The sequence below is a fragment of the Aliiglaciecola sp. LCG003 genome, assembly GCF_030316135.1.
Taxonomy (GTDB): domain Bacteria; phylum Pseudomonadota; class Gammaproteobacteria; order Enterobacterales; family Alteromonadaceae; genus Aliiglaciecola.
Genome location: NZ_CP128185.1, coordinates 1787817 through 1845487, shown reverse-complemented (window position 1 = coordinate 1845487; position 57671 = coordinate 1787817). Strand labels below are relative to the sequence as shown.

At 42.9% G+C, this 57671-nt stretch carries 54 protein-coding genes (2 of these 54 cut by a window edge); 18 read left to right on the top strand and 36 right to left on the bottom strand.

Features of this window, described 5'->3' with window-relative positions; all coding sequences use genetic code 11:
* Positions 1–162 carry the 3' portion of a TA system antitoxin ParD family protein gene (locus QR722_RS07885; RefSeq protein WP_286286883.1) on the top strand. Its footprint begins 60 nt before the window's first position, so only the last 162 of its 222 coding nucleotides appear in the window; its start codon lies beyond the left edge, outside the window; the stop codon is at positions 160–162.
* Positions 155–445, top strand: coding sequence for a type II toxin-antitoxin system RelE/ParE family toxin (locus tag QR722_RS07880; RefSeq protein WP_286286880.1), 291 nt, complete (start codon positions 155–157; stop codon positions 443–445). The genes QR722_RS07885 and QR722_RS07880 overlap by 8 nt, the downstream gene beginning before the upstream one ends.
* A gap of 507 nt (positions 446–952) precedes the next feature.
* Here the strand turns inward: QR722_RS07880 and QR722_RS07875 are convergent.
* The 15 genes from QR722_RS07875 to QR722_RS07805 all read right to left on the bottom strand — a co-directional run bounded on the left by QR722_RS07875 (position 953) and on the right by QR722_RS07805 (position 11249).
* Entirely contained in the window at positions 953–1249 is a 297-nt protein-coding gene (locus QR722_RS07875; protein ID WP_286286878.1) for a type II toxin-antitoxin system RelE/ParE family toxin, read from the bottom strand.
* Complete coding sequence (locus QR722_RS07870) at positions 1250–1471, bottom strand: addiction module protein (RefSeq protein ID WP_286286877.1); 222 nt, start codon at positions 1469–1471, stop codon at positions 1250–1252.
* Positions 1472–1619: 148 nt separating this feature from the next.
* A complete protein-coding gene (locus tag QR722_RS07865) occupies positions 1620–2756 on the bottom strand; it encodes a M23 family metallopeptidase (protein ID WP_286286876.1) in 1137 nt (378 codons plus the stop codon).
* A 33-nt stretch (positions 2757–2789) separates the two neighbouring features.
* Positions 2790–3521: an alpha/beta fold hydrolase gene (locus QR722_RS07860; protein WP_286286875.1), complete on the bottom strand. Its 732-nt coding sequence runs from the start codon at positions 3519–3521 to the stop codon at positions 2790–2792.
* Between the two features lie 107 nt (positions 3522–3628).
* Positions 3629–3922 (bottom strand): HigA family addiction module antitoxin, encoded by a 294-nt coding sequence (locus QR722_RS07855; protein ID WP_286286874.1) that lies wholly within the window; start codon positions 3920–3922, stop codon positions 3629–3631.
* The gene (locus tag QR722_RS07850) at positions 3922–4200 is read right to left on the bottom strand and encodes a type II toxin-antitoxin system RelE/ParE family toxin (protein ID WP_286286873.1); all 279 of its coding nucleotides are present in this window, start codon (positions 4198–4200) and stop codon (positions 3922–3924) included. The genes QR722_RS07855 and QR722_RS07850 overlap by 1 nt, the downstream gene beginning before the upstream one ends.
* A 213-nt stretch (positions 4201–4413) precedes the next feature.
* The gene (locus QR722_RS07845; RefSeq protein WP_286286871.1) at positions 4414–4755 is read right to left on the bottom strand and encodes a hypothetical protein; all 342 of its coding nucleotides are present in this window, start codon (positions 4753–4755) and stop codon (positions 4414–4416) included.
* Positions 4756–4866: 111 nt separating this feature from the next.
* Positions 4867–5157 carry a type II toxin-antitoxin system RelE/ParE family toxin gene (locus tag QR722_RS07840; protein WP_286286868.1) on the bottom strand — a complete coding sequence of 97 codons (291 nt, stop codon included), beginning with the start codon at positions 5155–5157 and terminating at the stop codon, positions 4867–4869.
* 3 nt (positions 5158–5160) lie between these two features.
* Positions 5161–5427, bottom strand: coding sequence for a type II toxin-antitoxin system Phd/YefM family antitoxin (locus QR722_RS07835; protein ID WP_286286865.1), 267 nt, complete (start codon positions 5425–5427; stop codon positions 5161–5163).
* A gap of 172 nt (positions 5428–5599) precedes the next feature.
* On the bottom strand, positions 5600–6130 hold the full coding sequence (locus QR722_RS07830; protein WP_353506901.1) for a group II intron maturase-specific domain-containing protein: 531 nt from the start codon (positions 6128–6130) through the stop codon (positions 5600–5602).
* Between the two features lie 104 nt (positions 6131–6234).
* Entirely contained in the window at positions 6235–6993 is a 759-nt protein-coding gene (istB, locus tag QR722_RS07825) for an IS21-like element helper ATPase IstB (protein ID WP_286287614.1), read from the bottom strand.
* 10 nt (positions 6994–7003) lie between these two features.
* Entirely contained in the window at positions 7004–8548 is a 1545-nt protein-coding gene (istA, locus tag QR722_RS07820; RefSeq protein WP_286282697.1) for an IS21 family transposase, read from the bottom strand.
* A 58-nt stretch (positions 8549–8606) separates the two neighbouring features.
* On the bottom strand, positions 8607–9491 hold the full coding sequence (locus QR722_RS07815; protein WP_286286863.1) for a reverse transcriptase domain-containing protein: 885 nt from the start codon (positions 9489–9491) through the stop codon (positions 8607–8609).
* Between the two features lie 661 nt (positions 9492–10152).
* On the bottom strand, positions 10153–10452 hold the full coding sequence (locus QR722_RS07810) for a hypothetical protein (RefSeq protein ID WP_286286861.1): 300 nt from the start codon (positions 10450–10452) through the stop codon (positions 10153–10155).
* Between the two features lie 119 nt (positions 10453–10571).
* Entirely contained in the window at positions 10572–11249 is a 678-nt protein-coding gene (locus QR722_RS07805; RefSeq protein ID WP_286286860.1) for a hypothetical protein, read from the bottom strand.
* Positions 11250–12022: 773 nt separating this feature from the next.
* On the opposite strand from QR722_RS07805, the gene QR722_RS07800 reads away from it, so the two are divergent.
* The 3 genes from QR722_RS07800 (at position 12023) to QR722_RS07790 (ending at position 15237) form a co-directional block, all read left to right on the top strand.
* Entirely contained in the window at positions 12023–12982 is a 960-nt protein-coding gene (locus QR722_RS07800) for an integron integrase (protein WP_286286858.1), read from the top strand.
* A 388-nt stretch (positions 12983–13370) separates the two neighbouring features.
* The gene (locus QR722_RS07795) at positions 13371–13898 is read left to right on the top strand and encodes an RNA methyltransferase (RefSeq protein ID WP_286286855.1); all 528 of its coding nucleotides are present in this window, start codon (positions 13371–13373) and stop codon (positions 13896–13898) included.
* 163 nt (positions 13899–14061) lie between these two features.
* Complete coding sequence (locus QR722_RS07790) at positions 14062–15237, top strand: hydroxymethylglutaryl-CoA reductase (protein WP_286286854.1); 1176 nt, start codon at positions 14062–14064, stop codon at positions 15235–15237.
* A 75-nt stretch (positions 15238–15312) separates the two neighbouring features.
* Here the strand turns inward: QR722_RS07790 and QR722_RS07785 are convergent, their stop codons facing one another.
* A complete protein-coding gene (locus QR722_RS07785) occupies positions 15313–17424 on the bottom strand; it encodes a molybdopterin oxidoreductase family protein (RefSeq protein WP_286286851.1) in 2112 nt (703 codons plus the stop codon).
* Between the two features lie 220 nt (positions 17425–17644).
* Between QR722_RS07785 and QR722_RS07780 the strand changes: the two genes are divergently transcribed.
* From QR722_RS07780 to QR722_RS07760, 5 genes are all read left to right on the top strand, one after another.
* Entirely contained in the window at positions 17645–18943 is a 1299-nt protein-coding gene (locus QR722_RS07780; protein ID WP_286286849.1) for an efflux RND transporter periplasmic adaptor subunit, read from the top strand.
* 42 nt (positions 18944–18985) lie between these two features.
* On the top strand, positions 18986–19696 hold the full coding sequence (locus QR722_RS07775) for an ABC transporter ATP-binding protein (RefSeq protein WP_286286846.1): 711 nt from the start codon (positions 18986–18988) through the stop codon (positions 19694–19696).
* Between the two features lie 12 nt (positions 19697–19708).
* Positions 19709–21022, top strand: a complete 1314-nt coding sequence (locus tag QR722_RS07770) for an ABC transporter permease (protein ID WP_286286844.1) — start codon at positions 19709–19711, stop codon at positions 21020–21022.
* Between the two features lie 12 nt (positions 21023–21034).
* The gene (locus QR722_RS07765; protein ID WP_286286842.1) at positions 21035–22264 is read left to right on the top strand and encodes an ABC transporter permease; all 1230 of its coding nucleotides are present in this window, start codon (positions 21035–21037) and stop codon (positions 22262–22264) included.
* A 124-nt stretch (positions 22265–22388) separates the two neighbouring features.
* Positions 22389–22628: an RNA recognition motif domain-containing protein gene (locus QR722_RS07760; RefSeq protein ID WP_286286841.1), complete on the top strand. Its 240-nt coding sequence runs from the start codon at positions 22389–22391 to the stop codon at positions 22626–22628.
* 8 nt (positions 22629–22636) lie between these two features.
* Here QR722_RS07760 and modC read toward each other — a convergent pair whose 3' ends face one another.
* From modC to QR722_RS07715, 9 genes are all read right to left on the bottom strand, one after another.
* Positions 22637–23707: a molybdenum ABC transporter ATP-binding protein gene (modC, locus tag QR722_RS07755; protein WP_286286839.1), complete on the bottom strand. Its 1071-nt coding sequence runs from the start codon at positions 23705–23707 to the stop codon at positions 22637–22639.
* Complete coding sequence (modB, locus tag QR722_RS07750; protein ID WP_286286837.1) at positions 23704–24387, bottom strand: molybdate ABC transporter permease subunit; 684 nt, start codon at positions 24385–24387, stop codon at positions 23704–23706. Before modB ends, modC begins: the two co-directional genes overlap by 4 nt.
* Entirely contained in the window at positions 24384–25103 is a 720-nt protein-coding gene (gene modA, locus QR722_RS07745) for a molybdate ABC transporter substrate-binding protein (protein ID WP_286286835.1), read from the bottom strand. Before modA ends, modB begins: the two co-directional genes overlap by 4 nt.
* Before the next feature lie 92 nt (positions 25104–25195).
* A complete protein-coding gene (locus QR722_RS07740; RefSeq protein WP_286286831.1) occupies positions 25196–25858 on the bottom strand; it encodes an SDR family oxidoreductase in 663 nt (220 codons plus the stop codon).
* On the bottom strand, positions 25858–26625 hold the full coding sequence (kdsB, locus tag QR722_RS07735; protein WP_286286830.1) for a 3-deoxy-manno-octulosonate cytidylyltransferase: 768 nt from the start codon (positions 26623–26625) through the stop codon (positions 25858–25860). Before kdsB ends, QR722_RS07740 begins: the two co-directional genes overlap by 1 nt.
* A 5-nt stretch (positions 26626–26630) precedes the next feature.
* Positions 26631–26828 (bottom strand): Trm112 family protein, encoded by a 198-nt coding sequence (locus QR722_RS07730; protein WP_286286828.1) that lies wholly within the window; start codon positions 26826–26828, stop codon positions 26631–26633.
* Between the two features lie 11 nt (positions 26829–26839).
* The gene (gene lpxK, locus QR722_RS07725; RefSeq protein WP_286286825.1) at positions 26840–27829 is read right to left on the bottom strand and encodes a tetraacyldisaccharide 4'-kinase; all 990 of its coding nucleotides are present in this window, start codon (positions 27827–27829) and stop codon (positions 26840–26842) included.
* A 3-nt stretch (positions 27830–27832) separates the two neighbouring features.
* Positions 27833–29581 carry a lipid A export permease/ATP-binding protein MsbA gene (gene msbA, locus QR722_RS07720; protein ID WP_286286823.1) on the bottom strand — a complete coding sequence of 583 codons (1749 nt, stop codon included), beginning with the start codon at positions 29579–29581 and terminating at the stop codon, positions 27833–27835.
* Between the two features lie 109 nt (positions 29582–29690).
* Positions 29691–31973: a DNA internalization-related competence protein ComEC/Rec2 gene (locus QR722_RS07715; RefSeq protein WP_286287613.1), complete on the bottom strand. Its 2283-nt coding sequence runs from the start codon at positions 31971–31973 to the stop codon at positions 29691–29693.
* 87 nt (positions 31974–32060) lie between these two features.
* Between QR722_RS07715 and QR722_RS07710 the strand changes: the two genes are divergently transcribed.
* Complete coding sequence (locus QR722_RS07710) at positions 32061–32588, top strand: DUF2062 domain-containing protein (RefSeq protein WP_286286822.1); 528 nt, start codon at positions 32061–32063, stop codon at positions 32586–32588.
* 24 nt (positions 32589–32612) lie between these two features.
* Here QR722_RS07710 and QR722_RS07705 read toward each other — a convergent pair whose 3' ends face one another.
* The 4 genes from QR722_RS07705 to smc all read right to left on the bottom strand — a co-directional run bounded on the left by QR722_RS07705 (position 32613) and on the right by smc (position 40094).
* The gene (locus QR722_RS07705; RefSeq protein WP_286286820.1) at positions 32613–33155 is read right to left on the bottom strand and encodes a DUF1801 domain-containing protein; all 543 of its coding nucleotides are present in this window, start codon (positions 33153–33155) and stop codon (positions 32613–32615) included.
* Between the two features lie 23 nt (positions 33156–33178).
* Positions 33179–35212 carry an NAD-dependent DNA ligase LigA gene (gene ligA, locus QR722_RS07700; protein WP_286286818.1) on the bottom strand — a complete coding sequence of 678 codons (2034 nt, stop codon included), beginning with the start codon at positions 35210–35212 and terminating at the stop codon, positions 33179–33181.
* Between the two features lie 64 nt (positions 35213–35276).
* The gene (gene zipA, locus QR722_RS07695) at positions 35277–36593 is read right to left on the bottom strand and encodes a cell division protein ZipA (RefSeq protein ID WP_286286816.1); all 1317 of its coding nucleotides are present in this window, start codon (positions 36591–36593) and stop codon (positions 35277–35279) included.
* 21 nt (positions 36594–36614) lie between these two features.
* Positions 36615–40094, bottom strand: coding sequence for a chromosome segregation protein SMC (gene smc / locus QR722_RS07690; protein WP_286286813.1), 3480 nt, complete (start codon positions 40092–40094; stop codon positions 36615–36617).
* A 157-nt stretch (positions 40095–40251) separates the two neighbouring features.
* Here smc and cysZ point away from each other — a divergent pair, with 157 nt between their 5' ends.
* Positions 40252–41001 (top strand): sulfate transporter CysZ, encoded by a 750-nt coding sequence (gene cysZ, locus QR722_RS07685; RefSeq protein ID WP_286286810.1) that lies wholly within the window; start codon positions 40252–40254, stop codon positions 40999–41001.
* Positions 41002–41079: 78 nt separating this feature from the next.
* On the opposite strand, the gene QR722_RS07680 is transcribed toward cysZ, so the two are convergent.
* The 3 genes from QR722_RS07680 to nlpI all read right to left on the bottom strand — a co-directional run bounded on the left by QR722_RS07680 (position 41080) and on the right by nlpI (position 45205).
* Positions 41080–42753, bottom strand: a complete 1674-nt coding sequence (locus QR722_RS07680) for a putative bifunctional diguanylate cyclase/phosphodiesterase (RefSeq protein ID WP_286286809.1) — start codon at positions 42751–42753, stop codon at positions 41080–41082.
* Between the two features lie 106 nt (positions 42754–42859).
* Positions 42860–44287 carry a tetratricopeptide repeat protein gene (locus tag QR722_RS07675; protein ID WP_286286807.1) on the bottom strand — a complete coding sequence of 476 codons (1428 nt, stop codon included), beginning with the start codon at positions 44285–44287 and terminating at the stop codon, positions 42860–42862.
* 27 nt (positions 44288–44314) lie between these two features.
* Positions 44315–45205: a lipoprotein NlpI gene (gene nlpI, locus QR722_RS07670; protein ID WP_286287611.1), complete on the bottom strand. Its 891-nt coding sequence runs from the start codon at positions 45203–45205 to the stop codon at positions 44315–44317.
* A gap of 229 nt (positions 45206–45434) precedes the next feature.
* Between nlpI and cdd the strand changes: the two genes are divergently transcribed.
* The 3 genes from cdd to QR722_RS07655 all read left to right on the top strand — a co-directional run bounded on the left by cdd (position 45435) and on the right by QR722_RS07655 (position 48373).
* Positions 45435–45827: a cytidine deaminase gene (gene cdd / locus QR722_RS07665; RefSeq protein ID WP_286286805.1), complete on the top strand. Its 393-nt coding sequence runs from the start codon at positions 45435–45437 to the stop codon at positions 45825–45827.
* An 83-nt stretch (positions 45828–45910) separates the two neighbouring features.
* Positions 45911–47143, top strand: a complete 1233-nt coding sequence (locus QR722_RS07660) for an adenylate/guanylate cyclase domain-containing protein (RefSeq protein ID WP_286286803.1) — start codon at positions 45911–45913, stop codon at positions 47141–47143.
* A gap of 69 nt (positions 47144–47212) precedes the next feature.
* A complete protein-coding gene (locus tag QR722_RS07655) occupies positions 47213–48373 on the top strand; it encodes a cupin domain-containing protein (protein ID WP_286286801.1) in 1161 nt (386 codons plus the stop codon).
* Between the two features lie 146 nt (positions 48374–48519).
* Here QR722_RS07655 and QR722_RS07650 read toward each other — a convergent pair whose 3' ends face one another.
* The 3 genes from QR722_RS07650 to QR722_RS07640 form a co-directional block, all read right to left on the bottom strand.
* Positions 48520–48954, bottom strand: a complete 435-nt coding sequence (locus QR722_RS07650) for a DUF4826 family protein (protein WP_286286799.1) — start codon at positions 48952–48954, stop codon at positions 48520–48522.
* Positions 48955–48972: 18 nt separating this feature from the next.
* Positions 48973–52026 carry a D-2-hydroxyglutarate dehydrogenase YdiJ gene (ydiJ, locus tag QR722_RS07645; protein WP_286286798.1) on the bottom strand — a complete coding sequence of 1018 codons (3054 nt, stop codon included), beginning with the start codon at positions 52024–52026 and terminating at the stop codon, positions 48973–48975.
* A gap of 152 nt (positions 52027–52178) precedes the next feature.
* On the bottom strand, positions 52179–53006 hold the full coding sequence (locus QR722_RS07640; RefSeq protein ID WP_286286796.1) for a hypothetical protein: 828 nt from the start codon (positions 53004–53006) through the stop codon (positions 52179–52181).
* Positions 53007–53085: 79 nt separating this feature from the next.
* Here QR722_RS07640 and QR722_RS07635 point away from each other — a divergent pair, with 79 nt between their 5' ends.
* Complete coding sequence (locus QR722_RS07635) at positions 53086–54024, top strand: fatty acid desaturase family protein (RefSeq protein WP_286286794.1); 939 nt, start codon at positions 53086–53088, stop codon at positions 54022–54024.
* A 140-nt stretch (positions 54025–54164) separates the two neighbouring features.
* On the top strand, positions 54165–54383 hold the full coding sequence (locus QR722_RS07630) for a PGPGW domain-containing protein (RefSeq protein ID WP_286286792.1): 219 nt from the start codon (positions 54165–54167) through the stop codon (positions 54381–54383).
* Between the two features lie 336 nt (positions 54384–54719).
* On the opposite strand, the gene ppsA is transcribed toward QR722_RS07630, so the two are convergent.
* Positions 54720–57089 carry a phosphoenolpyruvate synthase gene (ppsA, locus tag QR722_RS07625; RefSeq protein WP_286286789.1) on the bottom strand — a complete coding sequence of 790 codons (2370 nt, stop codon included), beginning with the start codon at positions 57087–57089 and terminating at the stop codon, positions 54720–54722.
* A 212-nt stretch (positions 57090–57301) separates the two neighbouring features.
* On the opposite strand from ppsA, the gene ppsR reads away from it, so the two are divergent.
* On the top strand, positions 57302–57671 hold the 5' portion of the coding sequence (ppsR, locus tag QR722_RS07620; protein WP_286286787.1) for a posphoenolpyruvate synthetase regulatory kinase/phosphorylase PpsR. The gene runs 443 nt beyond the window's last position; only the first 370 of its 813 coding nucleotides appear in the window; it begins with the start codon at positions 57302–57304; the stop codon falls past the right edge of the window.

The window sequence follows — 57671 nt, the reverse complement described above, 5'->3', positions numbered from 1 at the left end:
AAGGCGCTGCACCGAACTACACCAAAACAAATTGAGCATTGGGCAAAGATCGGTGAAATCATGGAAGATAACCCTGATTTACCCTATGAATTTGTAAGGCAAGCAATTATTTCTAAAGCTGAAAAAGAAGCTGGGAAGTTGGAGCCATATAATTTTGGCTAATATTACTACTGTACTTCAGACACAGGTCTTTAAAAAAGCAGTAAAAAAATGGCATCATAACCAAAAGAAAGAGCTCGACAAAGCTGTCAAAGAGCTTATCGGGAATCCGATGCTGGGAGAGCAAAAAAAAGGCGATTTGCATTTTTTGCGTGTATACAAATTTAAAATGGTTAAGCAGCTAACACTACTTGGTTATAGTTATGAAGACGGAACGGTTACTTTGGAGCTAATAGCCCTTGGATCACACGAAAACTTTTACCGCGATGCCAAAAAGTCGATTTGATTATTTGCTTATAACGATTAAGCTAAGCGGAAAACGCGAACGTTTTGGCCCAGCCAGTGAGTGATTTTCCGATGACTTGGTTTGTTATGTTTCATCGGCTTATGAGGCTAACAGTGATAATAAAAATTACAAACCAAATAGCGAAACTGACAATCAGAAGATACCTTAAAATACTAGCCTTGTTCGATAAATCTGAATCGTTGAGAGGTAAGTAATCTGATTTGAGCAAGAACAAAATAAACTTACTAGAATTACTAATATTGTTATTTAGAATCAATGTCGGTGAACCAAGAGATTCCCATTTATTAGGGTGTGAATTTTTTAACAAAGGCATTACTTGTTTGCTGACAATCAAATACAAAATTGAAATAGGGAACATGGATAGCAAACACACATACCATATCGTTTTCATTAATTCGTCAGACAATATTCAATCCCTTTGAAACATAACGCCGCGATAAGCCAACACAAAGAGCGCAGTCAGTTGAGGTCGGATTGATTGGTTTGTTAGCTGCGTTCATTCCAATAGCCTGGTTTACGATGATTATGCATCACAGCAACTACATAAATTTCTGAGTTACCTCGAACTTTATAGATAATTGAAAAAGGAAAGCGACCAAGAACAAATCGTCGATGACTTTGTCCAAATTTAGGCCAAGTTGAAGGAAGAGATTGGATAGAATTGAAAGCCTCTTCTAGTTCTTGCACGAACTCATGCCCCAAACCCTTAGATTGTAATTGATACCATGTAAACGATTTTTCAACTTCAACCTTAGTATCTGGATGGAAAAATATTGGGAGCATTTAGCTGACGATATCTTTCTTAATTTCATCCCAAGAAATGGCCTGCACCGCACCAGACTCTAGTTCAGCACTGCGTGATTCAGCTAACGATAGCCAGTCTTTATCAACATCTAGAGTATTTTCAGGATCCATAGATGATAATAGACAATGTGCAGCTAATGCTTTTTCTTTTGTGCTTAATTGCTCGATATTTTCCAATAACATTTTGAATGCTTCTGACATTTTAGATTACCTCGAAATCAATATTTTAATATATTAACACTTTACTAAAACAACCCAAATCAAATTATATCGCTAGCCGCTAACGCCTTAAACACCGGCACATCTTTGCTGCGTCCGAATGCTTTGACTTGTTATGCGTAATCTAAAATTAGTAATCCGTTTTCTTAGTCACCGGAACCGTATGCCCATGAGGTCCTTTTATTTCCACATGGATGTGTGGAGTTAACCTTGTATCATGAATAAAATCTAAGTTTTGAGTTTTTCCCAATCGAGAAGTACCACCTTCAACATAATCCCCAACTTTAAGGTTTTTATCTGGTTTCACATAAAAAACCTTAGTTTCATAATTCGGATTCACATCATTCTTTATAACAATTCCTACCAAATGGTGGTTTTTTAATGGGTCTCCATAAACTGGAGTGAATCTAGCAATAGTTCCACTCACAGGTGCGATGACTTCGCTACCAACGGCACTCGCAAAATCAACTCCCGCATGCTTCCTATTTCCTCTAGGAGCACCGAAGTGTCCAAAGCCACCAGGGACGTCATTGCGTATTTTTCCACTTGTATTAGGTGGATGAATCTCGAAAGAAATAGCTTGACCTGGCCAGATAGTTTTTGCTTTGTACTCTTCCACTGATTTGAAAAATTCGTCAGATTCTACAAATTTTGTTGAGCCATCATGCCATGTAGGTTCAGTGATATAGTAAGAAATATCTTTTCCTAAATCTGATTCTGGATCAGGAACCTCTGATGGATTACCATCTTTGTCTAGTGCAACGAATTCTCCTTCGCTATTCACACCTATACCACCGCCACACTGCCCGTCACCTCCTTTGCCTAGTTTTTTCAGTGCGTTTTCCCTTTCTGTCGCAGATATCTCTCCTTGGTCATATTTCCTTTCAATGGCTTTTATTTCTGAATCAACGCCACACGCGGTTCCCCAAAAGTAGTTCCACTCTGTAACTAAGTTGCGCTTCGTTTCTTCTAGTGCTCGGTCTGTATCTTTCTTGGCTTTTGTAAGCGTCGCATCAGTATCTTTTTTAGCTTTGGTCAGAGTAGAGTCAATATTTTCTTTTGCTTTGGTGAGATCGCCAGGGACATCAGCTTCTATTCTAACAACTTCGACCTCAGGCACCTTTACTGTAATGGTTGGCGTTTCAATTTTTACTTTAGGCGCCTCCACTTTAATTTTTGGATGAGGATGAAAACCATCAGCAAAAACAGTACTTGCTATTGAGCATAGAATTATTGCTGGAATTGTTAGCGGTTTATAATTTTTCATACAACTCTCCATTTTGCATAACGGGCATTATGCCTACAACTGGCACGATGCTTTGGCTAACCACCTATGAACAATGTGCTGAATATTAGACTTAAGCGACTCAGGCCCCAAATCCGAAATATCATTATGCCTAGAGTTTGGAATTTTTAGTATGCAGCTTTCATATAGGGCTTGCTCTAACTTCGTAGGTAAAACTCCATCATCTGCTTCGAAGTCACTTGCCCTAACAGACAAGACAGCTATGGAATCTGACCTTGGAATAGGAACCCTGCGATGATCTAATGTAATGAGCTTATCGACAAAGGCAGGTGATTCCAGAGCAAGCCACGCAGAAATATCTCCACCATTGGAGTGTCCAGCAAGTACTAGATTCTCAAAATCGAATTCAGGATACTTATCACGAAGTTCACTCCGAACTACTCTTAGTGTATGTGAGCCTCGTTGCCAATTTTCTGAGCGGGTTTCAAATAAGTTGCCCGAAACTGATAGTGGCGGATCGTCAGCTAACTCATGACCTATGGCTACGACTAAATAGCCAAGCTTTGTAAAGCTCTCCCCTAGAAATTGATATTTAGTATGAGGAACGCCATAACCCGCACTAAGAAAGGTAACAGAGCACTTTGATGTAATTGAACAACTATTTCTTCCTGAAGGAAATGACAATTGAATTGGAATTATCCGATTTCTTTCAGAATCCACAACGCTGTCATCTGCAACAACAGATATTGAAATCAGAATGAAGCAGGCAGCTAAAACTCTATACATGACTTTCCTTGCAGGCATAGCACTCCTAAAAACTTGCCCAAGCTTGCTCGCTGCACTTGCAAGGAACGAGCTAAAGCCTTTGAGTTTGGGTCAAGTTGATTAGATTGTTAGGCGACATGCAGATTTAGTGGATGGACATTCTTTAAATCCACATTTTGTTTTGCTTGCCATAACTCATAGTTGTCCTGCATGCTCAACCAGCTTTCTGGGCTCCTTCCCAACACTTTAGAGAGGCGCAGTGCCATTTCGGGACTAACTGCACTTTTTCCTTTTACAACACGGCTCAATGTCGACGCAGCAACACCTAAATGGCTGGCTAATGTTCTACAACTAACGCCATGTGGCTCAAGATAAATGGATTCAATAAATTTACCTGGGTGGGGTGGGTTATGCATATTCATTAATGGTAATCCTCGTAGTTTAGGATGAAAGCATTGCCATCCTTAAATTCAAACGTAACTCTCCAATTTCCATTAACCGATATAGACCAGATACTGAAATGTTCCCCTTTCAATTGATGTAAAGAGAACTCAGGTAAATTGATATCATCCATATCTTTTGCAGTATCAATAGCGGCTAATTGCATTCTAAGTTTTTTTGAATGCTTTGGTTGGATACCAGATGTTTTACCTTTTTCGTAAAACAACTTCAGGCCTTGATGCTTAAATGATTTAATCATGAAATAAGTGTAGCGCGATGCGCAACACAATTCAACAGGTGGCGCTTAACGCTTGCAATAACGGAAAAAACCGAGTGCTTTGGCACGAAGTGCCAGCGAGGCTTTTTCCCAATGAGCGAAGCGAATGATGTTGATTGTTTTGTTAGGTACGTGCTTCATACGGGCTAATGGTGCTTATACCAACACTCATTATTAAAGACCGCTAAACAAAGCCTATAACAGTGTTTTAATGAATCCAAATAATGCCGATATCATTACAAAAAGACCACAAAAAACTATTAATGCCCAATTAAATAACATGACCGCCCGCCAACCGATAGATTGAAATCTAAAATATTCTCTATTCTTTTTTTTCAGCAATATTAAAGACGTCGGAATTACAGTAACAGCATAGATCATAAAAGCTAAAGCAATTATACCTACAAAACCCATAGTTACGGCCGCACCTGAGTAAAGCGGTCTCTCCGGAGATATATCTTTAAATAAGTATTCACCAACTGCGATTACAAAGACAGGAAATAGCAGTCCGAGAAACTGAAAGATTTTAACTATCATGTGAGTACCTAACGCCGCATTAACTGGTGAAGTGATGTTGGCGGCTTTTCTGTGTTTCTTTGCAGCAAAAGTGACATATTACGGAATCCATTTGAACGCCTTGTTATGCTTTTATTTGGGTAAATGAAGGATTCTTTCACTGCGCCAGACTCTTATTACTTTTATTGATGTACTCTCTCGTAAATACACTACACGAAATGGGACATGTATAAGTTCACGGATTAATTCATCGTTAAACTCTGGAACCATACGACCAATATCAGGATGTTTTGAAAGTGTTTCAACGTGCTCAACTATAGTAGTAACAAAATCGATACCTATATGAGGAACACCTTGCTCAAGATAATACTCTTTGATCTGCTCAAGATCTTTGACAGCAGATTTAGAAAAGGAAATGTTCACTTATTAAATGCCCAGCCTTTTCTTTACATCGCTTATATCTACGGTATCGCCTTCTTTTATTTCCATCAACCCTTGCGTCATTGCCTTAACAAAAGCCAACTCTTCATTAATACTTTCATAGTCATCAAGACCTTGAACTACAGCGACACCTCGACCTCTGCTAGTTAATAAGATTGGCCGATGAGTTTCTTTAGCATGATTGACTACTTTACCTGGATTTATTTTTAAGTCAGATAGCGGGACAATATCTTCAGAGAATTTTGTTTGCATAGATAAGAGCCTCCTTTAAAGACCTACTTATAGCACCTGTTTAGAGGTTTTGTCAAAGAACAATCGTGGTAGAGCGGCCCATTACTGAGCCGACCCCACACAGAACCGGACGTGCGGAATTACCGCATCCGGCTCTTCAGTTATATATTCACCCGTGTAAATCACGCGCACCTTAATACCAGTCAACATCGATCACTCTTTTGCTAACTCGTAGCTTCTGTATTTGGAAATACGCTAACATCTTCTTAAAATCACGCCAATTGTAACTTCGACGGCCACTGCGTCGGTTCAGCCATTTGTATAAACTATGCAGTACATAGTTATACAGCTTACTCACGCTGCGGCTGTTGTCGGGTAATCCGAAGTAATTTCTAAACCCTGTGAGTTTGCGTTTCAATTGAGGCAGCCAAATTGCTAGCTTCTGCGAGCGTTTGGCTTTAATGAAATGGTAAAACTCGCTTAGACTGGTTTGCTGCTTCTTACTTGCAGTTCGCCGCCGCAATCTCGGTTTACCTTTCACATCCACTCCCCAGTAAAACGCAAAACCCAAGAACACAAACTGGCGCTTACGACTGGGATGGAATCGACTGAACCTTATCAGGCTCGTCTTTTCTGGTGCCGTGTCCAGTTTGAACTTCTTTAGTCGTTTTGGCAGCACGCGGTAAAATCGCTCGGCATCATTGGCATACTGAAACGCACACACAAAATCATCTGCGTAGCGGATAAGTGCATATTCTGGTGATAAGGATCAGTCATTCCGGTTTCATCGGGATCACTAATCTTTGACGCATTGGACGAGTCTGTGTTTTACCCTAAGTGATCCCGATGGGTCAACTCAGATTGTATTTTTCTCATCGACTCCCCTTTTAAATTGATCCGGTGAGCGTTGTGCATGAGCCTGTCTAGAATCGCGTCTGCCAACGTATTATCGCCAATAGACTGATACCACTGATCGGTCGGTAACTGACTGATGATCACAGTCGATGAGCTGCCGTTTCTATCATCCATGATTTCCATCAGATCGTTCCGGTGTGCGGCTTTAAGTGGTTCCAGCCCCCAGTCATCCAGAATGAGCATGTTCATGCGGGCCAGATGCTGTAGCGCCTTGCTGTAGGTGCCATCAGCTTTTGCTTGGGTCAGTTCTAGCATTAATCGAGAGAGTCGGTAGTATTTCGCGCTGTAACCTTTGGTGCAAGCGGTGTGCGCTAAAGCACAGGCCAGATAAGTCTTACCGCTGCCGCAAGGACCGGTGAGTAGCAGGTTCTGGTGCTTGTTTACCCAGTCACATTGCAACAGAGAGGCCATCATAGCTTGCTTTAGTCCCCTTGGCTGGCTGTAATCTATATCCCGTGCAGTGGCGTTGATTTTCAATTTGGCGGCTTTGAGCAATCGCTGTTGTTTACGCTGCTCCCGCTCATGTTGTTCGCAGTCGGTCATCAGTTGGAGTCGCTCATCGAAGCTTAAAGCATCGTAGTTGCCAGGTTGTTCAGTTTGCATCGTCAGAGCTTTTGCCATGCCGGTGAGTTTGAGCTGGCGTAGTTGGGTGAGAGTATTATTTATCATGATGTCTCCTTGATTAGTGGAAGCTTTGTGGGCCACGGATATTCTCGTGGGATTGGGGTAGCAGTGAGGGCTGTTCCGGTGTATCAGGATGCAGTTTGTCTTGGTTGCTACTAAGGATATCTTTGATGTGCTTGAGTCGATAAAGACTGTGTTGGTTGGCAATGGCGCAGGCCTTGTCGATGCGCTGTGGTGGATATTGGCGAGACAGGCTCAGTAGACCTAAACACACACGATAAGCCTGTTGCTCATGCTGTTTGCTGTTGAGCTGAGTTTTGACCCAAGCAAGCACCTCGCCACCGATATCTTTGGCCCAATTCATGAGTCTGCCTTTGGACCATTGATGATGTTTTTCATGTTGGGTCGGCATGTGACTGGGTGTGGTACTCATGCCTGCGCGATACTGTCTAGCGTGACTAGCAACGAGGTTGTTGTGGAACAGTAATTCAATCACATTGGCCTTGGCATATAGCTCAATGCGCTCGCCGACCAGATGATGGGGCACCGAGTACAAGTGCTCATCATACTGGACGTGGTAATCAATATTGACTTTGACCTGCTTGATATCGGTGTACTGGTAGGTGTGTTTAGGCAGCGGCAAGAGCACCGGTTTATCAATGGACTCGAACCAAGTTCGGCGACTGCCCTTGAACTGTTTAAAGGGCTTGTTGTTCACCTCAACCAGTAAGGCTTTGATGCAGGTGTTTAGCTCGGCCAATGAGAAGAAGGTGTGATGACGTAAGCGTGCCAATATCCAGCGCTCAATGATTTGCACACCCACTTCAGCCTTGGCTTTATCTTTAGGTTTATACGGCCTGGCAGGCACAATAGCCACCCCATAGTGAGCGGCCAGTTGTTGATACGCCGGATTCACATCAGGGTCGTAACGACAGGCTTTAGTTACTCCGCTTTTTAAGTTATCTGGCACCACCATTTGTGGCACACCGCCTAAGAAGTTAAAGGCTCTGGCATGACTATTCAGCCAGTCGGGCAAACTCTGACTATAGGTCGCTTCAGCGAAGGTATAGTTGGTTGCGCCCATCACCGCAACGAATATCTGTGCGGTGCGTACTTCACCAGAGCTACCGCTGACAATTGGCACCGTCTGCCCAGCATAATCGACAAACAGAGTTTCGCCCGCTTTATGGATTTGGCGCATGGAACGGCGCTGTTTAGCACGCCATACCTCATAATGATGGCAATATTGCGAGTAGCTATAGCTGCGATTAGGATACTGCTGGGTATATTCCTCCCACAGCAGGTGCTTGGTCACGCCTTTGCCCTTGAGTTCTTGATGCACTTCAGTCCAAGCAGGCAACTGATAGTGGCGGGACGGCCTAGGGTCTGATTGTGGATACAACAATCTTGCCAGCGCAACGTCATCCATATCATCGGGTAACGGCCAAGTAAGTTCGCAGTGCTTAACTTTAGCAAGCAACTTTTGCACACCACCAATACTGGCTTTCGTGCAGATACTGATTTTTCGTAGACTGAGCTGGGCTTCAAAATGAAGTCGTAGGATTTCTCTGATATTACGCATTGTAAACCTCTTTGTAGCCATGACTGCTCCAGACAAAAAGGAACTAGGCTAGCAAATATGTTGAATATCAACGCGTCAATTAAGATTCTATTAGGTAGAAGTCATCATTCTGGTGACATCCCAAAAGTGATCCCGATGAAACCGGAATAGATGATCCCGATGAAATCAGAATCAGTGATCCCGAATAGCCAGAAAAGGTGATCCCGATGGACCGGAATATGCAGATAAGCATAGCTCTGCCTCTCATCTGAGGTTTTACCTTCTTCTCAAACCATAAATCCAATGCATAGTGCAGATAGATATTGGCTAACACAGGGCTAATGATACCGCCTTGTGGGGTGCCACTTTTTGGTTTGAGATATTCTCCTTGCGGGGTGTGTATCCGTGCTTTTAACCATTGCCCTATTAAGCTCAAGAGCGCGTTATCATCAATGCGTTGTTTAAGCATCCCCATCAGCCAGTCGTGGTCAATATTGTCGAAGAAGCCTTTAATGTCAGCCTCAACAATATAACCATAACCTTTGAACTGAAGATTCAAACTCAAACTATGCACCGCTTGATGCGCACTCTTATTTGGCCGATAACCATAGCTGTTAGGCAAGAAATTCGCTTCCCAGATACCTTGCAGTATCTGGCTCACGCTTTGCTGTACCAGCTTGTCATCCACCGTGGGTAAACCTAATGGACGTTGTTTGCCATGACTTTTGGGAATGAAGACACGCTTAATATCATCAGCCCGATAGCGCTTGGCTTCCAAGGCTGAACTTAAACGTGTGACGTTTTCCACAAGCGATGTCTGGTATTTCGGCATAGTGATACCATCAATACCTGGCGCCGCTCGTTTATTCAGTTGCCCCCAACTTTGATACAGTAAATCATCTCCTAGTAATCCATATAGGTTCTGAAATCTGTGATTAGGGTGTGTCTGTGATTTAATTGTGATGGCATTTAGTGCGGTTGTCATAGTGAATCCAGCCCTACTTTGTCCGGCCTATGTATCTGCTAAATACCTGATATAACTGCTTGCCCCTTCGCCACGTGATTGGCTTTCCCAACCTCAAACTACTATGAGCAAGTCTGACTGCCAGAGGGTCATCGTTGGCCTCGCTTGTGGCTTAGCGTCACTACCATTTTCCTTATGGAACACCTTTGGCTCTCTCAAGTTCTCAATACATCTCTTTATACATGCCACGGCTTAATAACTCCGCTGACTCGCCACAACCTTGCCATCTCAAATCCATTGAATAATGGTTGCTTTGCATGGACTTCGACGGCGTTACAAGCCTCGTCAGTCAGAACTTAATTTATTATCGGAGCGATAACAGCACTTCAGGAACACGTATTCCCTATGGCCTATATAATTCTCTGTGTACGCTTCACCTATATTGTTCATCTAGTCACGAATACATCGCTGATAAGTATTTCACCAATCCTAGACTCCGCCATAGGCGCAACACTCGATACAGGTGGCTGGCTAAACCTTACCTGACAGGGACTTACACCCTGCAAGATGCATCAAGCTTCGCTTGACGCACTAACGCTTTGCATATGGGGATTTTAGGAGCGCTTTGGCGAAGCCAGCGAGTAAAATTCCCAGTGAGCTTGCGAACAACATAATGCACTTGTTAGCTATCATTGCGCGCCACTTCTGTTACCTGATCCCAGTTAATAACTTTGACTGTAAAAGGCCAAGCTTTCGAAATTGATTGTAGCCATCCAATATCTTGCAGAGTAGTTCCAATAACCATTCCAACAATCAAAAGAAAAGCGGGCGCGTCATTTAGTGTGAAGTAGCATGCTACGGAAATGAACAAAACAAATAGGCGGAATAAAAGCCTTCCTTTCATTTTTCTCAGGCTATGGAAGACTGAAATACCTTGCTCTCGGTTATCCAGCATTTGTTTAGCATAATCTACTTCATTCACACGACTTCCTCCCTGATAGCTAACGCTTTGCTAAGCGGCAATAAAATTGTTGGCTAAAATAGCGAGGAACGAGCAAAAGCCAACTGTTTTTTGTCCGTTTGAGCAACTTGTTAACTGTACTATGCTGACAACCTGATTCTTAATTTTTTCTTTTGATTTCGATAAGAATTTACAGCAGCGTCGTCATTAAATTTGTTTTTGGGTGCTTCCGGTGTTTCTGGGTACTCGTCGACTATTTCTAATAGTCCTTTTTTAACTAGTGCAACATCTTCATCTGTTGCTAAGTTATCAATTAACTTATCTAGTTCTTTCTGTGAGTCAATTAATTTCGTGACTAAATCTGATGCTAGTTTCCTACCATTAGCACCATTTTTAATACTCTCAAGTTGGTTTATAAGTTTTTGAACAGAGCCAATAACACCAACTCTTGCTTCTAAACGAATTACATTTTGCTGTCTTGAACCTGCCATAAATACACTTTCGGAGATAACATAATCTGTAACTCGTTTAGCATCGCTATAAATAAGTTGAATACCTTCACGGAAATTTTTGTAGTTAGAAATACCTTGAAGTAATAAGCCGATAGTACCTAGAACAGTGATGCGAGCAATTAAGGAACCTTCTTCATAAGTGACTTCAATTGGGGCATCGGGAGATAAAAAGAAATCTACACGTGATCTAGCAAACTTTTCAATTTCAGCTTTGAATTCTTCTAATTGAAGTTCATCATCTGCCACTTCAGATTCAATATGAATATATGCTTGGCTAAGAATATTTTTATTTATGTAATCGGCCAATGGACCATCCTTGTACAGTTAACGCCAAGCGCACAGGAAAACGGGAGCGCTTTGGCCGAAGGACAGCGAGTGGTTTTCCTTGTGACGCGCCTTGTTAGGCATCTTGTAGCTGGAACTTTTTCTTTGTATTTTCAAAAAGAATAAACCCAATAATTGTGCCGAACGGAAAGAAAGGCATTAGCAAAAAGCCGCATGTTCTTGACGCTAGCCTTCCAAATTCAGATTGAATATTACACCCATAAGCAATTGAAAAGTGTAGTAACGGAAAAAGCACATTCATTAGCGGCAAGTAAAACCTCCCAGCTTCAGTAATATTATCGCCAGCCAAAAAATTGGGAATTCCAAACAGAATAAGACTCAGAATTCCGAGGAAAACATGCCATTTCGTAAGGATTTTGAAATTTGCCAAATGCCTACCTTTTTATGCCTAACGCTTATTAGCGAGCATTTCGTATATGCGATTGCACGGTTTAATTGTTTTTTTCGTCATTTTCAGTTGTTACTTTCTGATTCTATTAGGTTTTTCATGCTTTACATCGTCCCATATTGCTACATTTGTAAAAAGCAAAAGGAGACTAACTTTAACGAGACTTTTTCTGCTTCCTATTAAAAACCATGTGCAAAATATTTTCCATAAATAAATTAATAACTTAGTATTTTCTTCATAAAAAAGTGAGACTTAAGAAAAGTATTTAATAGTAAGCGAAATTGGCGTTATTTAGCAAACTGCATTATACCTGTAATTACATACAGTATATATTGAGAGTGTTATTATGCCTCGCTCACCTTTTATAGAATCAATTAGAGAAGTTTTACGAACAAAACATTACAGTCTAAAAACTGAAAAAGCCTACCTGCATTGGATTCGACGGTTTATCTATTTCAATGGAAAACGTCACCCAAAAGATATGGGGGAATTAGAGGTTGAACAGTTTTTAACACATTTAGCCGTAAAAGTTAAAGTTGCTCCGACCACTCAAAATCAAGCTTTATGTGCAGTCATTTTTATGTACCGTCATGTGCTGGAATTGGATTTGACCAACATTACTTTTCAATTTGCGAAGACACCTGTCCGCGTTCCTGAAGTGTTAAGTCATAAAGACGCGATTGCCGTTATCGATAGGTTAAAAGGAGTCCATAAAACGATTGGTATACTCATGTATGGCGCGGGATTCCGTATTTCTGAGGTATTAAGGTTACGAGTAAAAGATTTTGATTTTGAACGAAGTACTATCTTTATTTTTCGCTCAAAAGGTCAAAAAGATCGTGTTACGCTGTTCCCTGAATTGGCGAAAGCTGCCATTGCCAAACAAATTGAAAAAGTTAAAAGCATTCATCAAAAAGATATCGATGAGGGGCACGGATTGACATCGCTCCCACCTTCCCTGCTTCGTAAATATGGAAAAGCTGGAACTAACTTGTCATGGCAATATGTGTTCCCTTCAAAAACTAGATGTATGCATCCTTTCGATGGATATGTTTGCCGCCATCATTTGCATCAAACCGCTTTTCGCAAAGCCCTGAGAAAAGCCGTTCAAGAGGCTGGCATCTTAAAGCGCATAACATCGCATACATTTCGGCATAGCTTTGCCACTCGCTTACTTGAAACTGGTCATGACATTAGAGTGGTTCAGGAATTGCTGGGTCATGATGATGTGAAAACCACTCAGATTTATACACATGTTTTAGGTAAACATAAGTCAGGTGCAGTCAGCCCAATGGATATGAGGTGAAATAGCAGCAGTAAAGATTTTATGCATTTGAAACAATTTAACCGTTGACCGCCCGCTCTCTCAGTCATATCCTCATACTCCATCGCCAAGACTTATCACTGTGCATCCCTCATATGCGACTATCGGTTTGGGTAAAAACTGATACACAAATCAGTCCGATGGCAAATCAGCGACTACGCCTTAATGTATTTACGCCAAGCGAATTCATCGCCGGTCACATAAGTTGACTTTGCTATCAATCATTTCCCCTTTTGCTGTTAATTAACTAACTAACCTCGGCAAAGGTTGATTTCACGTTGCTCCTGGGCACAAGTTTGCTTAAACTGTTGAATCACGTCATAGCAAATTTGCATTCCAAATCACTATTTCATATTCTGGCGAATAACTCATGTCAATACCAAACCGTGTTAACCTTAATCATTGCAAATTGGGCTTGATCAATCCCAAAAGCCCTACCAATGTAGGCAGCGTACTTAGAGCAGCTGGATGCTACCAAGCAGAGGAAATTATCTATACCGGCCAACGTTATGATAACGCCCGCAGTTTTGCCACTGACACAAAAAAAGCCAAGCAACACATTCCAATGACAAGACGAGAGCACATATTTGATCTTGTGCCTGCGGATTATGTGAAAATAGCGATTGAATTAGTCGAGGGCGCAACGCCCCTGCCCCAATTCAGCCATCCGGAAAAAGCCATGTATATATTTGGTCCTGAAGATGGAACCATACCTCAGGCTATATTAAACCAATGTTCCCATGTGTTATACGTTCCCACTACGGGTTGCTTAAACTTAGCCGCAACGGTAAATGTATTGTTGTACGATAGAATGGCAAAAAACGCTGAGACACAGTGTGGAGATCATATTATCAGACAAAGTCGTGACACCAATAATCGCACTGTGGTGAGAACCTAAATAAAGTTTTGGCTCTGTGCATACAGACACATTTAATTTACATATAATTAACCAAATTGATTGTTATCTGGGTTTATCCATGTATAAATTAGATTTTTGACTACTATCAGTCAGTTATGCTAGTACTATATTTGAGCATAGCTGCAGCTTGAGGAAATCTACCATGTCTGATGAAAGCCGCATTCCCCGCAGTACCGAAAATGACCACACTAATGAAATGGCCAAGGTGCGCCGAGACTTTTTAACCCACAAAACCGGAGCCGAGTTAAAATACACTGGTGAGTACACTATCAATCCAGAGGAGTTGCCTGGCAACATTGAGAACTTCATTGGTGTGGTACAAATGCCAGTTGGAATCGCAGGCCCTGTTCAGGTTAATGGCGAATATGCTAAGGGTTTATTTTATGTTCCTTTGGCCACCACAGAAGGTACCCTAGTTGCCAGTTACAGTCGCGGTATGCGCGTCATCAACGAATGTGGTGGGGTAAAAACCACCGTGGTTGAACAATTTATGCAACGGGCTCCAGCGTTCATTTTTAATGATGCCCGCGAAGCCCGAGATTTTGGCCTTTGGGTAGAAGAAAATTTTGACCAAATTGCGGCTGCAGCAGAAAGTACTACAAGTATCGGCAAGCTAAAACATATTCAACAATGGTCTGTATCGAAAACCCGCTACCTACGTTTTAATTACACTACCGGTGATGCCGCTGGGCAAAACATGGTAGGCAAAGCGACCCTTGCCGCTTGTGAATGGATCAAAGCCACTTATCCCCATGAATGCCAATATTTATTATCTGGCAACATGGATACAGATAAAAAACATTCACACCTCAATATGCTCCATTCTCGTGGTAAGCGCGTTATCGCTGAAATAGTGCTGAAAAAAGAAGTTTTGGCTCGGGTCATGAAGGTCGATACTCAAGTATTAGCCAAAGCAACTGTGCTGGCCAACACGGGCGCGCTTATGGCTGGCGCTGCCTATAATGGTCCCCATTCAGCTAACGGCATTGCTTCTATCTTTATTGCTACAGGGCAAGATGAAGCCAATGTGGTGGAATCCCATGCAGGTTTGTTGTCCCATGAATTATTACCTAATGGTGACTTCTATTTGGCAGTAACCTTACCCTCGTTAATTTGTGCCACATACGGCGGTGGGACAGGTTTACCCACTCAGCGCGAATGCTTAGAGTTGATGGATTGCTATGGTAAAGGTAAAGCCAATAAATTCGCTGAAATCGTCGCTGCTACCGTTTTAGCAGGAGATATTTCATTAGCTTGTGCCGTCATTGCCGGTCATTGGGTTAGCAGCCACGACAAAATGGGTCGAAACAGACGCTAACAAGGGTTACCTTAGTTCTATCACGCAAATCAAAAAGCCCGCTAAATTTAGCGGGCTTTTCGTATCATACTCACACTATGCATGCAGGGTGACAGGCACACCATTAAGTACCGCATTACCTGATAGTTCATCTAACACCATTTCATCGGTTAGGTCATTGGCACTGACTCCAGCGTTTTGCTGCGCATGTTGCCATTGAATGCCATCTTTGTCGTGACCCCAACCATGGGGCACAGAAATCACCCCTGGCATAATAGTGTCAGTCACTTCCACCTCAATCTGAATAGTGCCAACCCTTGATGAAATTGTCACCGTTTGACCATGTTCAACATTGTGCGAGCGAGCATCATCAGGATGCAGTTGAGCCGTGCACCGTCGCGTATCCTTAACTAGTTTACGACTATTGTGTAGCCAAGAATTGTTTGATTTTAAATGCCGTCTACCAATCAATAATAACGACCTTGCTGCAGATTTTGGACTGAAAAAATGCTGCTCTAAACGGGCCAAATCTGGCATAAAGAAATCAAAACTCAAATCGATCAACTTCTCTTCATGAAACAACGCATCCGGCAGTTCTGCTTGCAAAGGGCCAAGGTCAATTCCGTGGGGTTTGTCCAACAATTGCTGGATATCAAGTTGATGCTGCCCTTTTCCATATCGACCAGATTTAAGCAAGTCATCCACCACGCCAGTGGGGGTTTTGTCCCTTAAGACCTGATACATACCGCTACTTTTCCCGCGTTTGGCTTCTAACCGTTCGGCCATATCTAAATATATTTGCCAATCTGTGCGTTTATCATCACTAAGTGGAAATATTGCTGGCGAATATTTTGCTGAATTTCTAACCGCAAATTTATGAAACACAATGTCGTAATGATCCCGCTCTAGAGCAGTCACCGGCGGTAAAATGATATCTGCATGACGGCTGCTCTCAGTAATATAGAAATCCACTGCAACCATAAATTTCAGTTGTGCAAAGGCACGATCAAGCTGCTGACCATTGGGTGTGGTCAGTATGGGATTGCCAGCACCGAGCACCATGGCTTTTATTTGCCCGTTTCCTGGGGTTAAAATCTCTTCCGCTAATGCCGATACCGGAAACTCACCGGCAAATGCAGGGAGTTTGCGTACCCTTGAATGATTTCTGCCGATGCTTCCGCGACCTGAATGGGGTAAATAATCTGCCGCAGGCTGGGTAAACATCATGCCTCCGGGCTTATCTAGGTTACCGGTCAGCATATTGAAAAGCATGATAAGGTACTGAGTTAAGGTGCCAAAATGCTGCACACTTGCACCCATGCGGCCGTAACACACTGCCGACTCGGCTTGTGCAAATTCTTCGACCATAATGTAAATATCATCTGAACGAATACCAGTTATATCAGCAACCCGTTCTGCCGAGTAAGGCCGTACATACTGTTCCACATCATGTAAATGGGGGGCATAGGCTAGTAAATCAGCGGTTTTAGTTAACTTACGGGTAAACAAGGTATTAATCATCGCGAGCATTAACAAGGCATCGGTGCCGGGCTGAATAAAATGATGTTCACTGCTAATTTGCGCCGTTTCCGATTTTTTAGGATCGATCACTACTACTTTACCACCTTTTTGCTGAATCGCTTTCAGGCGTTTTTTAACAAAAGGAACGGTCATGATGCTGCCATTAGAGGCCAAGGGGTTGCCCCCGATAATCATGAAATAATCGGTGTTATCAATATCTGGGATTGGGATCTGGTTTTGGTGACCAAACAATTTTCGACTCACAATATGATGGGGCAACTGATCCACCGACGTGGCCGAGAAGCGATTGTGTGACTTTAACGCCTTGTAAAAATAAGGACCGAACAAGATCGCACCAAAATTATGGGCATTGGGATTACCCAAATAAATGCCAACCGAGTCATTCCCATATTGCTGTTGTAATCCGTGTAGCTTTTCGATAGTAAAATCAATGGCCTCATCCCACGAAATAACCTGCCATTTACCTTCCACTTTTTTAAGGGGTTGACGAATTCGATCGGTATCCTCATATAGCTCTTTCAGAGCTACAGCTTTAGGACACACATGGCCTTGGCTAAAGGGATTGTGTTTATCACCTACAATAGACAAAATTTTCTCATCTTCGGTAGTGACCTCAATACCACACATTGCTTCGCATAATGTACAAGTCGAAAAATGTTTTTTCATATTAGTTAATTTTGTTATGAATAATACATCTACCACGTTAGCCAACAAGGCGCTTATACACAAGTATCATCGATTTTTATGCAATTTCAGTCCATTCGCCGCGGCTTTATAAAGACTGTTCTTCCCTGCATCTACATTTTCTTTTCAAATAATATTTAAACCTTTTAGCAAATTGCTTCGACTTACCTTGTGATTGTTCAAATTATTTCAGGGAAACAGCATGAGAATCGAAGATACTAGTGGGCAGGACGTGGCACTAAAAACTAAAAAAAATAATAAACCTATCATTAGCTTGGTCATCATATCCATAGTCTTCGTCCTTGCTTATTTCACCTTAGCCCCTGCATTGAATAACTGGTCAAGCTCATACCAATCAATTTCATCTCAACGTTTACGTCTGGCGACGGTAGATCGTGGGGATCTGGTTCGTGACTTATCCGTACAAGGTCGAGTGGTCGCATCTGTTAGCCCGCGTTTGTATAGCCCCGCCCAAGGTACTATCACCTTCTTAGTTGACGCGGGCGATTCAGTGGCCATCAATCAAGAGTTGGCCCTAATAGACAGTCCAGAATTAACCAATACCTTAAAACAGGAAGAATCAAGTTTACAACGCGCTAGGATGGAGCTTGATCGCGAGCGCATACAAGCCAAAAAACAAGCCTTGGACAATCAAAAAGCGGTTGATCTTGCGCTGGTTGCCTTGACGGCGGCGGATCGTGAAAAGCGACGCTCAGATAAAGCCTATAAAAGTCACTCCATCAGTCAAATTGATTTTGAAAAAGCCCAAGACGAGCTTGAGAACGCCAAACTGGTGCACAATCACGCAGTCAAAGATGCTGAATTAAATCTGGAAAGTTTAGCTTTTGAGATCCAAACCAAGCAGCTTCAACTTGACCGCCAAGCACTATTGGTTGATGAATTATCGCGTCAAGTAGATGAGTTAACCTTGCGCTCTCCCGTCAACGGCATTGTAGGTAACTTAGCGGTACAACAAAAAAATCAGGTCACTCAAAATCAACCCATATTAAGTGTGGTTGACTTGTCTGAATTTGAATTAGAAGTCGACATTCCTGAAAGCTACGCCGATGACTTAGCTATTGGTATGCAAGCAGAAGTCTTTCTCAATGGCGAAACGCACTTAGCCACCCTGGTAACTATCTCACCTGAAATTGAGGACAATCAAGTTAACGGGAGAGTGCGTTTTGCCACCCATTCCAATGAGGGCGCTGCCCTTCAACAGCCTTCGGGATTACGCCAAAACCAACGATTAACTACCCGCATCATGATGGAGAAAAAATCCAATGTATTAACCGTACAACGGGGCCAGTTCTTAGACAGTGGTAGCGGCAGAATTGCCTATCTTGTGCGTGATGGGATAGCGCACAAGACCAATATCTCCAGCGGCGCCAGAAGCCTCTCCAGTGTCGAGATAGTAGAAGGACTCAACGCCGGAGACACTATCGTCATATCAAGTACCGAGCAGTTCAATGGTGCTGAACGCATTCTCATTACCGATTAAATTTATTGTTCACCCGCTAACAGGGCTAAAAAGGAAAAACACATGTTAAAAATGATTGATGTCAAAAAGATTTTTCGAACCGACATGGTAGAAACTCATGCATTACGTGATTTTAATCTGAATGTAGAAGAAGGAGACTTTGTTGCGGTAACCGGACCTTCTGGCTCTGGTAAAACGACCTTCCTCAATATAGCTGGTTTACTCGAAACTTTTGACGGTGGGCGCTATGAATTGGACGGACAAAATGTCAGTCATTTGAACGACAAAAAGCGCAGTCAACTTCGTAACCAGAAAATTGGCTTTATCTTCCAAAGTTTCAATTTAATTCCGGACCTTAATCTTTTTGACAACGTGGATGTGCCGTTGCGCTATCGCGGTTTTAATAGCAGCGAGCGCAAGAAGCGCATTGAGCAGAGTTTAGAGTTGGTTGGCTTAGCCAATCGCATGAAACACCTACCCTCACAATTGTCTGGTGGACAACAACAACGGGTCGCTATTGCCAGAGCGCTAGCAGGCGAGCCGCGCTTCTTATTGGCCGATGAACCAACGGGTAATTTAGACACCCAGATGGCATCCAGTGTGTTGGAGCTGCTCAAACAGATCAATACACAAGGCACGACTATCGTAATGGTCACTCATGATGCCAGTCTGGCGCAACAAGCGAAGCGCAATATTTATGTACGTGATGGCCAGGTTAGTGAAATAACTAGCCCTACAGAGATCCATTCCTTAAGCCAAGCGGCTAACGCCTAACAGGAGCAAGTCATGTTCAGCTATTATTTGCGCCTCGCGTTTAAGAGCATCCGACGTAATATTATTTTAAGCAGCCTAATGATAGCTGCTATTGGTTTAGGTATAGGTGCGAGCATGACCACTATTACCGTCAACTATTTAATGTCCGCCAATCCTATCCCACATAAAAGTGAGCAACTGTTCTATGTTCAACTGGATAATTGGAGCCCCTTCGAACCCGCTGAAGAGCCCAATGAACCGCCGGACCAATTGACTTGGATAGATGCAACCAATTTGATGAAAGCCAATAAAGCTTTTCGTCAATCTGCTATGGCGACCACGGGCGGCGTTATTGAACCCAGCGGACAAGATGATAAACCTTATATGGCCAGCATCAGACTAGCCTTTAGCGATTTTTTTCCAATGTTTGATGCCCCCTTTCTGTTTGGCAGCAGTTGGAATCAAGGTGCTGATGAGAACCGTGACTATGTGATAGTGATTAGCAAGTCCACCAATGACAGAGTATTTGGTGGTGAGAACTCCGTAGGTAAATCCTTACAGGTTGTGGGTAAGAGATTTACAGTGGTAGGCGTACTTGACGATTGGTTACTGGTGCCTCGCTTTTATGATGTTACAACGGGGGCGTTCAATGAAACGGAAGAAGTATTTATGCCGTTTTATATGAAACAAGAGTTGGAACTGAACAACGGTGGTAACACTAATTGTTGGAAGTCACCAGAAGGGGAAGGGTTTATTGCATTTTTACAATCTGAATGTGTCAATTATCAAATGTGGGTGGAGCTGCGCAATAACGATGAAAAGCAGCAGTATACGGATTTTCTTAACAACTATGTCACCCAACAAAAGGAACTGGGCCGCTTCCCTCGCCCCCTCAATAACCGGTTATCAGATGTAATGCAATGGATGGAGAATCGTCAAGTGGTAGCAGATGATGCGCAGATAATGATGTGGGTGTCATTCATGTTTTTATTGGTGTGTTTGCTTAATACCATAGGGTTATTGCTGGCTAAATTTAGCGGCAAGGCAGCCGAGATTGGATTACGTCGTGCGGTAGGTGCCTCTAAGACAGACCTGTTTCTGCAACATTTGGTGGAAACAGCATGTATTGGCCTAGCCGGTGGATTACTGGGCTTAATCTTGGCCTGTGTGGGCTTACAGGGGATCAAAAGCTTATATGGCGAATTCATTCAAAATCTAGTTGGATTGGACATCACTATGATGTTAATGGCGATAGCGCTGGCAATAGTGTCTAGCATCCTAGCCGGTATGTATCCTACCTGGCGTGCCTGCAATATTGCTCCTGCCAGCCAACTGAAAAGTCAATAAAGGACTCAGAAGATGAAATTTAGTAATTGGGAAATAGGACCTATATTCCGCGCCTTGATGCGCAACAAAGTTGGCGCAGTTTTGATAGCCATTCAAATCGCTGTGACTATGACCATAGTGGTCAATTCGATCTTTATTATTCTACAACGATCCGCTTTGATTGAGCGGGACAGTGGCATTGATGAAGCCAATAGTTTTTATCTGACCAGCACGGGGTTCGCTGAGAATTATGCCGGTAAATCTACCACAATCGCAGATCTTGACTTGATCCGTAATACCCCAGGTGTTATTGACGCACTGCAAATCAATGCAATACCAACCAGCGGAAGTGGCTGGTCAATGAGCTTTCAAACGCAAGCTGGCGAAGGTATGGAAGATGAAGGCGCCGCCATATACATGGTAGATCAACACGCTACCTCTGCCCTTGATTTGGATATTATTGCTGGGCAAAACTTTGTACAAAATGATGTGCGTTGGCGACCAGACTCGGCTCGAGATTGGCCGGATAACGTGCTTGTCACCAAAGCTCTCGCCGAATCCCTTTTTCCCGATACAGACTGGGCCAAAACGGTCGGGAAGACCATCTATATTAACCAAAATGAGCCGATGATAATCAAAGGAATTGTCGATAAAATACAAGCTCCTTGGGTTGGTTGGGATGATTTAGAACATGTCGTTTTATCCCCTGAAATCACCGATTTTTCCTCTACCCGATATTTTATTCGCACCGAAGCAGGCCAAAGAGATCGATTAATGCCATTAATTGAAGAGGCATTGGCCTCTTCGAATAAACAGCGGATCATTCGCAATATGCGTAGTATCGAAGAAACTCGTGAGCGCAGCTATCGTAGTGATACCGCGATGATTAAGATCCTCTCCACCGTGATGGTGATCTTAACCATAGTCACCGCCTTGGGGATCATCGGGCTGGCAAGCTTTAGTGTAAATCGCAGACGTAAGCAAATTGGCACTCGCCGTGCACTAGGCGCGAGTCAGGCAGCGATCGTACGATATTTCATGTTAGAAAATCTCTTGATCAGTACAGTTGGCGTAATGCTGGGGGCTATAATGACCATAGGTCTTAATATGTTATTGGTGGAACGCTTTAGCATGCTAGCATTAGATTGGTACTTTATACCTGCAGGGATGGTGGTACTGTGGATTGTCGGCCAAGTAGCCGTATACGGCCCAGCCAAAAAAGCAGCCAATATACCGCCAGCCATGGCCACAAGAACGGTTTAGCAATGATGGTATCTGGCGTTTACTCGGTGGATACCATCAATTTGTAATAATCCTAATTATTACTTGGTCAACAGTTACATACCTGAGACAATCCACCCTAATGTTAATCTCAAATCGGTAATCAATGAAAATTTTAATTCGCAACCTCGCTCGTACCACAACTGAAAAAGAAATCCGTATCTTGTTTGCCGCATTTGGTAGCGTAGATGAATGTACCCTAGTGCTTGATCAAGACACCGGCGGTTCAAAAGGTTTTGCCTTCGTTGAAATGCCCAACCAAGAAGAAGCCACGACCGCCATTGCGAATCTGAATCAAAACAATATCGCAGGCAATAAAATTAGAGTGAAGTTCGCAGACGCCTAAGCAAGCGTTTAACCTAGGGCAATACTCTTGATTTGTGCGAATACATTCATGCCTGCTGTAAGAGCAAGGTCATCAAAAGATTTGCGTGTGATTTGACTCAGTAAATATGTCCCCTGAATAGCTAATTTCACTGTGACTTTGCCAGGCTCAGTAAAGCTAAAATCAACAATGGTGGCCCCTAGAATATTTAAAATACTGGTATCCTGTTGATGACTCAGGGTGATACTCACATCTTTAGCAAAAATTAGTACACTGACTTTGTTGTGACAGGGTGCAGCTAGCATAGCGACATAGAGCTCGCCAATTGAGGTATTCAGTTGGCTAAGATGCTGTTGTGGAAGATGTTGGCTAATAGTCCCTTGAACACAGCATTTAGCATCACTGGCATTGGCTAAGGGTAGCAGCAAATCTGTACTGATATCAGCCGTCTTGCCTTGTGCCACAACGTCACCTTTGTCTAACATGATCAAGTGTGTCGATAAGCGCGCTACTTCTTCTTTGGAATGAGTCACGTAAATTACCGGTATATTGATCTGCTCTAGCAAGGTTTCGAAATAACCTATAAATTGCTGTTTCAAGCCATCATCAAGAGACGCTAAAGGTTCATCCATCAGCAATACTTTAGGTTGCGATGCTAAAGCCCTCACAATCGCCACCCTTTGCTGCTCACCGCCAGACAAGCTATTAGGCATGCGCTTGAGTAACGGTTGCAGTTGAAATATATCTATCAGCCGTTGTAGATTAAAGTTTAGCTGTGCAAATTTTTGGGGATTAATTTGTTTCGCATAAAAAATGTTATTTTCAACATTCAGGTGCGCAAATAAACTAGGTTGCTGAAATACCATGGCAACTTGGCGAAGATGAGTGGGCATCAATTGGCTTTGCTGCTGCCAGACTTGCGAACCAAAGCGCACTCGCCCATTTGAAACTGCTTCTAAGCCCGCTATTACCCTAAGCAAAGTGGTTTTTCCGACACCTGATGGACCAAATATGGCGGTCACTCCGTTCTCAGTTATGTTTACATCTATCTCAAGTGTGTGACTGGAAAGGTGCTTGGTAAAAGAAACGGCGATACTCATTTTGCCCCCAAACGAAATTGTTTATTCGTGGCATAGACCAGCAACAAGAGAACAAAAGAAATCAGCAGTAAGGTAGCCGCCAACCAATGGGCCTGCTGATATTGTAAGGATTCGACATGGTCATAGATGGCGATAGAAACCACTTGAGTTTCCCCAGGTATATTGCCACCGATCATTAGCACCACGCCAAATTCTCCCAAAGTATGAGCAAATCCCAATACTGCAGCAGTGATCAGCCCAGGTTTGATCATCGGCAGAATCAGCGTAATAAGACGTTGCAATGGGCTGGCGCCTAAGGTGGCGGCTACCTCAAGCTGGCGGTGATCTAAGCTTGAAAAAGCATTTTGCAGAGGCTGCATGACAAAAGGTAAGGAATAGATGCACGACCCTATCACCAGACCAGAGAAACTAAAGGCCATATTACCCAAACCTAACGAGGATAATAGTCGGCCAATCATGCCTTCAGGACTGAGTAAAATCAGTAGATAAAACCCTAGTACAGTTGGGGGCAGCACTAATGGCATCGCTATGATGGCTTCAAGAATAAATCGGCCGCGCCATCGGGTTTTAGCCAACCACCATGCAACAGGTAAACACCATAAAATAAGTACTGCGGTAGACACAAATGCCAATTTGAAAGTTAGCCCTAATGCAATCCAATCACCGTCTGATAACATCATGGAAGATGGTAACCACTTGCCTGAATGATTTGCTGGGCCTCAAGACTTAACAGAAAAGTGGTAAACGCTAAGGTCGTGGGGTTTTGATTAAGCCCTATCCCCTGTTGTTTGATGGGCTGGTAGTCTAGCTCACTGACCAAGGTATAATCTGTGTTCCTCAAATGCTTTAGCAATGACAATGAGACTAATCCTATCTGAGCATTACCTGTGCTCACAAACTGTAAAACTTGACCGACATTCTCACCGGTTACCAACTTAGTTTTAAGCCGGTGGTGTAAGTCATTTGCTTGCAACCATTGTGTCGCGGCTACACCATAGGGTGCAGTTTTGGGATTGGCTAAGGCCACAAAACGGATTTGTTCAGTTGTTAATTTCTCTAGGCTGAATTGTTCTACAGGTATTTCTGGGTGGAAAATCGCTAATCTGCCTACAGCATAGGTAAAGGGGCTAGCGAACGGGCGTTGACTGCGTTGTTTAAGCCGTTGTGGTCTAGCACTGTCAGCGGCTAAGAACACATCATAAGGCGCACCATGAATAATTTGTGAGTAGAGTTTGCCAGTGGAACCAGCGCTGATCACTAAGCTGGCATTTGCCTGGGCTTCAAAAACAGGTTGAAGCAGCTTTAATGTGGCCAAAAAATTACTCGCAACCGCCACCTTCACCTGGCCACGACCATCTTGTTCACTACTCTTGGCTAGCGCCGGGTAGACGAACAAAATGACGAACCCCAGTATGCAAAATTGGAGCTTCCTGTATCCTTTACAAAATGAGGGGGCAGCCATAGATTAAGACCCTGAATGACCCGATGTTACCAAGGTAACTCTTCCCCGTTCGAATGCCAAAAACAACCACTGTTGCTCAAGTTTAATTGTGCAATTCGCTGCGCGAGTTGATCTGCTGCTTGTTGTGCGGAAATATCACCACCATAGCTGACCATTTCAGTTTGCACATAACCCGGATGCAACAACGCCACTGCGATGCCCTGCTCTTTCAAATCATGGGCCATAGACACGCCCACCGCATTCAAGGCTGCTTTTGACATCCGATAACCGTAATATCCACCAGAGCCGTTGTCCGCTAATGAGCCCATACGACTGGTAATATGTGCCACTTTGGAACCTTTCTTCATTTGAGCTAATAAACACTGGGTGACCAACAAGGGTCCTAGTGCATTGACGCGAAACTGATGTTCGATAGTATGAGGTTCCCATTCGTTGATGGAATCTCGCGCCAGTACACCAGCATTATTGATCAGCAAGTCTATCTTTATGTCTTTGATTTTCTCTAATGCACTTGGTAATGCATCCGGATTACCAACATCGACTTTGCTAATAACTTTGGCCGATGTACTATTTAATTCGTCTGAACTATTGCGACACAGTGCATAAACATCCCAATTTAAACCAAGGTAATGCTTGGTTAATTCTAATCCAATACCTCGATTCGCTCCGGTGATAACAGCGGTTGGCATTATGCATCTCCTTGATTAAGTTTAGTGATGAGTCTGGCTAAATCTTCTGGGGTATCTATTCCCGTCGGGGGGGCCTTTTGCGCCTCATCAACGTGTATTTTTTCGCCGTGCCAGAGTACGCGAAGTTGCTCCAAAGACTCAATTTGTTCAAGTCCCGAAGGGGCCATATTGACGTATTGTTTAATAAATCCAGCCCGATAAGCGTAGATGCCTATATGGCGGAAATAGTAGTCCCCAATTTCGTCAATGCTATCTGAATCTAAAAAACGTGCTCTATCATAGGGGATCACCGAACGAGAAAAATACAATGCATAGCCGAATTTATCGGTGATCACCTTAACCACATTTGGGTTAAATACCTCTTCAATTTGATCAATTTTGACCGATAAAGTCGCCATTTCAGCTTCTTTATGTTGATACAAATTTTCAGCGACTTGGCGAATATTTTCGGCTGGAATAAAGGGCTCATCCCCTTGCACATTCACCACCAACTCATGGGCAAGTAAATTTTCTACATCAACCACTTCAGCCAGACGTTCAGTACCAGACTCGTGATGGGAGGCCGTCATACAGTATTTACCGCCAAAATCCGCTACTGTTTTGGCAATTCTGGCGTCATCGGTCGCCACTATTACCCGAGAAGCCCCCGCTTCCAATGCACGTTCGTAAACATGCTGAACCATAGGTTTACCAAGGATTTCCACTAAGGGCTTACCTGGAAATCGGCTAGACGCATAACGGGCAGGAATAATGACAGTGAAATCCATTGTATTTATTTTTCCAATTGTTCTAATTCGGTTAGCGACAAAGTACGGGCCTCATTTTCAAGCATGACCGGTATATTATCTTTTATTGGGTAAGCTAAACGGTCAAAACGGCAAATCAATTCAGCGCCTTGGGTATTGTATTGTAATTTCCCCTTACATGCTGGACAGGCTAAAATGTCTAAAAGTTTTTTATCAAATGCCATAATATTCAGTTCTACTCTTTTTTAATTGAATCAAGTTTAGTTAACAGCGCGGTTAAAAAGTCTTCGGGTAATTTTGCACGAATTGGCAAAAACCACCAATCTTCTTTTGCAAATTCACGACATTTCACTGCATCTTTTTCGGTCATAATGACCATTGAATCAGGAATATCCTGAGGCTGATATTGATAATGGTCAATGAATGACAAACAATCGGCCAGCTCAATACTATGCTGCTCTAATAAATCGAAAAACCGCTGGGGATTACCAATGGCAGCAACAGCAACCACGGGCTGGTGAACGTCGCTGAGCGGTTGTCGTTTGTTTTTATGTTTAATATTGACCAAGTTTTCAGGAATAAACTCCATTAATACTTCATTGTTGATAACTGGCCCGCCATTGTTTATCACAAATTGCACTTGTTCCAGTCGGCCCATGGGTTCACGCAAAGGCCCCATAGGTAATAAACAGTTGTTACCATAACGCCTGCTACCATCAACTACTGCTATTTCTATATCCCGCTTGAGCGCATAATGCTGCATACCGTCATCACATAAGATCACATCACATAGATGTTTATCGACTAAATAACGTGCGCCCCGCGGACGCTTCGGATCGACCACTACAGGGCAATCAACCCGTTGCCTAATTAAAATTGGCTCATCACCCACTTTATTAGCATCGCTATTTGCCTCCACACTGGTAGGATAAAACGACGACTTGCCGCCATAACCGCGACTTAAGATACCCGGTTTATAGCCTTGTTGTTTTAGCCAATTAGCCAAAAATACCACGAGGGGAGTTTTACCATTGCCGCCAACGGAAATATTACCAATGATGATCACAGGAACGGGAATTTTCTCTGTTCTCAACAAGCCAACCGCATAAGCTGAGCGACGCACAAAGGTCAGCAACCAGAAAATACCCGTCAAGGGCAACAATAGCCATTTCAACAGTCGATAGGTTAAGCTAGTTGGGTACCATACCTTCTCAATAAAGGTCACTTATTATTTATTCCCATCGTTGAATTGTAAGCTATGTAGCTGGGCATAAGCCCCTTGCGACTCCATCAATGTGGCGTGATCGCCCCGTTCGATAATCTGACCTTGTTCTATAACTAAAATCAGATCTGCATTTTCGATGGTGGATAATCTATGTGCGACGACTATGCTGGTGCGATCTTGTTGTAAGGTGTTTAATGCCTGCTGAATGAGTTTTTCTGATTCTGAATCTAAGGCCGAAGTTGCTTCATCTAAAATCAATATTGGCGCGTCTAGTAGTAACGCTCTGGCAATTGCAATTCGTTGACGTTGGCCACCGGATAATTTCAAGCCGTTTTCACCGACCATAGTATCGTACCCATCGGGTAACAGACTCACAAACTCATCTACGTGAGCAACTTTGGCGGCATGTAGGATTTTATCCATACTCGCTTGCTCAGACGCGTAGGCAATATTGTTAGCAATAGTGTCGTTGAATAAGGTGACATGCTGGGATACCAAAGCAAATTGTCTGCGTAAGTCGGTCAATTTTATCTGATCGATAGGAATGCCATCTAGTAATATCTGACCGGATTGATTGTTATAAAAACGCGTCAGTAAACTGGAAATGGTCGATTTACCACTGCCCGAACGGCCAACTAGGGCGCAGGTTTGCCCCACACCAACTTTAAAATTGATATCTTGCAAAGCCGGTTTTGGGGTATCAGGATAGCTAAAAGTCACGTCTTTAAATTCAATCTCGCCAGATAACCGCGCGACCTTTTTATTGCCATTATCAATTTCAGTTCCTTCATCGATCACTTCAAATACGCTGGCGCAAGCTGCCATGCCCCTCTGAAACTCACTATTTACTGTGGTCAATTGTTTTAGCGGTTTAAGTAGCATGGTCATACATACCACTACAGTGGTAAAGATACCCGGTGTGAGCTCTTCGACCATCACGGGTAAACTCGAAATATATAACACCACAGCAAGGGCAATAGAGGCTAAAACTTGTATGGAAGCCACACTGAGTATTCTGGCCACAATCAACTTCATATTTTGCTGGCGATTATGATTATTTTTACTACTGAAACGGGTCTTTTCTTGTTGTTGGCCACCAAACATCAACACCACTTTATGACCCTTAATCACTTGCTCTACAGAGGAGGTGAGATTACCCATTGATTGTTGGATACGTTTACTTACCACTCTGAATCTTTTACTGACCACGGATACAATTACGGCAACGACGGGGCCAATCAATAGAAATACCAATGACAACTGCCAAGAGTTGTAAAACATTACAACCAGTAAACCAATTACGAATGCCCCTTCACGGACCAAGGTTAACAAGGCTTTGCTAGCTGCGCCCGAGACTTGCTCCGTATCGTAAATAACCTTCGAAATGAGTCCACCGGAGGCATTATTATCATGGTAGGAGACCGGCAAGTAGATATATTTCTCAAACAGTTGCTGCCGCATTTTCATCACCACCTGATTACCTATCCAAGACAAGGTGTAAGTGCCCATGAAATTAAACAGCCCCCTTGCGATAAAAATGGGAACCACAAAATAGGCCGCAGTGCGCAAATTTTGATAATTTTGCTTGCCCAAGCTTTCATCGATAATGGGCTGTAGCATCGAAAAAATCCATGCGTCGATAGCCGCGTAGCCGACCATGCCGATAATTGCAAATACAAAGGCTGCTTTGTAATCGTGCAAATAAACCGAGAAACGTTTAAATAAAGACTGCGTTGGAAGTGTGGAATTCATTAATCAGACATCTTTTACCTTTATTGACAGCTATATTGTACCTGTTGCGACTAATTTCCCCAACTATCAAAGACATGTTATTCAAGCTTTGTTAGCCATTTGGTACAATTTAGTGGCTTTGTGGCCATAAATAACGATTGTACCAAACCGGATGTATGTCACTGCGATAGCCTAGGGCCTGAATTGCTTGCTCGCGGCTGGTTGGCATGACAAAAGTGATTTGACCACTTTCAGCGGTGGAGTACATAGTGGCATTGATAGCGCTAAACCTATTCACCACTGCTTGTTTGGGAAAGCCCCAGCGATTTAAGTGTCCTTGGCTAAACACCACATGTTGAGGACGTACAGCATTTACAAATTGCGAACTCGAAGAGGTGTCACTGCCATGGTGGGCGGCAATCAGCACATCCGATGCGATTGGCTTATCTGTCATCCTGATGAGCTTCAGTTCTATATTCTGACTAATATCACCAGGTAATAATACGCTGCTTGCTTGATTAGCGATGCGGATCACGCAGGATGAATCGTTGTTACTAGTGTCGTCAATTGTTGGCGGCGACAAGGTAGATATGTTTAAACCCTGCCACTCAAAATCCCAACCCCGTTGGCATAGGTCTCGGCTGGATGCAAAATGGTTTACTTTTATACCATTATTGACTTGCTGCAAGCTTCCAGCATGGTCATTGTCAAAGTGGCTAATGATAAGCCAATCAATCGCGCTAAGTGACCGATGTTGCAAAAATGGCAAAAGTACAGCGTCAGCAATATTAAAGCCACTGGCGTAACTACCGCCCACATCATATACCATTGCTCTACCTTGTTTTTCGATCACCACCGATAAGCCCTGCCCCACATCTAGGACATGGATAAACCAAGTACTGTTGGGCTCCACCCGCAGTGAAGTTAACAGCGGGAGGATTAACATCAAGCTGCACACTCGCTTAATTGCACCAATAGGGGCACAACATAAAATACCGCCTAATGAAAATAATCCCCACGCCACAGCGCTAATTCCAGCCAACTGGATAGGGTCTATCAAGTTATCTGCCAGGTGATGTAACACTGTTAGACATAATCCGATTACTTCATTGGTAAACCATAGAATGTGACCCACCAAGTCTAGGTTAGCGATTAAACCTAGCGCGATTAGTAGACACAGGGGTACAAGAACAAAAGTAACAGCCGGAATAGCCAGTAAGTTAATCAAAACAGCGCTTAGGGACAACATGGAGAAATGAGAGGCGACAATCGGCATCATTAATACACCTAGGCCTACCTGCAGCTTAAGCATATTCTTTAACCAATTGAATACAAGACGTATGAAAGACAGGGGTTTATCACTCATCCCTTGGTTAATCGGCCATCGCCAAAATAATAAAGTGATAAAAAAAATGGCACAAAAACTTAGCCAAAAGCTAGCACTCAACATGCTCATGGGGTCCAATATGATAAAGGTGAATATGCTAATCAATAGCACATTGGCTGCATGCATATATTGATAACTCACTGAAAGAAACAGGACTATCACTAGCATTATCCATGCTCTTAGGGTGGGTAAACTAAAACCCGCCAAGTAGGAATATCCTAAGGTAGCCAGAGCGACAAATATTAATCCAATCGAATGGTAATTTAGATGCTGTGGTAACTTAAATACTGGTATACAGACCTTTAAAAGTCCTGCAAAGAATAAAAAACTAATAGCGGCGACTATACCCAGATGCAGTCCTGAAATGGCAACTAAATGGGCTATGCCAGTGGCTTGGATCAGTTGCCAATCTTGTTGTCCAAACAGTCTTCTATCACCAAATGTCAATGCAGCTATCCATCCTTCATTGGGTAATTGAAAGCGGCTCAAGCGTTCGATTAATACTTGTCGCCAAGAGATAGAATTTTCAATCAACCTATTAGTTTGACTATCCTTGACATACCCAGTGGCAACAATTCCGCCTGAGATTAACCATTGTTGATAATTAAAACCTCCTTGATTAGCAAAACCATGAATTGGCTTTAATTTCACCGAGACGTGTATTAATTGCCCTTGTTTAACTGTAAAATTAGGTGCTCGCCAACTTAATCGAACCTTAGGCCCGGTATACACTGGCTGCTTATCGATATGGCTAACCCGTAAGTTAAATCTAATGTTATGATTTTCGGTTACTATGCTCTGCACTGAACCTGAAAGCTGTTGAATTTGTCGAATTTGTTGTGCTGGGAGTTGCCAATGGAGCTGCCAATAGCCTACACTCGCCATCCATACAATTCCGAATAACGATCCAGACAGCACAGTACCGTATCTGTATTTTAAACTAAAACAGGAAATTATGAGTATTATGGGAATCAGTAAAGAGTCAGGTAACGCTGGCCAATATATCGCCGACAAGCTCGTTGTCACAAAAGCGACAAGCCAAAGCTGTACCTTCCAATGTATAGTATTCAGCAAATCCTTTGCCTCGTTTTTCAGTTTGTAAGTCGTTTGACAATGCCTAAGAATATTATTAAACGCTTTCTACCAGATCATCAAATGATCAAGCGACAAAAAGTACTTAAAATGTTCGGAACTGTACTTCATGACCCAAATTTATGGCATTTGAACCGCAAATCAGCCTGCGGTGCATTCGGAATTGGATTATTTTTCATGTGGTGGCCCGTCCCCTTTCAAATGTGGTTAGCTGCGGCTTCGGCCATACCTTTACGGGTCAACCTTCCTCTTTCAATTGCTACGGTTTGGATCACTAATCCATTTACCATGCCACCTATGTTCTATGGTGCCTATTTGCTCGGTTCCTTTGTTTTAGGAGTACCTCAGCAAAAATTTGATTTTCAACTTAGCTGGAGTTGGGTGGTGCAGAGTATTGAAACTATAGGCCCTGCTTTTCTGTTAGGTTGCGGGATTTTATCTGTGGTATTTGGCTTGTTGGGGTATTTTGGCTTAAATGCGGTGTGGCGCTATTCTGTCAATAAAGCTTGGAATAAACGTAAGCAAGAGCGGCGTACGACGCCATCATAATCCTTTTTCTGGAGATTGGCTGGCTCAGCGTGGGTAGCGTTTATCCATTGCGCTTAAGTCCGCTTGGATAAGTTGTTCAAGTATTGCCCAATCAATATCCGATAATTTATTGATATATAAACAAGATTTTCCTTTCTTATGCTGGCCCAAAGCGTTCAACAAATGCGGATTCTGTTGCATACCGGCCCCAACATAAAGACTTAAGTTTTGTTTGCGCGGTGAGAAGCCACTGCGTAAAGACCTTCCAGTCTTCCCATTCGCCAACGGATAATCATATTGGCCGAAACCTATGATGGATGACCCCCACATAAGCGGTTGTTCTCCAGTAATACGTTTATACAGGCTTAATAATTGTTTAGCGTCATCCTTGCGAGCGCCATTATCTAGACTGTCAATAAATTGCATTGCTGCTATATCTGTAGGTTGTGTTTTCATCTGTTGTATCTTGGCCGGTCGGTATTTGGTTAAGGATTTAGCTCGCGATTGCAAAGTGTAGCAATTAACCTTTTCAATTCCACAAGGGCAAGATATGCCACGGGCTTTAGATAAATAGAGCAGTGGCAGCATAAACCCTTTACCTGAGAGTCATCTTAGTCCTTGTGTTGCGTAAACAAAGCTAGCATCTGTTCTTCGGTTAACACTTCAACACCTAACTCTTGCGCCTTAGTTAATTTCGAGCCAGCTTTAGCACCTGCAACTACATAATGAGTTTTAGCCGATACGCTGCCTGACACTTTTGCGCCTAATCTCTGCAGCTTGGTTTTAGCTTCATTCCTATCCAAGCTCTCATAAGTACCCGTCAAAACAAATGTTTGACCGTGTAAGGGCATTTCATCAGCCGCCACTTGCTCAATGGCAGGCCAATTAACGCCGGCGTCAATCAGATCCTCTAAAACCTTGATATTATGTGCTTCATGGAAAAAATGATAAACGTGATTGGCCACGATAACCCCCACGTCATTGACCTCTTGAAGGGCCTCAACAGTTGCCTCAGCTAATGCTTCAATGCTTCTGAAATGGCTGGCCAAATTGGCTGCGGTGGTTTCGCCTACTTCTCTGATCCCTAAGGCATACAAGAACTTCGCCAAAGTCGTTTTACGGGATTGACCAAGTGCATTGACCAAATTAGCCGCTGACTTTTCGCCCATGCGTTCCATATTGGCAAGCTGAGCAACATTCAATTTAAAGAAGTCTGCGGGGCTTTCAACCAAGCCCTGGTCTACCAGTTGTTCGACTAATTTGTCTCCTAAACCATCAATATCTAGGGCTTTTCGCGAGGCAAAATGCTTCATCGCTTCTTTACGTTGGGCGGCACAAAATAAACCACCACTGCAGCGAGCAACGACTTCACCTTCAATTTTTTCAATATGCGAGCGGCAAACCGGACACTCCTCGGGAAATTCAATCTCGCTGGCATCATCGGGGCGTAAGTGATCTACCACTGACACTATCTGAGGAATCACATCGCCGGCTCGGCGAATGATTACGGTATCGCCTTTTTTAACACCAAGGCGTTGGATTTCGTCTTGATTATGCAAGGTCGCATTAGACACTGTTACGCCGCCAACAAAAACGGGTTCCAAGCGGGCCACTGGGGTTATTGCGCCCGTTCTACCAACTTGAAATTCCACATCAATTAGTTTGGTCATTTGTTCTTGTGCTGGAAATTTTTCAGCTATCGCCCAGCGAGGGGCCCTTGACACAAAGCCTAACGCCTGCTGCAATTCTATATCGTCTACTTTAAATACCACACCATCGATGTCATAGCTTAAAGCGTCCCTTTGTTGACCAATTTTATTAAAATACTCATGACAACGTTCAATGCCTTCGGCCACATCAATCTCTTTGCACACTGGTAATCCCCAATTAGCAAGCTGTTGTAATCGCGATGAATGCGAATTGGCTAAAGCCACCACGGGATCCTCGACCACGCCTAATGAGTAAGCATAAAACATCAAAGGTCGACTTGCCGTAATTTTCGGATCCAGTTGCCGCAAACTTCCCGCAGCAGCATTACGAGGATTAACAAAAACTTTCTTATCGGCTAATTTTTGCTGTTCGTTTAACGTCTCAAAACCTTTTTTAGGCATGAACACTTCGCCTCTGACCTCCAGGCGAGCAGGTATGGCTTCTCCGCGCAATCGCAGGGGGACATTCGCGATGGTTTTAACGTTATTAGTGATATTTTCTCCCACCCTGCCATCACCACGTGTGGCTGCTCGGACTAAAGAGCCATTTTCATATAAGATGCTAACAGCCAAGCCATCTAGCTTGGGTTCACAGCTATATTGAATGCTTATGTCTTGTTTCAACCTATCTTTGATACGCTTATCAAAACTGGTTAACTCTTCTTCATTGAAGGCGTTGTCGAGGGACAACATGGGAACTTCGTGTTCAACTTGGGTAAATGCACTGAGTGCTTTGCCACCAACTTTTTGGGTAGGTGAGTCGGCACTACGTAGCTCAGGATTAGCCGCTTCTAAGTCTTTAAGCTGCTGCATGGTACGATCATATTCCGCATCAGGAACGCTGGGATCATCCAAAACGTAATATTGATAATTGTATTCATTTAGCTGGCTGCGAAGTGCGTTAATTTGCTGTACAAGATTAACCGACGTTGTCATAAAAAACCTGTGAGTGAGTATTGAGCGGATACGGCACATGACGCCGTATCCGAAAAGTCTATTGTTATCTAGCAATCATGCGTTTACGTTCAAATTCGCGGATTTTTTCCACGTATTGTTGCAAACTTTGTTTAGTTAGCGCACTGCGTCTGCCATCAAGTACCTGAGCAGAAAATTCATCGGCTATTTTTCGTGCGGCATTATGCATCATATTGAAAACTTGATGGGGGTCTCCTTCAATCGGCAGCATCATAAACAATGACACGCCTTGGGTACTGAAGTTTTCTAAATTATCAATATCAAATACGCCGGGTTTAAACATATTAGCTAAACTAAATAAAACCGGCCCTTTGCCGTTGCTATTTACATGACGATGAAAGATATCCTGATCGCCAAACTTAAAGCCAAGAGTCAGTAACATAGGAAGCAAGGCTGCACCTTGTATCGGTGCATCATCGGCCGCTTTAACATTCAGCACCAATACTTCCTGACTCGGTGCAGTCTCTGTGGATGCACTAGCCGTATTTTGTCTTTGCGTTGTATCACTCGCAGCCGGTTGTGCGGATAAATCCGGCTCGTCAAAATCGATGCGCATTTGATCTTCACGAATTTTAGGCTCGCGACGTCTTTTCGGTTGAGCCTCGGTTTTGCTACGTTTAACAAAGTTTCTAGCTTGATCGGCTAAACTGACTTTCTCCATTGAAACCGGGGGTTCAACCGCCGTTGCAACAGGCTGTGGTTCTGCTACAACAGGTTCACAAGTCTTAGCAACTGTGGACATCGCTGGTGTTGCTGTAACTGCCGGGGCCTCTTTTTGAGTTCCTTGAAAAGAAGGTGTTTGACTCTCAGTTTTTAACAAAAATGGTGGCGGCTCAGGTATGTCATTTACCTCAATAGAGTCAACTGCAGCTGTTCGGCTGCGCATTGCAGAAATTTGATCCGCTGCATACTGGGGCTTAGGTTGAGTCACTACTGAGGAATAGATCTTTGGTTTGACCGCTTCTATTTGAGGCTCTGGTTGCTCAACGGGTACTGCCGTGGCTTGGCTAGTACTACTGACATCCTGCACTGCGCTAGATTCAGAGCTTTGGCCTGGTGTAGCTGGGCTGATCACTCTAACCGCACCTAGTCCAAGATCATCAAAATCAGCATGATTAATACTCGGCTCAACCTTTCGATTCGCGGCTTTGTCGTTACTCGCTACAATATAATCATCATCAGTATCGACATCTTCTACATCGTCTTCATCCCACTCTGAAGGCTCAAGTGTGGCCTTGCCTTTGTCTTGAGCATTTTTGCGCACACTCCATAAACCATGAACTAAAATGCCTGTTATGGCGATTAAGCCAATGACTAAAAATGCTAGTCGTAAATCTTCCATTTGCCCTTTACTACCCTATTTTTATGCTTGTGCTATAGCGACAGCTTCTTCGACGTCTACTGACACCATGCGTGATACACCCGGTTCTGCCATGGTAACACCTGTAAGGTGTTTAGCCATTTCCATTGCAATTTTATTGTGGGTGATATAAATAAATTGAACACTTTTCGACATTTCAGACACCAATTTACAAAAACGTCCAACGTTTGCATCATCCAATGGCGCATCCACTTCATCCAGCAGACAAAATGGTGCTGGATTCAATCTAAAAATTGCAAACACTAATGATAAAGCGGTTAACGCCTTTTCTCCACCAGAAAGCAGGTGAATCGTACTATTTTTCTTTCCTGGCGGCCTAGCCATAATAGTTACACCTGTTTCGAGTAAATCTTCACCGGTTAGTTCCAAATAGGCTGAACCCCCGCCGAATACCTTTGGAAACAATTCTTGTAGACCATTATTCACTTTATCAAAGGTTTGCTTAAAGCGATTGCGAGTCTCTTTGTCAATCTTTCGAATCGCTCCTTCGAGAGTATCCAACGCCGCAACCAAGTCATCATTTTGGTCATCAAGATGCTGCTTTCGCTGAGCCTGCACATCAAATTCTTCCACCGCTGCCAAATTTACCGCACCAAGACGACCTATGGCCGCTGATGTCCTTTCCAAGTCAGCTTGCCACTGACTTTCATCGGTCTCTTTAGGGAGGGTTTCGAGAATTTGCTTAAGAGGTTGATTAAGATCTCGTAATTGTTCTAAGGTACTGTTCGCTCTGACCCTGTACCCCTCACATTGAACTTTCTTGTCGGCTAATTCCTCACGCATTATTTGAACTTTGTCTGCCACGCCCTGCTGTCCTTTTTCAGCGGCAGATAACAAACTTTCTACTTCGACCAACTGATCGGAAATAACGGTTTGCTGCTTTTCCAGCTCAATCCGCTGTTGCAGCAAAACCGTCAAGGTGTTTTGCTGTTCCTGGGCTGGTTGAGACACCTGGTCACTTTCTTTTAAGAGTTGAGATTGACGGGCGAGCATATTGTCGAGGAGTTGCTGAGTCCGCCGATGGGCTTGCTGAATACCAATGTATTGACTTTTACTATCTTGGATCAATAAAGCAAGCTTATGACCTTCAGCGGTGAAATGCTCAACCTGAGCCCGCTGCTGTTGCACGGTTTCAGTGTATTGGGTTTTAAGGCGTTCAATATCTAGCAGTTGAAGGGCAAGATCATCTATCTGGATTTCTAATTCTTGTACTTGTTCGGAAAGTTGCTCTGATTGCAATTTTTCATCTTCAAGTTGTTGTTGCTGGCGGCTTAACTCTTCACTGATGCGAGTCTGCCTGATTAGAGTTTGCTGGTGTTGCATCTCTAGTAAATTGAGTTGGTTTTGCTGCTGGGTTAACGCCTGTTCGGCTTGTTTAAAATCTGCTAGCACTGTATTGAGTTTTGCCGAGGCGGCTTCAAGTTGTTCCTGTAGTCCCTGGTGTTCTTCTTGCAGTTCGCTTTCAATATAGTTAAGGGACTGTGAACGTTGTTCGACTAACTGACTAATTTGGGCTGCACGGGCTATCATACCGGCTTGGGTATCTGAGCTGCCCAAATCAATCCACTGGCGACTAAAGAAGTGTCCATCAAAAGTGACGATAGATTGAGTTGAATTGAGGGTTTCACGCATCGCTAAACCTTGCTCAAGGGTATCGGCGACCAGAATTTGCCCCAACCAATCTGGTACCTTGGGGTTGTCAATTAACGCTGCGATGGAGCCCTCTGGTTTATGGGCGCTAAGATGAAGATCTAGAATCAACTTACCTGAGGGTAACCTTGTACACTTTTCCAAATCAATGTCACCGTCCAGCCATAGAGCCTGCTGCCAATTGGCCGTGACGGCCTCTAAAGCGGTTTCCCAGCCAGACTGAATCCGCAATTTCTGCCACATTGGTTGATAAGCGGTATTGTGTTGTTGAAGCAGTTCGGCAAGCTCAGCATAGCTATAATCAACATTTTGCAGACTCTCTAATGCTGCTATTTTTGCCTCTAGCTGTTGCAACTTACCCTTAGCCTCAAATAGTTTCTGTTCAATGGTGTGCTTGGCTATATTCAAGTCATCTAAGTGCTTTTGTGCTTCTTCGGTATTTTGTTTAGCATGATTCAACCTACCCTTAGCTTGAGCCACTTGATGCTGCAAACTTTCTATTTGTTCAGCTAGTACATCTTGCTCCAGCTCATTTTGTTCTTGTAGCAATTCATTGATACGTTGCTGAGTACGCATTTGCATGGTCATTGTTGACTGTATCTGACTGTGGCAGTTTTGCGCTTGTTGTTTTAGTAACTGATAATCCCTGTCTTGTTGTTGCCAGGTTAATTGGTGACGGCTAAGCAACTCCTGACTATCAAAAAGTTGCTCCTGTGCCTGCTCTAATTGGGCCGCTAACGTGTCATGTGTAGGTTGAGCTTGAGCGAGTTGTTCGGCAATATCGGCAATGTTAAGTTCTTCTTGTTGGGCAAACTGAGTCGACTCTTTAATTGTGCGGGCAAGCTCTTCAAGTTCAGTTTCAATCTGCATTGAGCGCTGCTTTGCGTGTAAGCGATTTTGCTCTAGCTTGGTAATTTCAGTACCCACTTTGAAATTATCTTGCTGAAGATCGCTAAGTTGCTGCTTTAAATTCAGTTGCTGTTCACGATATAAAGTGATGCCTTTTTCTTCGCCGCGTTGTTTGGCAATAAAGCCTTCAATATCGTTCTCTTTTTGATTGATAGATGATTCTAGTTCACTAATATGCTGAGTTAGGCTCAGCCAACGCATCGCCGCAAGCTCGCCTTTAAGAAGACGTTCATTGCGTTTTAATTCTGTATATTTACGTGCGGCTGTGGCCTGTCGTTGTAGCTTTTCAAGTTGTTGGCCCAACTCGCCACGCACATCTTCGAGTCTTTCGAGGTTTTCTTTGGTGTGACGGATCCTATTTTCCGTTTCCCGTCGACGTTCTTTATATTTGGATATCCCCGCAGCTTCTTCTATAAATACCCGCAGCTCTTGAGGCTTAGATTCAATTAATCGGGAAATAGTACCTTGCTCAATGATGGCATAACTGCGGGGGCCTAGTCCCGTCCCTAAAAATATATCGGTCACATCTCGACGACGGCATTTAGTACCGTTCAAAAAATAACTTGATTGGGCCTCTCGGGTAACCAGACGTTTCACAGATAACTCGGTGTAGTTAGCAAATTCGCCATGAATGCGACCGGATGTGTTGTCGAATACTAATTCTACGCTACATTGGGAAACGGGTTTACGGGCTGATGAGCCATTAAATATAACGTCCGTCATGGCATCGCCCCGCAGGTTCTTAGCTGAGCTTTCACCTAAAACCCATCTAACGGCGTCGATCACATTGGATTTTCCACAGCCGTTAGGGCCGACAATCGCTGTCATGTCATCAGGAAATGGGATATTGGTTGGATCCACGAAGGATTTAAAGCCAGCCAATCTAATTTTTTTTAGACGCATTTAGGTGATGGGGCATTTTTTATTATAATTTGTGTCGAATGTACCAAATGTCATCAAGTGTAACAATTGGGGATTTGTATTGATTCAGCACAAAGTTATACTAAAGCAACTAAAAACCATCATTCAACAATGTTTTAACTGAGGAAATCAATCAAAGATGCAAAATGCAAGTGGTGTGAGTTACTTTTTTGAAGGATTTAGTCTGATCAGAACAAAAGGCCTGAAACGCTTTGTGTTTATCCCTCTAGCGGTGAATTTAATTCTTTTTTCGGTGGCACTGTATTTCCTCGTCGGCCAGATTGAAGGCGGCATTAACTATATCATCAACATGATTCCTGATTGGGAATGGTTGGCTTGGTTTAAAGCCGGAGTTACCTATATTCTATGGCCGCTGGCATTGATCAGCATCTTGTTAGTCTTTGCCCTCATTTTTGGGAGCTTAGCCAATTGGGTGGCGGCTCCTTTTAATGGACTGTTAGCTGAAAAAGTAGAATTGCATTTAACCGGTCAGCCACTGGGAGACAGCGGTGTCTTGGATATAGTCAAAGATATTCCGCGCACCTTAGGCAGAGAGCTGGCGAAGTTGGTTTATTACATACCTCGGGCCATTGGATTTCTACTGCTCTTCTTTATACTTCCGGTAATTGGTCAAATATTGTGGTTTATGTTTTCGGCGTGGATGATGTCCATTCAATACTGTGACTATCCCTTCGACAATCACAAGGTTGGCTTCAAAACAATGCGCCATACTCTTCAAGCCAGTCGTACCAATAGCTTCTCATTTGGTGTGATGGTGAGTGTATTTTCTATGATACCAATTGTTAATTTTTTAGTTATGCCTGTTGCCATTTGTGGTGCCACATCAATGTGGGTGCATGATTTACGACATAAATTACCGCAAAATTAACGGAGTTACATCTTGGCCTCATGAGTTAAGAGCATGAGGCCAACTGTTTCACTTGAGGGTAATAATTATTTAATCAGCTCAGTTAACGATGATTTTGTTAGCAACCAAATATTCTTCAAACTGTTTAGCGGCAACCGCCGGACTAAACAAATATCCTTGCATAATGTGACAATTATTTTCACTCAAATAAGCCGCCTGCTTATGGGTTTCAACGCCCTCTGCAACCGTAGCAATACCTAAGGTTTCAGCTAACTGAATAATGGCCTTAACAATGACCTTGTCGTGAGGGCTGTTATCTATGTTACGTACAAAAGAGCGGTCAATTTTAATAATATCAACAGGTAATTGCTGCAGATAGCGTAGCGATGAGTACCCCGTACCAAAGTCGTCCAAGGTAATACTAAAGCCGGCCAATTGGATCCTATCCAATTGTTTTAGCAACTCAGGCCCCTGCTCTTGCAAAGTACTTTCAGTGATTTCAATTCTGACCGCGTCAGTGCTTAACTGATTACTGTGCATAAGCTGTTCTATTTCATCAAAGGTTTGTTGATGATAAAACTGCTTACTAGAGATATTTAACGATAAGGGTACGGATAAGTTCAATTTCACCCGCCATTGCTGCAAAGAGGAAAATGCCTGTTTGAGTATCTGGTTGAAGATATCTTGGATCAAACCTATTTTACTGGCCACCGGAATAAATTCGATGGCACTTAAAATGCCGCGCTGTGGGTGGCACCATCTAGCTAAACATTCTATTCCCATCAGGCGATTATTACGCATATCAATAACGGGTTGGAAATAAGGTACAAATTGATGCTCTCGTAAACCCGTTTCGAGTTGTTTCTCTATTAGGCGAATATCCTGCAATTCTTGATTGAGAGAATCGCTGAAATAATAGTAATCATTCCCGCCTTGATGTTTTGCTCGGTACATAGCTGCATCGGCGTGTTGCAATAACTCCTCTGCAGTTTTACCGTTGTCTGGATAAACACTGATCCCCACGCTGCAGCCAACATCCATAATATTAGCACCACTTTTAACTGGCTTTTTAATTTCTCGAATAAGCTTTTCAGTCACTGTAGCTATAGTTTCAGAGTCTTTGATATTGTTCATAATAACCACAAACTCGTCACCGCCCAATCGGGCAACCACATCACTCTTTCTAAGTGTCTTTTGTAACCTTTCAGCCACCGTAAGCAACAATGCATCGCCAGCATCATGGCCTAAGTTGTCATTTATCCGTTTGAAGCGATCTAAGTCGATAAATAACACCGCAAAGCGCAGTTCCAAACGCTGCGCTTGGCTAATCTCGTAATCAAACAATTGATTAAACAATGAGCGGTTAGCTAATCCGGTTAAGGTATCTTTGTAAGCCAATTGAGTCAGTGCCTTGGTGCAGGTTTCAGCTTGCTTAAGTTCGAATTTACCGACTAGAAATTGCTGATCTAAACTATGTAATGTCAAGGTTGTATGTAATGAATGGCTATGCTTATCAGACATAGATGCCTGGCCTTGCCAAAGCTGATTTTTTGCCTGGTGCAGCACATCAATCCAATCCATTGTCTGTTCACCTGAGAGTGCTAACCATCGACTTATGGGCCCTTCCACAGTTACAGGAATTTGAGCATTTATCTGTTGTTCGAAAGCCAGATTTGCAAACAGATAATGACCAGCAAGATCAAATACCGCTATGGCATCGGGGAAGTGTTGATAAGCAAATTTCAATTGGGATAGTTCGGGACTAATAGACATACAACAGGTTCTCTTAGATTTTTATTATAATTTAATACTAAGCTTGTCATCATCCTTGGTATGTCAGCGAAGTTTTTTAACTACATGGTTATAAGATGCGGTGTTATCAACTCTGGAAATCAGCGTATTTTTGCCACCAAGTGTCAGCTTTGTCCTGCTCCCCCATCATTTCATAATATTGGGCGAAGTTAACATAAATCGGAGTGAGTTTTTCAGGAGAATTCAACACATCTAGCCATATTTTTAAATACAAAGAAGGAATATTACCCAAATCATGGTGTTCCATGAAGGTTGTTTGAGAAACAGGTTTAAATGCTCGTCTTTTAGTGGATGAGCAAGTGTCAGTTTCGATTAAAGCCATGTTCGGCTGAAATGATTTATACGCCGCAAAATGGGTGGCTGACCATAGTGGTCGAGCATCATCAAAGACCAAATTAGGGGCAGCTTCACCCTGACAAAATGATTTGGCCAACGATTCAGTCAAACTATATTCATCTACAAATCCTGCAAAATGAGCCAATTCATGCACGAAGACTTGATAAGAGTCTTGTCTGTCAAGATACATCACTCCGTTATGTACATTGGCCTTTCCATGCTCGCCAATCACAATGGCGTGAGTAAAATCAGCTGCTCTAGCCTGCTCAATTAATGGTGCTAAGTTGCATTGCAATCTAGCAGAGAGATCATCACTGCATTGCAGACGTTCTGGTGTCACAGCAATAACTGCATTAAAGCAGATTGGGAAGCCTTGAAAACGGGTATCTTGGCTGAACTCTGACTTTAGCTGATGAATATTTTGTAAAGCCAGTAATGAGCTGGCCACGAATTGAATCTTAATCTGACAAGATGGTTGCTTGTTATTTGCCAGTACCTGGGAGACAGCCTCGGCTGATATTGCTGGTACTTGTTCTAATAGCTTCTGAGCACGGCCAAAGCCTTTGGACTGGGCAGCGCGCAATACTTGCACACTAGCGTTGATATCGTTGTTTAACCATAAGGACTGAGCATAATTAATAGCTGCACTCTCATCCCAACTGGCAGCCTGTTGTAACCATAGCAGAGCGTCCTCTTGGCGATTTAATGCTACTAACAGGTTGTAAAGGGCGACAATTCCTCGGGGATCTCCGCCTCTGGCAGCATTTTCGTAATGCCGAAGCGCTACCTGAGGGTTGCTGTGTAATACCCCCAACTGATAACTACTCTGTGGATGTCCTAATCGCGCCGCGCGCTCAAGTAAGACTTGCCTAGAATCCTGTGACGGTGCTAATTGAGCTAATTCAAACAGCGCATTCGGCTCGCCCAAATTGGCCGCAAGACGCAACCAATGCTGGGAATTTTGAGCCATCGCGGCTTGGGTTAATCCGAGCAATGCGCCTTGTTCACCTTGTTTTGCCAGTAAATAAAGCTGAGGAAGAATGCTATTTTCGTTGGCTAAATTTCTTTTAATTCGTTGACTATTGTGGCAGTGATCTGAGTGCAGAAATAGCAGCAGTGCACAAGCACCAATAGCCAAGATTGTGGGATGAATAATCATGGCACTGATGTCAAAGGAGTAACGTCATTAAGAGTTATTTACTTTTTTTTGCTTACGCAAAAGATCTATTTCAATGCGCGAATACCGATGTTCCACATATTCGTAGATATTGGTGCTAAGCACCATTTTAAAATAGTTTAGCGCAAGCCCCCGTTGACCTTTGTTGCCGTAGTATTTTCCCATATAAAAATATACTTCGCACATCCGTTGGTTCAATTCATTGAGATTTTTCACCTCCAGCACAAAGTCATTTAATAATTTATTACGGGTTATATTGCCCAAATAAAAATCAACAATAATAGTCGCCCAATTACCGTTATCAAGCCTCTTGCGGTTTAATTTAAGTTGCTCTATGGCCGTTTTTTCATCTAGCTCACGCTGGGCTAAAAACAACCACAAGGCGGCAAAGGGATTGTCATCGTCTTGGCTATAAAACCGATTTAAGTCAGTAATGGCTAGGTCGGTGCGCTTACCATAATACAAAGCAATGCCACGATTGAGCACAGCAAAATCCAATTCAGGATTAATTTCCAAAGCAGAGTCGAATGACTCGTATGCTTCGATAAAATCCATTTGTTGGGTGTAGTGAATTCCAATAGCATTATGGGCTTCTGCTAAATCAGGCTTGAGTTGCCTTGCCATACCAAAATCATACTGGGCTAAACCAGCTAAACCAACATTGTCGTAGTGAGTCCCTCTTGAAAACATTAATTCTGCACGCTCGTCATTGCTTAAAGAGGATTGTTCTAATATCTGATTATAACGGGCAATAGCAAGTTGAGAACGAAAGTTGGCCGGCTGTGGCTCAGGAATTAAAATGCTTTCCACTTTTGAGTTCATAGCGTTGCCAGCATGAATAGAACAACCGAACAAAGGCGCTGTCAGAAAACTTAATATTAAAAGGTTGCGAAAATTCATCATTAATATGTCGATACCAGAATACGAAATGAAAAGAAAAATAAGCTAAACTGATAATATCGAAATAAACCCTTACTTCGGTATTATACAGGGCCTCAAGGGTCGCTTATTCCCCATCAAATGTAAAGAAATTGCGCGATTACAGCCTTAAGTTTGATGTTTACACTTGTCATCACGGGGCATTTTGTCGCACACTGATGGGCTTAGCATTAGATAGAGCAACTTATTTTTGAAAGACGATACACAAACTCTGATCGAAGTCGCACAAAAGGCGCAGGCATTTTCTTACTCCCCTTACTCAGGATTTAAGGTCGGTTCTGCCTTGCAGGCTGACAATAATGAAACCTATGCTGGCTGCAATGTGGAAAATGCGGCGTATCCACTGGGCCAATGCGCAGAAGCGAGTGCCATTTCGGCAATGATAGTCGCAGGTGGTAAGAAAATCTCTAAAATCGTCATTGCCAGTCCGATTGATAAATTTTGCCCTCCCTGTGGCGGCTGCAGACAAAAAATAAAGGAATTCTCCGATTCTGACACGCAGATAATAATGAGCGATAAAAACGGTAGGACGAAGACCCTTAGTATCGCTGAATTGTTACCATTTGCCTTTGAATTAGATTAAAACTGTACGTAAAGGACAGTAGCTTAATCCAAGCGGTGTGCTAGTTTTGAATTAGATTACAAGTAGTTGGCAAAGGATCGCCAATGTTCAAAAAATGGTTCAAATACATTGCCTTTTTAGGCGTAGACACTAATCATTTAGATGATATTAGCCCTCTAAAAATTATCAATATATTGGTTTTGATGATCAATGTGCTACTCATCGCGCAGTTACCACTAATTGGTTGGTTTTGGCAATATAGTGGTATCTGGGTATTATTAAATTCATGTATCCACATACCGCTCTTTTTTTCAGTCTTATTGCTCAATAAATACGGCCACTTTCTAAGCGGTCGAGCCTTATTTATGTTGGCTTACATTTCCTTAATATCTGTTTCCAGTTTGGCGTGGAAAACGAACCTACACTTTCATTTTTTCTTTTTAGTGGCCCTTTTTGTCAGCCCCTTTTTGTACCAAGCATGGGAGTATCGTCAAGTAAGGATAAACCTATTTATCTACTTTTGTTGTTATTGCGGCTTGGAATTTTATTGGCTGAACAGGCTACAAAAAAACAACGGTGTAACAATAGAAGAAACCATATTAACCCTAGGTAACACACTATTTTTGTTTTTAGCCGCGTTAATATCTTGCACGCTAGTGCATCAAAATCATCGTCTAGCCTATTCAAGAGCAACACATCACAAAGCAAAAATACATCAGGTGCTATTTAAAACCCTACCAGAGCGCATTATTAATAAATTACTCGATTCCTCCCATAAGGTGAATACATCAATACCGGCACAATATCACTTTGGCAGTGTGCTATTTATCGATATTGTTGATTACACTCAGTTTTGTCACAACACTGATAAGCAAAAATTGATTAAGGTGTTAGATACCCTATATCAAAATTTTGATACCCTAGCGCTACAACATGGTCTCGAGAAAATTAAAACAAATGGCGATCAGTATATGGCGGTATGTGGTGTGCTGGAGGCGCAAGCTTGCCCATCAATAACGTGTTGCCGCGGGGCCATGGCCCTGCTGGCCAGTGTGCAAAAAACCAATCAACAGCTCAACATTCAACTGGAAGTGCGGGTTGGCATCGCCACAGGTACGTTAATTTGCGGCATCGTCGGACGTAATAGTTATGCTTTTGACGTGTGGGGAGACACTGTCAATCGAGCCGCCAGAATTGAGAGCAATGGTCAAATTGATCGCATCCAAGTTTGCCAGTCCACCTATGAGCTATCCAATCATTTATTAGCTTTTGAGCCCAAAACAAAGATTAATGCCAAAGGCCTTGGTACAATTGATGTTTATGTTCTGTCAGCTTAATTATCGGCAAGTTAGGCTGGCGCATATTGCCCAGAATACCGGCTCATATAACCCAGGATTGATATAATCATGCAATTGAAATACTTACTAAACTTGGCAGATCCCCAACAATTCCTGGATCAATATTGGCAGAAGCAGCCAGTAATTATCCGCAATGGCTTTGTGGATTTTATTGATCCTCTTGATGAAAACGAATTAGCCGGTTTAGCCCAAGAGGAAATGGTAGATTCTAGAATAGTTGTCAATCAAGGTGATAAATGGACGGTACAACAGGGTCCTATTGAGGATTTTGAACAGCACTGCATAGGTGCATGGTCTTTATTGGTCCAAGGTGTAGATCAGTATTTAACGCCAGCTGAAGCGCTGTTAAATGCGTTTAACTTCATCCCCAAATGGCGAGTTGAAGATCTGATGGTCAGTTTTTCAGTTGAGGGAGCAGGCGTCGGTCCTCACCTAGACCAATATGATGTATTTATTGTCCAAGGTAAAGGTCAACGCCGCTGGCAAGTTGGTCCACTAGGTGATTACCCCTGTATATACCCGAGTAAAGACTTAACTCAGATTAGTGGTTTCAAACCTATTATCGATGAAGTACTTCACCCTGGAGATATCATTTATATTCCCCCAGGATTTCCCCATAATGGCGTGGCTTTATCAGAGTGTTTAAATTATTCAGTTGGTCTTAGGGCTCCAACCCAACAAGAGTTGTTACTTGGACTAGCCGATTTTGCACAGGAGCATAACCTATTTCAACAACGCTATACTGATCCTGATTTACAAGTCCGGGCTAATCAATTCGAATTATCCCAGTTAGAAAAGCAACGGCTGCGGAACATGTGCCAAGCCATGCTCAATTCATCCCACTTTGATGACTTTTTAGGCCACTTTTTTACTAGTCAGGTAGACACAAACGAATCAATAGGTAAGGATGATGAGTTTACCCCACAACAAATCGAACATTTGCTTCAGTGTGACGTTCAATTTTGGCCAAGTCCTGATCGCAGAGTTGTCATTCTCAAAGACCAAAATGAGGATTCGCAGCGACATCTGATATGGGTAAACCAACATAAGATTGTGGTAAGCGACCTACAATTGGCCCAAGCCACAACAATGCTTGAACTAGAGTATCTAGACAGACATCACCTACTCAAGCTCAATGAAGATGTCTTCTTCAGCCAGTTTTTATCTCAATTAGTGAATGCGGGGGGCTGGTTTGAACAGCAGGAATAAAGTCAAAGCGGTTGTGCAACATAAGCTCAACCCGACGGCATAGTCGAATAGGAATACAAATTTTGTCGGTAAGATCTGCCAAAGTCACCACCCAATTAACGCCCAAATCGTCAGAAGCATTAATTGGAGGTGCTTACATTTGCCTTTTACTTCGACTTTCCCCCTGGCACTTCTTGCCATAAGGATTCTTTTTCGTACATTTGATACAAACCCTCGGCCCGTGAAACAAGTAAGTCACAGAAGTCCTTTTGGGTTTGATCTAGACTATCACTATTTTGTAAATTCTCCGCTTTGAGCTGCCAACTGAAAGAAAAACGGCGCAGCACATCACGGGCATTTTTTTCGTTTTCGTAGGGCATAAAATCGACGGGTAAATCACCGCTTATAACCCAGTAATAGCGATTATCTGTGGTTTTAATTTTCCAAAGTGCGACTACCGGGGCTAAATATCGACTTTCTTCAGTCACCACAGAATCAAAAATTATACCATTTTCAGCCAAATGTTTATTGGCGCGCTGAAACTGTGAACGGACCCATTGCCCCATTTCTTCTTTGCTCATTTGCGAAGTTTGTTCTGTCATAAAATTCCTATTTAGTTATTATTCTTGTATGTAATTTAACAATGCTTGCACTGGATGACAGGGCTTGAACGATTCGAACCGCGCTACCTGACTTCGACAAGAGTATCCTGTAGCTAATATTGTATCTTTATCTGTTGTTTCAACCGCCCCCTTCCAACTCAAGTTATAAATACCTTGTGATTCTTGGTAGTGGGATAGTTCGTGGCCAAAGGTACCAGCCATTCCACAGCAGCCTACTGCCTTGGCGTTAACCGTTAAACCAAACCATGCGAAAATTGTTTTCCATTGGGCGTCATTAACCGGTACGGCTGTTTTCTCAGTACAGTGGGACAAGAGCGTAAACTCTCTTGTTGACTGGCTAAGTTGCTGTTCATGCAAAAACGATTCAATTAAAGGGTGCTGTTGAACCAACCATTCATTGACTAGTTGAACCTTAAATTCACCTCTTTTAGTCCCTAGTATTTTTGCGTACTCGTCGCGGTAACACAATACTAAAGAGCCGTCGATACCGACCATCGGAATGTCCAACTCATTCACTTGATTTAGAAATTGCGCAGTATTGGCCGCGGTCTTAGCAAATCTCGTTAAAAAGCCTTTGACGTGTTGTGGTTTACCATTAGGTCTGAATGGCAATAAGACCGGATTAAACCCAAGTTTATCTAAGAATAAAATTAAATCCTCCACCACCTCAGCTTCGTAAAAACTAGTGAATGGATCTTGAACGATTAGGATAGTTTTTGCTTTGCGTTGAGCAGATAAATTGCTAAGGGTATGCATATCAAAAGGCATCAGCAGTTTATTCGACAAACGACTAGCTAAAGGTGGATTTGATAATAACGGCGCATCGACGTAGCCAACACTGCGCTTAATAAGCTTTTGCAGCCAACTCTGGCGTTGGAATAAATTAATTATAGCAGGCGCTTTAGCCATCAGTGGTGCCATGATTTCTATATTGGCCACCAGGTGATCTTTAGCGGGACGCAAATACCGCTGATAGTACATTGCTAGAAAGCGGGCACGAAAACTGGGAACATCAACATTCACCGGACACTGGTTCGCACAAGCTTTGCAGGCAAGGCAGCCTTCCATCACCTCTAAAACTTCATGTGAAAAATCAACATGCTTTGTTTTAAACCGAGTGTTTTGCATTCGTTCAAACCAAGACAATGGCTGCTCATTTTTTTCTAGCTCAATCACATCTACATTATTTTGACTCAATAACCTAAGCCATTCTCGAATCATGCCTGCCCGCCCTTTTGGACTATGGCGGCGATCCTTGGTAATTTTGCTAGAGGGACACATAGGAGATGTGGTGTCATAGTTATAACACAGGCCATTTCCGTTGCAGCTCATCGCCGGCTCAAAAGCATTACGCACCTGAATGGGTATTTGCCTGTCTAAATCCCCCCTTTTTAAATCAGACACTTTTACGACGGTTTCGTCTGAATCAAGTGGAGTACATATTTTGCCGGGATTCATTTTATTATACGGGTCAAAGGCGCCTTTAATTTTACGCAGTTCGGTATATAGCACCTCACCAAAAAAGGCCGGTACATATTCGCTACGATAGCCCTTACCGTGTTCGCCCCACATTAGGCCGCCATATTTAGCCACTAGTGCGACGACTTCGTCTGAAATTTCCTGCATCATTTTTTGCTGTTCTAAATCACACATATCCAGTGCTGGGCGAACATGCAACACCCCGGCATCGACATGACCAAACATTCCGTAATGCAATCCTTTTTCATCAAGCAGCGCGCGAAACTCCATAATAAAGTCGGCTAAATTTTCTGGCGGTACCGCGGTATCCTCAGCGAAGGCGATTGGTTTTTGCCAACCATTTGCTTTACCCAATAGACCCACAGACTTTTTACGCATAGCGTAAATTTTACTGATTTCAGATGTATCATAGGTGAGTTGAAAACCGATAACGCCATGCTCGCCCTTCTCCGCAGAACGCTCTAAGCTTTGACTCAATTGGGCAATCTTCAATTCAATTTCGGCTTGATTATTACTGTTGTACTCAACCATATTCAGGCCAAGCATTTCTTTGCCTGGTACATCTTCAATTAAATCTTTCACCGAGTGCCAAATTATGTCTTGTCTGGCTAGATTGAGTACCTTGCTGTCTACTGTCTCAACTGATGTGGCGTTGGCTGCCACCATATGGGGCGCATGACGAAGGGCTGATTCAAATGAATCATACTTAATATTTACTAAAGCGGTGTGCTTTGCAATCGGGGTTATATTAAGTTTTGCCTCAGCAACAAAGGCTAAAGAGCCTTCTGAGCCGGTAATAATACGACTGATATCAAGGGTAGATAGGTCAGTACTCAGGGTATGCTCTAAATCATAACCGGTAAGAAACCGATTTAGGCGCGGAAATTTGGCTATTATTTCTTCACGCATTCCTACACAGGTATCTAATAATTGTTTGGTTATTTGCGCTACGCGCCCCTCTCCTTCGGCTAATAACTTGCTATCTGCAATTGCAGTGGGTTCACTGCACAACAAGGTGCCATCGGCTAAAACCGACGTGAGGCCAAGCACATGATCGCTGGTTTTGCCGTACACCAAGGAACCTTGCCCTGACGCATCAGTACTAATCATGCCACCAATAGTGGCTCTGTTACTGGTGGATAAATCGGGGGCAAAGAAAAAACCTAAAGGTTTGAGTGCATCATTGAGTTGATCTTTTACTACACCGGCTTGAACTCTAACCCAGCCCTGCTGCGAGTTGATTTCCAAAATGTTGTTCATATGTCTAGACACATCAACAACAATTCCACTGGTCAGAGATTGACCGTTAGTACCTGTACCCCCGCCTCTGGCACTGAATTTCACACTGTTAAATTGATTCGCTACTCGACCAATTAAACACAAATCTTCAGTAGATTTAGGCAAAATAACGGCTTGGGGTAATTTTTGATAGATCGAGTTATCAGTTGCCACCGCAAGACGGTTTGAATAACCGGTTTCAATATCCCCTTTGAATCCAGCTTCTGCCAAAGCGTCTAAGAATGTTTGATACTGTTGTTCTAGAAGAGCTCGAGGGTCAAGACTTGGTAACATCGCCACAACTTAACTGATTTGATCGAATGGTCGTATTATACCGATTAGCACAATCAAAGCTATTACTGCCAACCAGCAAATGGTTCGAAATGTATATATCACCTCAGTGGTTATTAATTTTCATCCACTGCTAGGTTTAAGGGTTATTGATTTTAACGGTTTACCAAAACGTTCATCCATGCAGGCTTGATTAGCTGGTAGAGTTTGCTTGCCTCATTAACTAATTCTGAGCGTGCTTGTAAATCAATTAACCGCTCGGGTAACCAAGGGTCTTTGGATAAATATTCCACCAATAGCCGACCAATAGTAAAGCTTCTAATCAACACTTGGTCATCGTCGAGATTGGTCATGTTGCTTATCTCGGTCTGCATGAACTTGACACTGTTTTGATAGAACTGGTTCAATGCCTGCGGTGACCAATTTGAACAAAATTGCTGCTCCCATTCGGGGCTAATGTGAGCCAATTGAGCAATCAGGATATTCGATTCATCAACAAATTGTTGAAAATGATAGAGTACTTCTTCACGCAAATTAAGTAGATTATTAGGCCTGATCCACCCTAACGCGGGTATGTATTTTAAACCTAAAAGCTCTGCTTTGACAGATAGTCTGCGTGACACAGTCGCTCCCAACTTTTGTGATGCTACGTTTACCAGCAACCAATCACCTTGCCAATCAATAGATCGCGATTTAATGTCTAACCAAAATCGTGGCAATAAATATTCTTTTTGACTGCTGGCCAACATATAGCGGCCTTTAACCCGCAGTAACTTGCCTTGTTTGGTCTGCCTTGAGAGTGCCATGCGGACTGAAGCTTCAGTCAAACCAAGCCTTTGTGCGATTATAAGCAGTTGTTTTGCATTCAAACTTTTCATTTGGTCATTCTGAAAACCTCTGATGGCACTCAAAAATTCCAATATTTTTTTGTCTGCACTATCGGCGACTAACTTCTGTTGGGCAATGTCATAAGTTAAAAACATAACTAAATACTTTCTTTTTATTTATTTTTTGTTATAAATTACCTATATTACATCTAGCTCATATAAATAGGTAAATAGTGTGTTGCGACTATCTGACTTTGTTACATCTGAAGAAATGAAGACTCTGTGCCAATCCTCTAATGCTGTTGGATGGTACCGTGTTCTAGTGAATTATGCATTGATTAGTGCCGCCTTGCTAGTGTTCATACTATTCCCTAATGTTCTGACTTATATACTGGCAGCATGCATCATCGCTGGGCGAATTTTGGGTATTGCCATCCTTAATCATGACGCGGGGCACGGGACCTTGTTCAAGTCGGCTTGGCTTAACAGAGCCGTAGGTCGTTGGTTGCTCGGCGGATTAATCTTAGTTGATTTTGATGAATTTCGAAAAGGGCATTTGCGCCATCATCAGTTGGCTGGCACTGAAAAGGATCCTGATCGTATTTTTGTGCAAAATTATCCTGCGACGCGAGCTAGTATGAAACGAAAATTATTCAGAGATATCAGCGGTATCAACGGGATAAAAGAGCTGGTTTATCAAATAAAGGTCTCGAATTGGCAAAAACGTTTACCTTCGCTAATATTGCACACTGGCCTGCTATTCATTTTGATAGGGATGGATGAACTACTGGCCTATAGCATTTTTTGGTGTGCTTATGTGTTCTTTTACCCACTGATGAGCCGATTGCGTATTATGGGTGAACATGGTGCTGTGCCAGAAAGTTTGGATAAAGATCCTCGTATGAACACACGAACCACCTATGCCAATCTTTTGGAGCGGTTATTGGTGGCGCCAAACAATGTTAACTACCACCTTGAACACCACATCCATCAAAATATTCCCGCGCAAAATTTAAACAAAGCCCATGCACTTTTTAAACAACGGGGCATGTATGACGGCTATAATTGTATTGCTAAAAACTATATCCAGGTCCTAAAAGCCTGTGTGTCAGATAAATACGGTAGCTCTGGAAGTCATATCCACGCAGCGTCATCTGTGAGTCATCTTAGTTAGCTCTTTTTTCAGCTACAGGCTCTACACATACCTTGTTACAAGGAAATACACACTGAAATACCTTTTTAGCTATACTATGCCGTACATCGACAAATAATATCTATGTTGAATCAAGCTGGTTTAAAAGGAAGATAACACCAATGATCAAGTATATGCGTATCACACTGGGCGCAATCTTAACGGCTGCAGGCGTCGTCTTTGCCATCTTGCCCGGCTCGTCTCTATTTTTATTGAGCGGTCTTGTGGTATTAAGTTACGATTTACCCGTCGCTAGGAATTGGTTGCGTAAGTGCCAATCTATGATGGCATCAGGGGCACGCAAATTAGACCGATTAATGCTAAACCGTCGCCTACGCTAATATTTTTTCATCGATAAAGATCAAAAATGCCGCTTCTAGAGCGGCATTTTACGTTTACAGACATAGTGACTATCTAGACTTTCTTCTAAACAACATTAATGGTAAGGATATTAGTAGCAAGCTAGCTGCCTCATCAAGCTGCACACCGCTGAAAATGGAAGCACGGAAATCCTATCCAACACTCAACCCAATTGCAGTAGCAACGGCAATTTGAGAGTTGCAGCCCTTGCTAACACATCAACCATGAAGGTTAAGGTCACCAATGAGCGCTATCAGGTTGCAGTAATAAAAAAGGCCATAAGATGATGGCCTTTTGAAACTCAAAAATGGTAAAGCTTAGTGCTTTTCGCCTAGATATAACCAAGTCTCGACTACGGTATCAGGATTAAGCGAGACACTGTCGATGCCCTGCTCTACCAACCATGCAGCCAAATCTTCATGATCAGATGGTCCCTGCCCACAGATGCCTACATATTTACCACGCTTCTTGGCCGCTTTAATTGCCATGCTCAACAGTGCTTTAACCGCAGGATCTCGCTCATCAAATAAATGAGCAATCAAACCCGAATCCCTATCAAGACCAAGAGTTAACTGAGTTAAGTCATTTGAACCAATAGAGAAGCCATCAAAAATATCGAGGAATTGATCGGCTAACAAACAGTTAGACGGCAATTCACACATCATGATAACCCGCAGGCCATTCTCGCCACGCACCAAACCTTGCTCTGCAAGAAGTTCAATCACCTTCTCGCCTTCACCAAGTGTGCGCACAAATGGGATCATGATTTCAACGTTCGTTAGACCCATTTTATTTCTGACTCGTTTAATGGCTTCGCATTCGAGGGCAAAACATTCACGGAAATCTTCAGAAATATAACGACTGGCTCCGCGGAAACCCAACATTGGGTTTTCTTCGTCCGGCTCATATTGAAAGCCGCCAACCAAATTGAAGTACTCATTTGATTTGAAGTCTGACATTCTAACGATGACTTTCTCTGGAGAAAATGCAGACGCGATCGTCGAGATACCCTCAACCAATTTCTCAATATAAAACTCAACAGGAGAAGCATAGCCGGCCATCATTTCCGAAATCTCTTGTTTTAGTTCGTCATCTTGATTGTCAAAATCTAGCAAGGCTTTGGGATGCACACCAATCATACGATTGATAATAAATTCTAAGCGCGCTAAGCCTACCCCTGAATGGGGTAAACGGGCGAAATCAAAAGCACGATCAGGGTTACCCACGTTCATCATGACTTTTAAAGGGATCTCTGGCATCGAATCAATACGTGATGTTACAACGTCAAAATCTAATTTGGCATCATATATATAACCGGTATCGCCTTCGGCACAAGACACTGTGATGATATCGCCTGTTTCGATACTATGGGTCGCATTCCCACAACCCACCACAGCAGGGATCCCTAGTTCACGAGCGATGATTGCGGCGTGACAGGTCCTACCACCACGGTTGGTGACAATCGCCGAGGCTTTTTTCATGATAGGTTCCCAGTCAGGGTCTGTCATGTCAGTAACTAATACATCCCCCGGTTGGATTTTGCCCATTTCATCAATCGAGCCGAGCACTTTGGCTACACCTGCACCGATTTTATGACCAATGGCACGACCTTCAGTAACCACTTTCGCTTTACCTTTTAACTGAAAGCTCTCAATTACCTGGATATCTTCACGGGAGCGCACAGTCTCTGGGCGAGCTTGAACGATATAAAGCTTGCCATCAGTTCCATCTTTTGCCCATTCAATATCCATCGGACGCTGGTAATGCTTTTCAATGATTTGCGCTTGACGGGCCAGATCCATGATTTCTTCATCATTGATAGAAAAAGACATACTTTGACTCTTGTCAACATCGACAATATCAACTTGCTTACCATGGGAAGTGTCTTCAGAGTAAATCATTTTGATTAATTTACTCCCTAGATTGCGGCGCACAATAGCGGGAAAGCCACGATCTAATGTTGGTTTATGCACATAGAATTCGTCAGGGTTAACCGCCCCTTGAACCACCATTTCACCCAAACCGTAAGATGAAGTGATAAATACCACATCTTCGAAACCAGATTCAGTATCTATGGTGAACATTACGCCGGAGGATGCTACGTCACTGCGCACCATTCGCTGAATACCAGCAGACAGGGCTACACCTTTATGGTCATAACCTTGGTGAACACGATAAGAGATGGCACGGTCATTAAACAAAGATGCGAACACATGCTTGATAGCGACTAAAACCGATCTATAGCCTTTTACATTTAAGAAGGTTTCCTGTTGGCCGGCAAAGGAGGCGTCAGGCATATCTTCTGCAGTGGCAGATGAACGTACCGCAAAAGAAGCTTGATCACCTGCGTCACCCTGCAACTTTTCAAAAGCAGTTTTAATTTCTTGTTCTAATTTAGGTTGGAAAGGCGTTTCAATAATCCAATTACGAATCGTTGCCCCGGCTTCATTAAGCGCGGCAATATCTTCCACATCAAGTGCATCTAGCACTTTATGTATTTTAGCTTCTAATCCACTTTGTTCTAAAAATTCATTAAATGCATAAGCGGTAGTTGCAAATCCTCCTGGAACTTGAACTCCTGCGCTGGCAAGGTTAGATATCATTTCACCCAATGATGCATTTTTGCCGCCGACACGACTTACATCATCCATCCCCAATTGCTCATACCAAAGTACATATTCTTGCACTATTGTTGCCCTCTACATTATGTTCAGATACGCGCTAAATTAGCGTTTAAAATCGTTTTGTTTAATGCAAAATAAGTCTTCAGATTGGTGCGGAAATTTAATTGTGTTCACCTTCTGGCTTTTTGCGTCAGAGATTTTAGAATGGTGTAAACAAGAAAGTAAAATTTAATTTCTTTCTGTAATAAAATTACAACATTTGTTAAGGAATTGTAGTGCGCTCAGCTTTTTATATATCCGATGGTACAGCCATTACAGCAGAGGTGTTCGGCCACGCTTTGCTGTCTCTTTTCACCGTAGAATTCAAACATCAAACTATTCCTTTCGTAGAAACTGAACAACAGGCCGAAAAAGTGTTATTGAAAATTTCTGAAAGTTTTCGTGAAAGCGGCCAACGACCTTTAGTTTTCTATACCATCGTAAATACCGATGTTCGTAAAATGATATCTAAGTCTGTGGGGATTAATTATAACTTTTTAGATCAGTTTGTAGCGCCCTTAGAAAAGGCTTTAGGTGTGCCTTCGATGCCGGAAAAACATCGTACCCATAGTATTCATGAAAAAACCTATGATATTCGAATTGATG

Coding starts and splice junctions, on each gene's coding strand:
- QR722_RS07875 (WP_286286878.1), bottom strand. CDS start 1,249: ATGCTCCCAATATTTTTCCATCCAGATACTAAGGTTGAAGTTGAAAAA.
- QR722_RS07870 (WP_286286877.1), bottom strand. CDS start 1,471: ATGTCAGAAGCATTCAAAATGTTATTGGAAAATATCGAGCAATTAAGC.
- QR722_RS07865 (WP_286286876.1), bottom strand. CDS start 2,756: ATGAAAAATTATAAACCGCTAACAATTCCAGCAATAATTCTATGCTCA.
- QR722_RS07860 (WP_286286875.1), bottom strand. CDS start 3,521: ATGTATAGAGTTTTAGCTGCCTGCTTCATTCTGATTTCAATATCTGTT.
- QR722_RS07855 (WP_286286874.1), bottom strand. CDS start 3,922: ATGAATATGCATAACCCACCCCACCCAGGTAAATTTATTGAATCCATT.
- QR722_RS07850 (WP_286286873.1), bottom strand. CDS start 4,200: ATGATTAAATCATTTAAGCATCAAGGCCTGAAGTTGTTTTACGAAAAA.
- QR722_RS07845 (WP_286286871.1), bottom strand. CDS start 4,755: ATGATAGTTAAAATCTTTCAGTTTCTCGGACTGCTATTTCCTGTCTTT.
- QR722_RS07835 (WP_286286865.1), bottom strand. CDS start 5,427: ATGCAAACAAAATTCTCTGAAGATATTGTCCCGCTATCTGACTTAAAA.
- istA (WP_286282697.1), bottom strand. CDS start 8,548: ATGGCTACAAAGAGGTTTACAATGCGTAATATCAGAGAAATCCTACGA.
- QR722_RS07815 (WP_286286863.1), bottom strand. CDS start 9,491: ATGACAACCGCACTAAATGCCATCACAATTAAATCACAGACACACCCT.
- QR722_RS07800 (WP_286286858.1), top strand. CDS start 12,023: ATGCCTCGCTCACCTTTTATAGAATCAATTAGAGAAGTTTTACGAACA.
- QR722_RS07795 (WP_286286855.1), top strand. CDS start 13,371: ATGTCAATACCAAACCGTGTTAACCTTAATCATTGCAAATTGGGCTTG.
- QR722_RS07790 (WP_286286854.1), top strand. CDS start 14,062: ATGTCTGATGAAAGCCGCATTCCCCGCAGTACCGAAAATGACCACACT.
- QR722_RS07785 (WP_286286851.1), bottom strand. CDS start 17,424: ATGAAAAAACATTTTTCGACTTGTACATTATGCGAAGCAATGTGTGGT.
- QR722_RS07780 (WP_286286849.1), top strand. CDS start 17,645: ATGAGAATCGAAGATACTAGTGGGCAGGACGTGGCACTAAAAACTAAA.
- QR722_RS07775 (WP_286286846.1), top strand. CDS start 18,986: ATGTTAAAAATGATTGATGTCAAAAAGATTTTTCGAACCGACATGGTA.
- QR722_RS07770 (WP_286286844.1), top strand. CDS start 19,709: ATGTTCAGCTATTATTTGCGCCTCGCGTTTAAGAGCATCCGACGTAAT.
- QR722_RS07765 (WP_286286842.1), top strand. CDS start 21,035: ATGAAATTTAGTAATTGGGAAATAGGACCTATATTCCGCGCCTTGATG.
- QR722_RS07760 (WP_286286841.1), top strand. CDS start 22,389: ATGAAAATTTTAATTCGCAACCTCGCTCGTACCACAACTGAAAAAGAA.
- modC (WP_286286839.1), bottom strand. CDS start 23,707: ATGAGTATCGCCGTTTCTTTTACCAAGCACCTTTCCAGTCACACACTT.
- modB (WP_286286837.1), bottom strand. CDS start 24,387: ATGATGTTATCAGACGGTGATTGGATTGCATTAGGGCTAACTTTCAAA.
- QR722_RS07740 (WP_286286831.1), bottom strand. CDS start 25,858: ATGCCAACCGCTGTTATCACCGGAGCGAATCGAGGTATTGGATTAGAA.
- kdsB (WP_286286830.1), bottom strand. CDS start 26,625: ATGGATTTCACTGTCATTATTCCTGCCCGTTATGCGTCTAGCCGATTT.
- QR722_RS07730 (WP_286286828.1), bottom strand. CDS start 26,828: ATGGCATTTGATAAAAAACTTTTAGACATTTTAGCCTGTCCAGCATGT.
- msbA (WP_286286823.1), bottom strand. CDS start 29,581: ATGAATTCCACACTTCCAACGCAGTCTTTATTTAAACGTTTCTCGGTT.
- QR722_RS07710 (WP_286286822.1), top strand. CDS start 32,061: ATGCCTAAGAATATTATTAAACGCTTTCTACCAGATCATCAAATGATC.
- QR722_RS07705 (WP_286286820.1), bottom strand. CDS start 33,155: ATGCTGCCACTGCTCTATTTATCTAAAGCCCGTGGCATATCTTGCCCT.
- ligA (WP_286286818.1), bottom strand. CDS start 35,212: ATGACAACGTCGGTTAATCTTGTACAGCAAATTAACGCACTTCGCAGC.
- zipA (WP_286286816.1), bottom strand. CDS start 36,593: ATGGAAGATTTACGACTAGCATTTTTAGTCATTGGCTTAATCGCCATA.
- smc (WP_286286813.1), bottom strand. CDS start 40,094: ATGCGTCTAAAAAAAATTAGATTGGCTGGCTTTAAATCCTTCGTGGAT.
- cysZ (WP_286286810.1), top strand. CDS start 40,252: ATGCAAAATGCAAGTGGTGTGAGTTACTTTTTTGAAGGATTTAGTCTG.
- QR722_RS07680 (WP_286286809.1), bottom strand. CDS start 42,753: ATGTCTATTAGTCCCGAACTATCCCAATTGAAATTTGCTTATCAACAC.
- QR722_RS07675 (WP_286286807.1), bottom strand. CDS start 44,287: ATGATTATTCATCCCACAATCTTGGCTATTGGTGCTTGTGCACTGCTG.
- nlpI (WP_286287611.1), bottom strand. CDS start 45,205: ATGAATTTTCGCAACCTTTTAATATTAAGTTTTCTGACAGCGCCTTTG.
- QR722_RS07660 (WP_286286803.1), top strand. CDS start 45,911: ATGTTCAAAAAATGGTTCAAATACATTGCCTTTTTAGGCGTAGACACT.
- QR722_RS07655 (WP_286286801.1), top strand. CDS start 47,213: ATGCAATTGAAATACTTACTAAACTTGGCAGATCCCCAACAATTCCTG.
- QR722_RS07650 (WP_286286799.1), bottom strand. CDS start 48,954: ATGACAGAACAAACTTCGCAAATGAGCAAAGAAGAAATGGGGCAATGG.
- ydiJ (WP_286286798.1), bottom strand. CDS start 52,026: ATGTTACCAAGTCTTGACCCTCGAGCTCTTCTAGAACAACAGTATCAA.
- QR722_RS07640 (WP_286286796.1), bottom strand. CDS start 53,006: ATGTTTTTAACTTATGACATTGCCCAACAGAAGTTAGTCGCCGATAGT.
- QR722_RS07630 (WP_286286792.1), top strand. CDS start 54,165: ATGATCAAGTATATGCGTATCACACTGGGCGCAATCTTAACGGCTGCA.